This window comes from Undibacterium sp. FW305-107 (assembly GCF_058788535.1).
Map to the genome: position 1 here is coordinate 114,364 of NZ_JBYTAV010000012.1, position 55,518 is coordinate 169,881.

At 48.6% G+C, this 55,518-nt stretch carries 53 protein-coding genes (1 of these 53 only partly in view); 42 read left to right on the forward strand and 11 right to left on the reverse strand.

The annotated features are described in order from the left end of the window. The 5 genes in view from AC3WQT_RS24375 to AC3WQT_RS24395 are tightly spaced (at most 23 nt apart) and all read right to left on the reverse strand, a layout consistent with a single transcriptional unit that may run on beyond the window. On the reverse strand, positions 1–719 hold the 5' portion of the coding sequence (locus AC3WQT_RS24375; protein ID WP_492707910.1) for an ATP-binding cassette domain-containing protein. 97 nt of this gene lie to the left of the window's left edge; only the first 719 of its 816 coding nucleotides appear in the window; it begins with the start codon at positions 717–719; the stop codon falls past the left edge of the window. Between the two features lie 23 nt (positions 720–742). Next, positions 743–1,840, reverse strand: coding sequence for a FecCD family ABC transporter permease (locus AC3WQT_RS24380; RefSeq protein ID WP_492707911.1), 1,098 nt, complete (start codon positions 1,838–1,840; stop codon positions 743–745). Further along, entirely contained in the window at positions 1,837–2,772 is a 936-nt protein-coding gene (locus AC3WQT_RS24385; RefSeq protein WP_492707913.1) for a heme/hemin ABC transporter substrate-binding protein, read from the reverse strand. The genes AC3WQT_RS24380 and AC3WQT_RS24385 overlap by 4 nt, the downstream gene beginning before the upstream one ends. Next, entirely contained in the window at positions 2,760–3,872 is a 1,113-nt protein-coding gene (locus AC3WQT_RS24390; protein WP_492707914.1) for a hemin-degrading factor, read from the reverse strand. Before AC3WQT_RS24390 ends, AC3WQT_RS24385 begins: the two co-directional genes overlap by 13 nt. 14 nt (positions 3,873–3,886) lie before the next feature. Next, positions 3,887–6,085: a TonB-dependent hemoglobin/transferrin/lactoferrin family receptor gene (locus AC3WQT_RS24395; RefSeq protein ID WP_492707916.1), complete on the reverse strand. Its 2,199-nt coding sequence runs from the start codon at positions 6,083–6,085 to the stop codon at positions 3,887–3,889. A gap of 443 nt (positions 6,086–6,528) precedes the next feature. Here AC3WQT_RS24395 and AC3WQT_RS24400 point away from each other — a divergent pair, with 443 nt between their 5' ends. Next, the gene (locus AC3WQT_RS24400) at positions 6,529–6,984 is read left to right on the forward strand and encodes a hypothetical protein (RefSeq protein WP_492707917.1); all 456 of its coding nucleotides are present in this window, start codon (positions 6,529–6,531) and stop codon (positions 6,982–6,984) included. A 129-nt stretch (positions 6,985–7,113) separates the two neighbouring features. Here AC3WQT_RS24400 and AC3WQT_RS24405 read toward each other — a convergent pair whose 3' ends face one another. Beyond that, a complete protein-coding gene (locus tag AC3WQT_RS24405) occupies positions 7,114–8,322 on the reverse strand; it encodes an FAD-dependent oxidoreductase (protein ID WP_492707918.1) in 1,209 nt (402 codons plus the stop codon). A gap of 94 nt (positions 8,323–8,416) precedes the next feature. On the opposite strand from AC3WQT_RS24405, the gene AC3WQT_RS24410 reads away from it, so the two are divergent. Beyond that, positions 8,417–9,226, forward strand: a complete 810-nt coding sequence (locus AC3WQT_RS24410; protein WP_492707920.1) for an AraC family transcriptional regulator — start codon at positions 8,417–8,419, stop codon at positions 9,224–9,226. Here the strand turns inward: AC3WQT_RS24410 and AC3WQT_RS24415 are convergent. Then, positions 9,217–12,726 (reverse strand): CHASE domain-containing protein, encoded by a 3,510-nt coding sequence (locus AC3WQT_RS24415; protein ID WP_492707921.1) that lies wholly within the window; start codon positions 12,724–12,726, stop codon positions 9,217–9,219. The genes AC3WQT_RS24410 and AC3WQT_RS24415 overlap by 10 nt on opposite strands. 1,098 nt (positions 12,727–13,824) lie before the next feature. Here AC3WQT_RS24415 and AC3WQT_RS24420 point away from each other — a divergent pair. The 40 genes from AC3WQT_RS24420 (at position 13,825) to trmB (ending at position 46,629) form a co-directional block, all read left to right on the forward strand. Further along, the gene (locus AC3WQT_RS24420; RefSeq protein ID WP_492707923.1) at positions 13,825–14,145 is read left to right on the forward strand and encodes a hypothetical protein; all 321 of its coding nucleotides are present in this window, start codon (positions 13,825–13,827) and stop codon (positions 14,143–14,145) included. Next, positions 14,135–15,382 (forward strand): PBSX family phage terminase large subunit, encoded by a 1,248-nt coding sequence (locus tag AC3WQT_RS24425; protein WP_492707924.1) that lies wholly within the window; start codon positions 14,135–14,137, stop codon positions 15,380–15,382. Before AC3WQT_RS24420 ends, AC3WQT_RS24425 begins: the two co-directional genes overlap by 11 nt. Positions 15,383–15,390: 8 nt before the next feature. Then, entirely contained in the window at positions 15,391–17,766 is a 2,376-nt protein-coding gene (locus tag AC3WQT_RS24430) for a portal protein (RefSeq protein ID WP_492707925.1), read from the forward strand. Beyond that, positions 17,753–18,034 carry a hypothetical protein gene (locus AC3WQT_RS24435; RefSeq protein ID WP_492707927.1) on the forward strand — a complete coding sequence of 94 codons (282 nt, stop codon included), beginning with the start codon at positions 17,753–17,755 and terminating at the stop codon, positions 18,032–18,034. Before AC3WQT_RS24430 ends, AC3WQT_RS24435 begins: the two co-directional genes overlap by 14 nt. Beyond that, entirely contained in the window at positions 18,031–18,192 is a 162-nt protein-coding gene (locus tag AC3WQT_RS24440) for a hypothetical protein (RefSeq protein WP_492707928.1), read from the forward strand. The genes AC3WQT_RS24435 and AC3WQT_RS24440 overlap by 4 nt, the downstream gene beginning before the upstream one ends. A 113-nt stretch (positions 18,193–18,305) precedes the next feature. Next, positions 18,306–19,286: a hypothetical protein gene (locus tag AC3WQT_RS24445; RefSeq protein WP_492707930.1), complete on the forward strand. Its 981-nt coding sequence runs from the start codon at positions 18,306–18,308 to the stop codon at positions 19,284–19,286. A 24-nt stretch (positions 19,287–19,310) separates the two neighbouring features. Then, positions 19,311–20,234 (forward strand): DUF5309 domain-containing protein, encoded by a 924-nt coding sequence (locus tag AC3WQT_RS24450; RefSeq protein WP_110256865.1) that lies wholly within the window; start codon positions 19,311–19,313, stop codon positions 20,232–20,234. A 115-nt stretch (positions 20,235–20,349) separates the two neighbouring features. Beyond that, positions 20,350–20,655, forward strand: coding sequence for a hypothetical protein (locus AC3WQT_RS24455; protein ID WP_492707932.1), 306 nt, complete (start codon positions 20,350–20,352; stop codon positions 20,653–20,655). Then, positions 20,655–20,939: a hypothetical protein gene (locus AC3WQT_RS24460; RefSeq protein ID WP_492707934.1), complete on the forward strand. Its 285-nt coding sequence runs from the start codon at positions 20,655–20,657 to the stop codon at positions 20,937–20,939. Before AC3WQT_RS24455 ends, AC3WQT_RS24460 begins: the two co-directional genes overlap by 1 nt. Next, entirely contained in the window at positions 20,936–21,544 is a 609-nt protein-coding gene (locus AC3WQT_RS24465) for a phage adaptor protein (protein ID WP_492707936.1), read from the forward strand. Before AC3WQT_RS24460 ends, AC3WQT_RS24465 begins: the two co-directional genes overlap by 4 nt. Then, entirely contained in the window at positions 21,544–22,323 is a 780-nt protein-coding gene (locus tag AC3WQT_RS24470; protein ID WP_492707938.1) for a hypothetical protein, read from the forward strand. Before AC3WQT_RS24465 ends, AC3WQT_RS24470 begins: the two co-directional genes overlap by 1 nt. Positions 22,324–22,332: 9 nt before the next feature. Continuing rightward, complete coding sequence (locus tag AC3WQT_RS24475) at positions 22,333–22,752, forward strand: hypothetical protein (RefSeq protein WP_492707939.1); 420 nt, start codon at positions 22,333–22,335, stop codon at positions 22,750–22,752. Positions 22,753–22,790: 38 nt separating this feature from the next. Further along, the gene (locus tag AC3WQT_RS24480; RefSeq protein ID WP_492707940.1) at positions 22,791–23,627 is read left to right on the forward strand and encodes a hypothetical protein; all 837 of its coding nucleotides are present in this window, start codon (positions 22,791–22,793) and stop codon (positions 23,625–23,627) included. A gap of 2 nt (positions 23,628–23,629) precedes the next feature. Further along, the gene (locus tag AC3WQT_RS24485) at positions 23,630–23,767 is read left to right on the forward strand and encodes a hypothetical protein (protein WP_492707942.1); all 138 of its coding nucleotides are present in this window, start codon (positions 23,630–23,632) and stop codon (positions 23,765–23,767) included. An 8-nt stretch (positions 23,768–23,775) separates the two neighbouring features. Continuing rightward, complete coding sequence (locus AC3WQT_RS24490; RefSeq protein WP_492707944.1) at positions 23,776–25,401, forward strand: hypothetical protein; 1,626 nt, start codon at positions 23,776–23,778, stop codon at positions 25,399–25,401. Further along, a complete protein-coding gene (locus tag AC3WQT_RS24495; protein ID WP_492707945.1) occupies positions 25,388–26,938 on the forward strand; it encodes a hypothetical protein in 1,551 nt (516 codons plus the stop codon). The genes AC3WQT_RS24490 and AC3WQT_RS24495 overlap by 14 nt, the downstream gene beginning before the upstream one ends. Positions 26,939–27,218: 280 nt before the next feature. Further along, entirely contained in the window at positions 27,219–27,479 is a 261-nt protein-coding gene (locus AC3WQT_RS24500; protein WP_492707947.1) for a hypothetical protein, read from the forward strand. A 3-nt stretch (positions 27,480–27,482) separates the two neighbouring features. Continuing rightward, positions 27,483–27,974, forward strand: a complete 492-nt coding sequence (locus AC3WQT_RS24505) for a hypothetical protein (protein WP_492707949.1) — start codon at positions 27,483–27,485, stop codon at positions 27,972–27,974. Beyond that, entirely contained in the window at positions 27,971–29,524 is a 1,554-nt protein-coding gene (locus AC3WQT_RS24510; protein WP_492707951.1) for a hypothetical protein, read from the forward strand. The genes AC3WQT_RS24505 and AC3WQT_RS24510 overlap by 4 nt, the downstream gene beginning before the upstream one ends. Before the next feature lie 128 nt (positions 29,525–29,652). Further along, positions 29,653–29,934 carry a hypothetical protein gene (locus AC3WQT_RS24515; RefSeq protein WP_492707953.1) on the forward strand — a complete coding sequence of 94 codons (282 nt, stop codon included), beginning with the start codon at positions 29,653–29,655 and terminating at the stop codon, positions 29,932–29,934. Beyond that, on the forward strand, positions 29,921–30,403 hold the full coding sequence (locus tag AC3WQT_RS24520; protein WP_492707955.1) for a glycoside hydrolase family 108 protein: 483 nt from the start codon (positions 29,921–29,923) through the stop codon (positions 30,401–30,403). The genes AC3WQT_RS24515 and AC3WQT_RS24520 overlap by 14 nt, the downstream gene beginning before the upstream one ends. Next, positions 30,396–30,818 (forward strand): hypothetical protein, encoded by a 423-nt coding sequence (locus tag AC3WQT_RS24525; protein WP_492707957.1) that lies wholly within the window; start codon positions 30,396–30,398, stop codon positions 30,816–30,818. Before AC3WQT_RS24520 ends, AC3WQT_RS24525 begins: the two co-directional genes overlap by 8 nt. A 74-nt stretch (positions 30,819–30,892) precedes the next feature. Beyond that, a complete protein-coding gene (locus AC3WQT_RS24530) occupies positions 30,893–31,138 on the forward strand; it encodes a hypothetical protein (RefSeq protein WP_492707959.1) in 246 nt (81 codons plus the stop codon). 148 nt (positions 31,139–31,286) lie between these two features. Further along, positions 31,287–32,696: a hypothetical protein gene (locus tag AC3WQT_RS24535; protein WP_492707961.1), complete on the forward strand. Its 1,410-nt coding sequence runs from the start codon at positions 31,287–31,289 to the stop codon at positions 32,694–32,696. Positions 32,697–32,994: 298 nt separating this feature from the next. Beyond that, entirely contained in the window at positions 32,995–33,444 is a 450-nt protein-coding gene (locus AC3WQT_RS24540) for a hypothetical protein (RefSeq protein WP_492707963.1), read from the forward strand. A gap of 16 nt (positions 33,445–33,460) precedes the next feature. After that, positions 33,461–33,928, forward strand: coding sequence for a hypothetical protein (locus AC3WQT_RS24545; protein WP_492707965.1), 468 nt, complete (start codon positions 33,461–33,463; stop codon positions 33,926–33,928). Positions 33,929–34,175: 247 nt separating this feature from the next. After that, a complete protein-coding gene (locus tag AC3WQT_RS24550; RefSeq protein ID WP_492707967.1) occupies positions 34,176–34,709 on the forward strand; it encodes a hypothetical protein in 534 nt (177 codons plus the stop codon). A gap of 709 nt (positions 34,710–35,418) precedes the next feature. Further along, the gene (locus tag AC3WQT_RS24555; RefSeq protein ID WP_492707969.1) at positions 35,419–35,709 is read left to right on the forward strand and encodes a hypothetical protein; all 291 of its coding nucleotides are present in this window, start codon (positions 35,419–35,421) and stop codon (positions 35,707–35,709) included. Between the two features lie 149 nt (positions 35,710–35,858). Beyond that, positions 35,859–36,059, forward strand: coding sequence for a hypothetical protein (locus AC3WQT_RS24560; protein WP_492707971.1), 201 nt, complete (start codon positions 35,859–35,861; stop codon positions 36,057–36,059). A 208-nt stretch (positions 36,060–36,267) separates the two neighbouring features. Continuing rightward, the gene (locus AC3WQT_RS24565; RefSeq protein ID WP_492707973.1) at positions 36,268–37,533 is read left to right on the forward strand and encodes a hypothetical protein; all 1,266 of its coding nucleotides are present in this window, start codon (positions 36,268–36,270) and stop codon (positions 37,531–37,533) included. Continuing rightward, complete coding sequence (locus AC3WQT_RS24570) at positions 37,514–37,957, forward strand: hypothetical protein (protein ID WP_492707975.1); 444 nt, start codon at positions 37,514–37,516, stop codon at positions 37,955–37,957. The genes AC3WQT_RS24565 and AC3WQT_RS24570 overlap by 20 nt, the downstream gene beginning before the upstream one ends. Positions 37,958–38,449: 492 nt before the next feature. After that, positions 38,450–38,686 carry a hypothetical protein gene (locus AC3WQT_RS24575; RefSeq protein ID WP_492707977.1) on the forward strand — a complete coding sequence of 79 codons (237 nt, stop codon included), beginning with the start codon at positions 38,450–38,452 and terminating at the stop codon, positions 38,684–38,686. 6 nt (positions 38,687–38,692) lie between these two features. After that, entirely contained in the window at positions 38,693–39,112 is a 420-nt protein-coding gene (locus AC3WQT_RS24580; protein WP_492707979.1) for a hypothetical protein, read from the forward strand. Between the two features lie 231 nt (positions 39,113–39,343). Beyond that, the gene (locus AC3WQT_RS24585) at positions 39,344–39,790 is read left to right on the forward strand and encodes a hypothetical protein (protein ID WP_492707981.1); all 447 of its coding nucleotides are present in this window, start codon (positions 39,344–39,346) and stop codon (positions 39,788–39,790) included. Further along, positions 39,771–40,007 (forward strand): hypothetical protein, encoded by a 237-nt coding sequence (locus tag AC3WQT_RS24590; protein WP_492707983.1) that lies wholly within the window; start codon positions 39,771–39,773, stop codon positions 40,005–40,007. Before AC3WQT_RS24585 ends, AC3WQT_RS24590 begins: the two co-directional genes overlap by 20 nt. Positions 40,008–40,557: 550 nt before the next feature. Beyond that, on the forward strand, positions 40,558–42,294 hold the full coding sequence (locus AC3WQT_RS24595) for a hypothetical protein (protein WP_492707985.1): 1,737 nt from the start codon (positions 40,558–40,560) through the stop codon (positions 42,292–42,294). A gap of 10 nt (positions 42,295–42,304) precedes the next feature. Beyond that, entirely contained in the window at positions 42,305–42,709 is a 405-nt protein-coding gene (locus tag AC3WQT_RS24600; protein ID WP_492707987.1) for a hypothetical protein, read from the forward strand. A gap of 100 nt (positions 42,710–42,809) precedes the next feature. Continuing rightward, on the forward strand, positions 42,810–43,214 hold the full coding sequence (locus AC3WQT_RS24605) for a hypothetical protein (protein WP_492707989.1): 405 nt from the start codon (positions 42,810–42,812) through the stop codon (positions 43,212–43,214). 326 nt (positions 43,215–43,540) lie between these two features. Continuing rightward, on the forward strand, positions 43,541–45,280 hold the full coding sequence (locus tag AC3WQT_RS24610; RefSeq protein WP_492707991.1) for a hypothetical protein: 1,740 nt from the start codon (positions 43,541–43,543) through the stop codon (positions 45,278–45,280). 632 nt (positions 45,281–45,912) lie between these two features. Beyond that, positions 45,913–46,629, forward strand: a complete 717-nt coding sequence (gene trmB, locus AC3WQT_RS24615; protein WP_492707992.1) for a tRNA (guanosine(46)-N7)-methyltransferase TrmB — start codon at positions 45,913–45,915, stop codon at positions 46,627–46,629. A gap of 24 nt (positions 46,630–46,653) precedes the next feature. On the opposite strand, the gene AC3WQT_RS24620 is transcribed toward trmB, so the two are convergent. The 4 genes from AC3WQT_RS24620 to AC3WQT_RS24635 form a co-directional block, all read right to left on the reverse strand. Beyond that, the gene (locus tag AC3WQT_RS24620) at positions 46,654–50,508 is read right to left on the reverse strand and encodes an EAL domain-containing protein (RefSeq protein ID WP_492707994.1); all 3,855 of its coding nucleotides are present in this window, start codon (positions 50,506–50,508) and stop codon (positions 46,654–46,656) included. Positions 50,509–50,817: 309 nt separating this feature from the next. After that, entirely contained in the window at positions 50,818–53,325 is a 2,508-nt protein-coding gene (locus AC3WQT_RS24625; protein WP_492707996.1) for a DEAD/DEAH box helicase, read from the reverse strand. Then, positions 53,312–54,103, reverse strand: coding sequence for a fumarylacetoacetate hydrolase family protein (locus tag AC3WQT_RS24630; RefSeq protein WP_492707998.1), 792 nt, complete (start codon positions 54,101–54,103; stop codon positions 53,312–53,314). The genes AC3WQT_RS24625 and AC3WQT_RS24630 overlap by 14 nt, the downstream gene beginning before the upstream one ends. 33 nt (positions 54,104–54,136) lie before the next feature. Continuing rightward, on the reverse strand, positions 54,137–55,159 hold the full coding sequence (locus tag AC3WQT_RS24635) for a MerR family transcriptional regulator (RefSeq protein WP_492708000.1): 1,023 nt from the start codon (positions 55,157–55,159) through the stop codon (positions 54,137–54,139). Positions 55,160–55,518 lie beyond the last annotated feature (359 nt).

Here is a 55,518-nt window from a genome sequence, read left to right on the forward strand (position 1 = left end):
TCTTCCAGCGCTGGCACTGCTTCGCGGTTGCTGGCGATATCAGCAACGAGCTGGCCATTCTTGACTAACAGCAGACGCCCGAAAGCCTGCATCGCATGGTTGATGTCATGCAGGATGGCGACGATGGCATGCTGGCGTTCGGTCGCATATTCTTCGAGGCTGGCGAGCAGGTCAAATTGCAGGCCGGGGTCGAGTGCGGCCAGCGGTTCATCGACGAGTATCAGGCCGTCGCGCTGGTCCCAAAGCTGGGCAAAGATGCGCGCCAGTTGTATGCGTGCCTGTTCACCGCCAGATAGGCTGTCAAAGCGGCGGCCCAACAAATGAGCCGCATGAGTCATGGCCGCTGCTTGCCTGACGATGCTTGCCAAATCTGGATCATGGGCACGGCTGACACGACCCAGGCTGATGACCAGATCAGTCTCCAGACCAAAGGCCACATCACTGTTTTGTGGCAAGACGGCACGCAGGCGGCTGAGTTCCATCAAGGACCAGCTTGCCAGCGGGCGTGACTGGAAAGCGATGTTGCCGCTGCTGGTTTTCAATTCACGGGACAGTAGTTTCAGCAGCGTGGATTTGCCTGCGCCACTGGGGCCGAGTATGGCGACTTTTTCTGCTTTGGCTATGCTCAGGCTGAAAGGCCCAAAGTCTTTCTTGCCCAGCCTGGCGCAGACGGCGTCAAGCTGGAGCAAACCCTGTTGTGTGGCGGTTTTCATTAACATGATGCGATTCTCATAAATGCGATTCAGGCTAAGCGACCACGTGCATTGCGCAGCAGGATCAGGAAGAAAGGGCTGCCCAGCAGGGCGGTGAAAATACCCACTGGCACTTCAGCCGGGATGGCGATGCAGCGTGCCACGGTGTCGGCCAGCAGCAAGAGCAAACCACCCATGAGCATGGAGCGTGGTATCACCTGTCTTTGATCTGGCCCGCCCATGGTGCGCACCAGATGCGGTGCCACCAGGCTGATGAAGCCTATCATACCGCACCAGGCTACCGCAAACCCGGTCAGTACCGCGACCAGGACAATAACCTGGGTGCGCAAACGGCGTACATCGATGCCGACATGGGCAGCCGCAGCTTCGCCCAGTGCCAGGGCATTCATGGCGCTGATCATGCGCCTGATCCACCACCAGGCTGGCAACAGCAATGCCAGTAACAAGCCAGCAGCCAGCCAGCTGGCACCTGCCAGGGAACCCAGGGTCCAGAAACTCAGGTTGCGCAATTGTTCGTCCGTCGCCAGGTAAGTGCACAAACCCAGCACGGCGGCACCCAGTGCATTGAGGGCAATGCCAGTCAATAGCAGGCCAACGATGGAACCGGGTGAAATCCAGCGTGCCACGCGATCAAGTGCAAAACAAACCAGCAGCGCACCGCTGAACGCAGTGACAGGCAAGATCCACATGCGCCAGGACATGGGGATGGGCAAATGCATGCCTGACAGGACAACGATACTCAAACCCGCAGCCGCCGCCGCACCGGCGGTAATGCCTAGCAAATTGGGATCTGCCAGCGGGTTGCGGAACAGGCCTTGTGTCAATGCACCTGACATGCCGAGCGCAGCACCGACCAGCACGGCAAACAGGGCACGTGGCAGGCGAATATTCCACAAGACATAGCTGCTGCCTGTCAGTGTCTGGTCGTCGCTGAAATCAAGCAGTGTCAACCAGTCTTGCAATTTGACAGGCACGGCACCGAATTGCACACTCAACAGTAAAGCTACAAGTAGGGAAATGCCCAGCACCAGCAGCAGGCCAGGCCTGCCGCCTTGCAAAAGCTTAGCGTGCAAACCTTGGTGTAAACCTTTTCGCAATTCACCAGACACGGCTACTGAGGCTTTCATGCCTGCATGGCCTTGATGATGGCGCTGTCCAGCTGGCTGATCGCCGATGGCAGACGTGGCCCAAAGCCCAGCATGAGCATGGCTTCTTGTGACAGCACGCGGCGCTTGCGGCCTGCCGGTGTTTGTTCTACACCCGGCAATTTCAGCACAGACTCTATGCCGCCCGAGGCTTTCAGACCCTGGTCAGTCACGACGATGATGTCGGGCTGGGCTGCGATCATGGCTTCTGGTGTCAAAGGCTTGTAACCACTGAAACCGCTGCTGCCATTAGTCGCGGTCAGGGCATTGCTGGCACCTGCATATTCAAGCACGGCATGGGCAGCGGTTTCACGACCGGCTACCATGATCTGGTTAGGTGCATGGGCGAGGATGAATACGGCTCTGGGGCCCTTGCCTTTGCGCTGCTCTATCGGTGTGCGGACCTTGGTCCATTCCTGCTGCAGGCTTTGCATCAGGGTGACGGCTTGGGCTTGCGTACCAGTCAGTTCACCAATCTGCTTGATGCGGTCGAGCACGCCTTCAAACTTGTGATGCGCAGGCAAGACCGCCAGTGGTATGCCGGAGGATGTCAACTGGCGTATCACGGCAGGCGGGCCTGCATCTTCGCTGGCGATGATCTGGGTAGGGGCCAGGGCCAGTACACCTTCTGCCGACAGGGAGCGGGCATAGCCGACATTAGGTAGTTTTTGCACGCTCTCAGGGAAGTTGGAGGTGGTATCGACGGCGACCAGGTCATTGCTGGCGTTCAGGGCGAAGATGATCTCGGTGATTGCTCCGCCTACGGCGATGATGCGTTGCTTGCCTTTGCCGGTTGCTGCTTGTGCAAAGGATGGCAACAGGCTGGAGGAAGCCAAACCCGCCAAACCCGCCAGTTGCATCAAAGCCTGCCTGCGCAGGCGATTGTGCTGGATTTGTGGGCTTATGCTGCGCATGTCTGGCTTTCTGACAAGAGGTTATCGATCAGTGCGCGCCATTCGCAAAGTTCTGGCTTACCGGGTTTGCGTTCACCAAAGAACATGGCGATGGTTTCGCCATCCGCATCAAACAATTCCAGTGAAGTGACGAGGCCATCCGTGGTTGGTTTTTTGACGACCCATGCACTGGCGATATGGTCTTCACGCAGGTGCAGGTTGAAGCGTGGGTCGAGTACATTCACCCATGGTCCCATTTTGGCAATCTTGCTGACCGGGCCGGAATGGATTTGTATCATGCCGGCATTGCCAGTAAATACCATGATAGGCACGGCTTCAGCAGCGGCTGCCTGCAACAGGTCCTGGCAGCTGCTGACATCAATTTGCTGGACAAACTGGGCATCAGCCAGACGCAATGCCTGGGTGCGTGTCACGGCAAATTTTTTCATGAGACCAAAGAACTCATGAGTATCACGCAAGGACGCCCAGGCCTGACGGAAGCCGGTGACATCGATGTCCTTGTCAGCCAGTTCCAGCAGTTTTTCTGCGGTGTCTTTTGTTTGTATGCCGGTTTGCTGTTCAACAGCGGCAAAGCTGGCGACCAGGGCTTCATAAGCTTCTACATTGCTTTGTGGCTTGATGAAAATCTTGTGGATGGCAGTGCCGGTGGCATCATAGAATTGCAGGCTTTTTTGCTCGCTGCGCTCTTCACCATTTCCTGTTTTCTCAGTAACGGCAAAACCAAACGCCCATTGCTGATAAAAAATCCGCAAGTCGATTTCACCTGCCAGCACCAGGCCAATGTGATTATTATTACTGATCTTGCTGTAACTGCCAGTTTTTTCATGGACGCAAGAAGGATTGCGTGTCAGGGCCATGACTTCGCCCAGGCTTTCTACTGCGACGATGATTTCTGGCCACTCTGCGCGCAGGCAGGTGGCACGCAGCAGGCAGTTGCTTTCTATGGCTGCTGTGCCTGCGTGGGCGGCGATCAGCTCGCCTTCACTGATCTCCAGGGTTTCGGCGATGTCACGATGTCTGGCTTTTTTTTCGCGGCGCATGCTGGCGAACTGTTCACGTACATGAGCATTTTGCTGCGGGGTCAAATATTGGGCTGGCATGACGAATCCTTCAATTAAAAGTCGTAACGAACTGATACCTGGGCATTCCGGCCAGGGGCGGTGTAAGCATCTTTGACGTTGGTGTTGTCAGCCAGGCCGCGTACATCAGACCAGGCCCAGTATTTGGTATCAAAGACATTGTTGAGGTTGGCATTGACTGTCAGGTTTTGCATGGGCTTCCAGTACACACCGAGGTCAACGACGTGGTAAGAACCTGGTGCAAACTGTGTTGTCGCTGCTGGTGCTATTCTGTCTAGCTGCTTGCCTTGATGATGCTGGAGTTGCGCGCGCGCGCCCCAGGCCGCTGTGTCATAGCGCAGGCCTGCCAGGAATTTCATCGGGTTGATGGTGTCTAGCGGTGTTTTGACGCCAGCAACTTCGCTGTCACCCTTGGTGTATGAGACACCGGCAGTGGCTTGCCAGTTACTGTCGATTTGCAATTCTGCACGGGCTTCTGCGCCACGGATCTGCGCTTTGGCCAGATTGATGTACTGGAATACCAGCGGGTCAACTGCAGTGCCAGTGCCACGCACTACTTGCTGGCTGATGAAGTCTTTGTAGCTATTGTCGAATGCGGCGAAGGAATAACGCAAACCCTGGACCTTGCCGCGGAAACCAATCTCAAAGCTGTCAGCACGTTCTGCTTTCAGTTGCGAATTGCCTATGCTGGTGTAGCCAGATGCCAGGTTGGTGAAGCCATTATTGACTTGGTCAGGAGTAGGTGCTCGGAAGCCCTTGGCGAATTGTGCATAAGGTGCAAAGGCCGCGTCGAGTTGCCATACCAGACCCAGGCGTGGCGTGACTGCACTATCAGACAGGGTAGCAACTGTGCCGCCTGTGTAGCCTGCACTGGATGGAGCAAGTTTGTAATGGTCATAACGCAGGCTGGGGATGATGCTCAGCTTGCCTGCTTCGATTTCATCCTGGATGAAGGCACCTGTGACTGTGTAAGTCGTATCCGGGAAAGGCTTGGCCGGGAAAGTTTCGCCAAATGGCGCTACCGTGCCATCGCGCAGGCCGGTGACTTCAGTGCGGTTCCAGTCAAAACCATAGCTGAGTTTTTGTTCAACAGCACCGGAGAAATTGCTTTCCATGATGTTGGACAAGCCGATGATCCTGGTGTTGTAGTGATTGTCGCGGGTGCGGTCAGCAGCGGTGTTCCTGTCTTCGGCAGAGTACTGGCTGACCTTGGCATCTTGCCAGTACAGGCGTGTCTCGGCATTGTGCAACCAGCTGGAGTTCAGGTTTTTATAGCGGTGTGCCAGGCTGAGTTTATTGCGCTCTACCTTGTCACGGGTATCGAGGTCCAGGGTGCTGGTGGATGCCAGTGGCGGCACGGCGCGGGCTGAATAAACATCAGTATCCTGCGTGCGTTTTTGCGCTTCTACACTGGCTTCGATTTGCTGGTTGCCATCGATTTTGAAGATTGCTTTACCCAGCAGGTATTGGGCGTTGAAATCCACTGGATTTGGTTTGGTGCGGTTGACGTTTTTTGCGTCATTGTCGGCACGGTTTTCTGTTTCATGACCACGGCGGTCGCTGACCAGCAGCAAACCTTGCCAGCTGCCATTGTCGCCAGCGATGGCGGCAGTATTGCGCCATGAGCGGTCTACTGTGGCATAGCCAGAACGCACGAAGCCGCCAAAAGACTGGCCTTTTTTGAGCAGATCAGACGGGTCCAGCGTGCGGAAGCTGACTGCACCAGTCAGGCCATCGCTACCGAACTGTGTGGAGGTAGGTCCACGCAAAATTTCTACTGCCTTGATGCCATCGAGTTCAAGGAAATCACCACGGCCTGTCGCAAATGCGCCAAACGAAAAACTGCCCGGTACACGCGTGCCATCCACCAGCATCAAGACCTGATTGCCTTCCAGACCACGAATATTGATGCCTTCATTACCAGCACGACCAGTGGAGCTGCCAGCCGCCGTAAAGCGGGTAGGGGCAACGCGCACGCTGATATCGAGTTCATTGCGGAACAAGTCCTTAATGTCGCGACCACCTTCTTGCTCTATCCTGGCAGCAGGGATGACGGTGACGGTATTGGGCACACTATCGACTGTTCTGGCTGTACGCGTAGAGGTGACAGTAATATCTTTGAGGGTAGTAGCTTCTGTTGGTGGGACCGGGCCGGGAGTTTGTGCAAAAGTTGTTGCCGGAGCTATGCCCCATGCCATACCCAGCGCCAGGGCGATTTGCGTCTTGCTTAGCATCGTGTTTCCTAATTTAAAAAATTGGACACTGGCTAGCGGCGACTGGCTGGTGTGTATCGTGTACAACTCCCTGGCCGGCATGGTTATTGCACCGTGCATAAGGCTGGGAGCATCGCAAAAAGGGGAGTTTTTACGATTAATATATTTTAATTGAGCTCATTATAAATGAGAATCATTCTCACTTGCAAGTGTAATTGTGGTTTTCTTTGTGAGTCCTTTTCCCAAATTCTGCTGCCTTCTTTTTACATTTCCCTGATATGCCTCTCATACTGTGGTGACAAAGCGATGGGCCAACGTTGCTCCTCAAAGACTGACTGTTCGTCAGGCATACACAAAGTAGGCTGGTGGTGGCAAAGCGATATAGAATCTAAGCGTACTCAAGCTACTGAGTCTCCACTCAATGAATCCCTATTAACTGCACGTTATGACCTCAGGACCCAATAATGTTTTGGTTCAAGTTACGCAAGACGCCGATAGAGAGCGCATTAGTTTTATTTGATGGTTTTTATGCTTCTGGCGCTCGAGAATGGGAGGAGTGGCATGCTGGTGTGCGCATGCATGATGTTCGTTTTCACTACATGCGCTACTACGCAAATGGCGACTGGATTAGCTGTTACCGCGATCACCCGTTTGATTTCTGGGCTTTCACAGAAACTGTTACTGACGATCTCTGGGGACTTGCTAAACGTGGTCGTGCGCCACAAGTTGGAGATTGTGACCCAAGTTGCTCCGCTGGGACATTCACGGTAGAAAAAGACACTTTGATTGAATCATTTTCCCCAGATATGTTTGGCGGTCGCACTCAAAGTTGGAACCGGGAGATTGCGGAACGAAAAATAACTAGCGTCAACGATGGGAAAAAAGCTTTCATACTCGAGTTCTCGCCGCGACCTGATTAAGCAGATGAGGATCAACGATATCATGTCGAATTACAGTGTCGTTTTTCGCTGTTACCAAGCGCTGACACATTTTAATTTGTGATAGTGCTTGATAGTCGGTAACGTGAGTAAGTAATAAGCACGGTGTGCTTATTTATCCTGGTCGCCAAATAATTGCTTGCTCCCTTTTTGTGAAGCATGCAGGGCAGCAAAGCTGTGTTGCCTTACTTGGTTTTCATAGTTTCTGATAGCGTACTCTGCTGAGATGACGCCTGCGTGTATCTGCTGGATTGCGTTTGCAAGGGCGGCGGCATCATGCAGGGCGGAATTGGCACCGAGGCCGCTGGCAGGACTCATGGCGTGGCTGGCGTCGCCCAGAGCAGTGATGCAATGCGTACTCCATACGGGCATGTCGCTGGCAATCTTGACGGGGAGCAGGGTGAGGGCTTCTGTTGGTGTTAGTTGGAAAACGGCTTTTAATCCTGTGTCCCAGGTCGCTGTCGTTTGCTCCAGGCAGGCACGTATAGCTGTGGATGTGGCAGGCAAGGCTTGGTCATTTTGCAGACCAAAGCTGCTGCGTTTTCCTATCAGGGCCCAATAGACGTAGTCGCCGACTGGACTGATGGAGCCTGTATTTGTGCCGACGATTTTTGTATCATGACCAAATAACATGACATCGATGACGGCTGCCATTTCATGGGCAAAGATGACGGATGTGCCGGTTTGCAATTGCGCCGCTACTTGCTGACGCACTTGACTGCTGTACGCGATTTTGCCATAGATGCAGATAGTGCCTGTGTCGTGCGGCGTAAGTTCAGGGAAGCGCAATTCGCGTACTTGAGAATGTACGCCGTCGGCAGCGACTAGCATGTCGGCCAGAGTGCTGCTGCCATCTTCAAAGCGTACAAGGATTTTACAGTCCGCCTGTTCGCTATAGTCAATCAGGTTTTTATTGAAGTGCACGTGCTCCTGTATGCCACTCAGCAAGACTTCACGCATGCTGAGACGGTTGGCTTTGAGGTCTGGCACTGACGCTGATTTTTCCTCTGCTTTGTCATGCTGCCAGTCTTCTACCCACTTTCCCGCCAGGATTTCAAGTTGTGGATTGAGGGTGTTGACCTGCTCGGATGGCAGCGCGCAAGTATGCTTGAACAAGTCGTACAGCGTGGCGGGCAGGCAAGCGGCGAGAGCAGTTTGACCAAGCTGGTCTATACGCAGGCGATAGCCCTGGCTGCGGCTGTCGGATGCGGCATCTTTTTCATGTACTTCAAAGCTGATACCGTTTTTCTTCAAGCCTTGTGCGAGGCAGAGTCCGCCGAGTCCGGCGCCGATGATGCAGACATGTAGAGGAGTATTCATTTTTCGCTTGGCTTGGTTTGTCTTAAGCCAATTATTGGACAAAAGTGCGGATGCCTGATAACGTTGTTTTGACTATATATACTGAATTCTTGCCGTGAAATTACAATCAGCACCTGACTATAGCGACTGGCATAATGGCCCGACCCTGATTGCCCTGCGTAGCGATAAGGGGGACGAGGCTGATGCTGATCATCAGTTTTTGTTGGGCACGCGGGAATATGACTGGCATAGCCATGCGCGTGGCCAGGTATTCTGTGTCGAGAGTGGCCTTGTACATGTGCGTACCGCACATGGCTCATGGCTGTTACCACCGCATCGTGCTGGCTGGATACCGCCGGGGCAAGCGCATAGTGTCAGTATCAGCGGGGCCATGAGCGGCTGGAGTGTCTTGATTGCTTCTGCCGCAAGTGTGGATTTGCCGGCACAGCCTTGTGTCGTCAGCATCAATGAGCTGATGCGTGCGCTGGTGGTACGCGCCGCCAGTTGGTCTGCCTTGGAAGAATTAAGTAATGAACAGAAGGCAGTGATGACAGTGTTGCTGGATGAATTGCGTCAGGCTCCGTGTGAGGCTTTGCATTTGCCCATGCCTGCCAGCCACCGTTTGCGCGGAGTGAGCGCAGCCATTCTCGCGCAACCGGGTGCCAATCTAAGCTTGCCTGAACTAGCTAGTCTGGCTTGCATGTCTGTGCGTACACTGAGCCGTCTATTCCTGGCAGAAACTGGCATGAGCATAGGACAGTGGCGTCAGCAGGCTCAGCTCTTGCACGCGCTGGAGCGTCTTGCTGCTGGCGATGCAGTCGCCACAGTTGCCGATGCCTTGGGCTATGCGACACCGAGCAATTTTATTGCAATGTTCAAGCGTTATCTGGGGCAGCCGCCAGGGCGATATTTTAGTCAGGCTTGATTTTCTTTTTGTTGACTCGTAGCTTCAATATCTACAGGCAGGGTAAAGAAGAATTCACTGCCCTGGCCGATGACGCTGGTGAAACCAATTTGTCCGCCATGATGCTCTATGATGGCCTTGGAAATACTCAGGCCCAGGCCAGTGCCGCTTTTCTTATGGAAGTCGGAAGAAATCGCCTGGGCAAATTTCTGGAAGATGCGCTCACGGAATTCCTCCGCAATGCCTATGCCCTGGTCGATGATGGCGACGCGTAATTGTCCTGGCTGGGATGTTAATAGTACATCGACGCTGGCGCCTTGAGGTGAGAATTTGGCGGCATTCGAGAGTAGGTTAATGAGGACCTGGGTGATGCGGTCGGTGTCTATCCTGACAATGTCATCCTCAACTTCTGTCTGCAGCCTGAGACTGACCTGGTGCTGCTCTGCATAGGCGGCAGTAGCGGCGATGGCCTGTTCCAACACGGGAATCAAATGTACGTGGGCGAGATTGAATTCCATCTTGCCTGATTCTATTTTTTCTACGTCGAGGATGTCATTGATCATCCTGACCAGGCGCTGGCAGTTCTTGGTGGCGATGTCGAGGATTTTTTCCGCGCTGTCGGGCATTTTTCCTAATGCGCCACCCATGAGCAAGCCAAGTGCACCGCGTATGGATGTCAGTGGGGTGCGCAATTCATGCGAAACAGTGGAGATGAATTCGTTTTTCATGACTTCGACTTTTTTGCGCTCAGTGATGTCGTAGGCAATATTAAGGAAGCCGGAAATTTCTCCAGTGTTGTCTTTCAAGGCCGTGACTGAGAGCATGACGGGAAGGCGGCTGCCGTCTTTGCGCCTGTATGTCCATTCGCTTTCATCCGCCATGCCATGCAGGGCACGCAAGGCAAAGACAGCAAATCCGGCGGTTACCGTGGTATCAAATTCAAGACTGAGTTTTGCCGCCCGGATGGCCAGTTCTTCGGCAGCATGCAAGCAGACTGGGGTTTGCAGGCCTATCATTTCTGCCGCGCTATAGCCGAGCATGAGTTCTGCACCTTTGCTCCAGACCTGTATCAAGCCTGTAGTATCGGTAGCGATGATGGAAAAATTAGCGCTATGGAGTATGGCATTTTGCAAGGCTGTGGTGGCAGCCAGTTGCGCATTCAGGGCGAGGATGGCCTCTTCGGATTTTTTGCGTTGGCTGATGTCGGTGCCAACGGTGCAGACACCATAAATTTCACCCGATTCATTGCGCAAGGGGGTGAGCATGAGGATGTGGGTGGTGTTGATGCCGCCTGCAGTCACGGCGACCTCGGTGCGGTGTATAGTCCCGTTTCGTATCACTTCATCGGACATGCGCATGTATTGTTCTGCCTTGTCCCTTGAGAAAAGATAGTACACGCTGGTGCCAACCAGACTGGGAATATTGGCGGGTTTGAAGAGCCTGTCATATTCCTTGTTGGCGTAGAGATAGTTGCCATTTTTGTCGCGCAGGCAGACTGCCGATGCTGTGCTGTCCATGACGGCTTGCAGCAGCATGAGGTTTTCATACTGGGCAACTTCATCACGTTTGCGCTGGGTGATGTCAGTGCCGACACCGCAGGCGCCGAAGACTTCACCATCGGCATTAATGAGCGGTGATCGTACAACGAGGTACGTATGCATGCCATCTTTTTGCTGCACCATGGCTTCGGTGCGCAATGCTGTCTTGGTGGTGATGACGGTTTGCTCTGCGCTGCGGTATTTTCTGGCCAACTCGTACGGAAAAACGTCTTCGATGGTTTTACCTATTAATTGCTCGCGCTTCATCTGGAAGAGGTTTTCATATTGCTTGTTGATGTAGAGATAGCGTCCCTCAAGGTCACGTACATGGATATAGGACTCTGTGCCTTCCATGACGGTTTGCAGCAGCAGGCCACTGCGTATCAGTTCTTCTTTGCTGGCTTGTAATTCCAGTGTGCGTTGCCTGACTTTGTGTTCGATATGAAAAGCATTGCCGCTGACGACCAGCAAATACACGCTGATGAGACTGGTAAAGAATAAGCCGCCTATCAGAGTGGCCCAGGCTGACCAGGAATGATGCAGTTGCCAATAGGCGGGCGAGGGTTGGGCAGTGAATTCAAATTCATGGTCGCCAAACAGGATGACGCTGCGGAAACCCATTGTTGTCTTTTGCTTGTCCAGAGTATCGTAGACATCGGCCTTGTCGGCGGCACTATTGAGATCACGCAGGCGAAACAAGACCTGGGCCCGTATATCTTCGGTAAATACATGCCTGATCAGGTCGTCTACTTGTAATACGCTGAGCACGACACCGCGAAAAGCGGTGCGTCTTTCTTCCATTGTAGATATGGGGCTATGGCGCGCATACACGGGCGCAAAAATCAGGCTGCCTGTGACTTTTTTTGCCCTGTCTGTACTGACGATACTCAAGGGGGAGCTGGTGCTCAGATGGCCTGTGTCACGCGCTCTTTCTATGGCAACTCTTCTGCCCGGCTCAGAGAATAGATCAAAACCCAGGGCGGGCCGGTTAGCCAGGTATGGTTCAACAAATTCTACAGGCAGATAAAACTCACGTGCTGTTGCGGAGCTGAAAATTTTGTTATCTACGTATTGTTTGATGGAGAAAGAGGCATGACCTTCTTTTCTTAACCGGGCTTCAAAGTCCGCTCTGTCGCTATGCAAGACCAAGGGGGCCCAGTCGACAGCAATGATGGTACTTTCTCTTTGCAGGGTAGAGCTGACAAAGCTTTGGAAATCTGCTCGAGACACATGGTCTGTGCTGGCGAAGAAGCGCTCCAGATTGCGCAGTAGTTCACTCTGGAAATCGAATCTCTGCTGCATGGCTTGTACCATGCGGCTGGCTTCGGTTTCGAATTCCTGTTTTTGCCGGTCCAGCTCAGATTCGCGAACATAGAGGAAGACGGAAACAACAACAGATAATGTCAGTAGTAAAGGCATGCCTACATTGAGGCGACGGGATTTCCAGATAGTACGCGGATGGCCTATCAATATCATGACCAGCGGCGCGACAATGAGGACGCCGAGGATGTCACCTATCCACCATGTGAGCCAGTTACCAAACATGTCAACTGCTGGTAGCAAACCCAGAGTGAACAGGGAAAAGATGCCGACACTGGCATTGACCAGACAGCCAACCGGACCTGCCAGCAGCAGGAAGAGGGCAACATGACGTTCATCATCCAGCGCCGCAGGATAACCGACAAAGCGTTTTAGCAGGTAGGTGCTGCTCATGGCCTGTAACATGGCACCGCTGGCAACCAGCAGCGCAAGACAGATATTTGTTGCCGTCAATTGCCCCTGGCTCTCCCAACCTATCCATAGATTGAAAATACATGAACCCAGGGCCACACCAGGCAATAGACGATAACCGCCAGTTAATACGGTGGTGACAGCAATGCCAGCCGGTGGAAAGACGGCAATGGCGTAACCGGGAGGAATCGCCAGCAGCAAGGCTATACGTCCCAGTAATATGTAGACGAAGGCAAGTAGCAGATTCCTCATTACCACGGATGAGAAATTGTTCAAGGACGATGCGGGCAAAATACCGTACTCCCCATGGCGAACACCTCATAGCGAAAAATTTGCTTTGAATAATTATATGACTGAAAGCAAGCCATTGTGATTTTATTCATCTTGCGAGATTTGTGTTTTTATTTATGTGTTCGTTAGCGCTGGTTTTACGATGTTTTTCTTTGAGGTATTTAAAGTGAAATATGTGCTTAAGAAAAATTTGTACTGATTAAATAATCAGTGTATAGTGTTGTTCAGGGCGAGTTGCGCCCTGTTGCTATACTGTAGTATCCCTCAGATAAAACCACGAACCCTGCTTTCAAAGAAGCGGGGTTTTTGGTTTTTAAGTCTTTGTTTTTATTGATTATTTAATTTTTATCAGCGCGTGTAATGGGCTGAATTCAGATATTGTTTTCTTGCTGCGCTTGCGTACTTTAATTTAATAAGAAAAATTTGCACTGATTAAATAATCAGTATATAGTGTTGTTCAGGGCGAGCTGCGTCCTGTTGCCATACTGTTGTATCCCTCAGATAAAAAACCACGAACCCTGCTTTGTAAAAAGTGGGGTTCGTGGTTTTGAGCTGCAGGATTTTTCTTAAGCTTTTGAGTTGTTTTCAGGGGATTTTCCTGTTGGTGCCGAGTTTAAGAAAAATTTGCACTGATTATATAATCAGTATATAGTTCTGTTCAGGGCGATTTGCGTCCTGAAGAATTTGATTTGTTAGATTTGATCTGGCCCCGCTACTGTAAAGCAGCGGGGCTTTTTGTTTTCTGCGCTTTGTTCACAAGTCTTGTTGACGGACCTTGTCGATGAATGCAGAAAATTGAAAGAATCGCGCCACACGATTTGTTCGTGCTGGCGCTCAGGCTTTTACCTGTTTGTGATTGTAAGCGTATCACCCTATCACATAGTGCTGACCATACTGAACGCGAAGCAGCAGACAGGTAAATCTTTTTGGGCGTTGACGGGAATCATGGGAATGTGCGCCTGCAAGTGCAGTCCTTGCAGTTGCGCTGCCCGTGATTCCCGGGCGGGCCAATGCTGATCAACCTGGAGCAGGACAAGCCGCAAGGCATCCTGAAAATAAATGAGTGAAAGCAAAATTGTGAAGGTTGCTGGTGTATCTGAGATGGTGACCAAGCCTGCTGCCAAGACGCGCGGAAGACCAAAGAAAGCAGTCAGTCAATCTACATTGACTGTCAGGGATGCGATTGCCAAAGCGGGGGAAGAACTGGGTGGTGCCTTGCGTCTGGCGCAATGGGCAAGGGAAGACCCAACCAATGAAAAAGCCTTCTGGACGGTGTTATATCTGAAGATTTTGCCTCTGCAAGTTAATGGGGCTGGAGAAAACGGCGAACATCTGATTAGTGATATCGCCATCAAACTGGTCAAGCCCAATGCAGATTGAATGTGAGTTTCCTGAAAAGCTGGAATTTTTATTCCAGCCAGCGCGTTACAAGGTCGCGCGTGGTGGCCGTGGCAGTGGCAAGTCCTGGGGCTTTGCCCGCGCCTTGTTGCTGCTGGGTGTGCAGAAAGTGGAGAGAATCTTATGTGCACGCGAATTGCAAAAGTCGATCAAGCAATCTGTACATCAGTTGCTGCGTGATCAGATTGCAGCTTTGGGACTAAGTCATTTCTATCAGGTGTATGAATCAGAAATTCGCGGCATGAATGGCACGCGTATTTATTTCAGCGGTTTGTCTGATCAGACTGCTGACAGCATCAAGTCTTTTGAAGGTTGCACCAAGGTGTGGATAGAAGAAGGCCAGAGTGTGTCAGATAGATCATGGAGTATTTTGATACCGACGATACGCACGGCAGGTTCAGAAATCTGGGTGACTTATAACCCGGAGCTGGAAACTGATCCTACCCATCAGCGTTTTGTTGCAAGGCCACCGCATGATTGTGTCTCGATTTTGATGAACTGGCGGGATAACCCGTGGTTCCCTGAGGTGCTGGAAAGAGAAAGACAAACCTGCATGCAGCGTGAACCTGAAGCTTATAAAAATATCTGGGATGGTGAATGCAAACCGGCAGTGAGTGGGGCGATTTATTACCACGAAGTTGCTGGCGCGCAGGGCAGGATTTGTCATGTACCGTATGACCCCATGCTGAAAGTGCATGTGGTGGTTGATTTGGGCTGGAATGATGCAATGGCGATCAGCCTGGTGCAAAGACAAAGTTCGGAATTGCGGGTGATTGAATATCTGGAAGACAGCCATCAGACGCTGGATTATTACTCGGCTTTGCTGAAGCAAAAGAATATGAATTGGGGAAAATTATTTTTACCTCATGATGGTCGCAACAAGGACTTCAAGACTGGCAAGAGCGCAGAAGAAATCATGACGGCCCTAGGTTGGGATGTGGCAATCACGCCGAGTATGAGTGTCGAAGATGGTATACGTCTGACGCGTATGACATTTGGACGCTTGTGGTTTGATGCGGACAAAACTGCGCGCCTGATTGAATGCGTAAAGCGTTATCGCCGCGTGATTAACCAAAGCACGAATGAAGCTGGTGCACCCTTGCATGATGAGTTCAGCCATGGTGCAGACAACCTGCGCTATATCTGCATCAATGCAGAGGCGATGTCGAATGAAGAATGGGGCGGCAAACTGACTTACCCTAAATTTACTTATGCATAGAGGATGGAATGGCTAAAGCTTTATCTCAAGACGAATTGAAAGCACTGGTGCAGACAGAAATGCGCCAGAGCCTGGGTTATTCATCTTCGCGTTTGTCGCAAGCCAGGCAAAAGGCTGAATATTATTATCTGGGCCTGGCGGTTGGTGATTTGTCACCGCCAGAAGTGGATGGTCGCTCGTCGGTAGTATCTACCGATGTGCGTGACACGATAGAGTCGATGCTGCCGCAATTGATGGTGACGTTTTGCGGTGGTGATTCGATTGTCGAGTTCGAACCGCAAAACCCGGACGATGAAGCCAGAGCCAAGGCTGCGACTGAGTATATCAATTACCTGTTCTTTAAAAAGAACAATGGTCACAAGATAGCTTATGTGTGGATGAAGGACGCTTTGCTACAAAAAAATGGCATCGTCAAGGTGTGGTGGGATACTCGCTTTGAAGAGGCGAAAGAAGAATACAAAGGTCTGAATCAGATAGAGTTGGCACAAATTCTGGATGACCCTGAAATTGAGGTGATAGCCCAGCAGACTTATCCGGATGAGGATGATGCCAAACAGCGTCAGCAGGCGGTTGAACAGATCAACCAGCAAATCAGTCAGCAAATGCAGCAGGCGATGCAGGCGCAACAAGCACCTCAAGCGAATACCCAGCAACCAGGCCAACCGCCTGGGCAGCCGAATATGCGGCCAGCAAACGCGCAAGCTAATCTAGCTGTGCAACAGCTGCAAGCTCAGCTACAGCAAATCCAGTCACAACCACCTGAAATGTTTTATGACATTACTTGCAAGCGGGTAAAGACGGGAGGCAAGATACAGATCGACAATGTACCGCCTGAAGAATTTCTGATTGCGCGCAATGCCAAGGATATACAGACGGCCAAGTTTGTTGGACACAGAGTGCAGCGGACAGTGTCTGAGCTGAAATCCATGGGTTACAAGAACGTTGACAATATCAGTGGCGAAGATCAGGGGCAGGCCTTGAATCTGGAGCGTATTGAGCGACTGAGCTGGAATGATGAAAATGCCTATTTGTCTGATGAAGTGATGACTGCCGATGACAGCCAGCGCAAGATCTGGATCACGGAAGCTTATGTGCGTTGTGATTTTGACGGTGATGGCATCAGTGAATTGCGCAAGGTGACGGTAGCTGGCAATGAGCTGCTTGATAATGAAGAGGTGGATTTCATCCCCTTTGTTGATATCACGCCTGTGCCATTGCCGCATACTTTTTTTGGTTTGTCGATTGCCGATCTGGCGATGGAAAGCCAGAAGACCAAGACCAGCATCTTGCGCAGCCAGCTTGATAATCTTTACCTGAATGTAAATGGCCGCTATTACGCCGTGGAAGGTCAGGTTAATCTGGATGATTTGCTGACTTCACGCCCTGGTGGTGTGGTGCGTATCAAACAACCTGGTGCGGTAGGCAGGCTGGATCAGGCGCAGGGCAATACAGGTGAAGCCATGGGTTTGCTGGATTATATACAGCAAGATCTGGAAAACAAGACAGGCTGGACACGCTATAGCCAGGGCAATGACTCTGATGGTCTGAATCAGACTGCGCAGGGCATGAATATCATCACCAACAAGGCAGACATGCGTCTGGACTTGATCTCGCGCAATTTTGCTGAGGGCTTCACTGAATTGTTCAAGCTGGTGTTGAAACTGATATGCCAGCATCAGGATAAGAAAGCACAAGTCAGGTTATCAAATGGCTGGGTGGATATTGATCCGCGTGAGTGGCGTAACCAGTTTGACGTGAGTATCAATGTTGGCATAGGTTTGGGTAATAAAGACCAGAAAGTGAATCATCTGATGGCTTTGCTGGCGCAGCAGGAAAAGGTTTTCCCGTTGGGAATAGCGAATCCGCAAGGGATTTATCAATCCAACTCTGAACTGGCACGTCTGCTGGGCTTTAAGAATGGCGACAAGTTTTTTAGCGACCCGGCCAAAAATCCACCAGCGCCACCACCGCCGCCTGATCCTGCACAAATGCAGATGCAGGCTGAGCAGCAAAAGACGCAGATGCAAATGCAGGCGAGTAAAGAAAAGCACATGATGGACATGCAAATGCGCGAACGTGAATTGCAGCAGGAAGCCATGCTGCGTGAACGTGAACTGCAACTGGAAGCACAAAAGCAGCAGGCGCAGTCGCAAAATGATATGCAGGAACGTCAGCATAAAGCGCAACTGGATGCGCAGCTTGCCCAGCAACGCATGGAGTTTGAACGTTGGAAAGCGCAGCTGGAGGCGGAAACCAGGATGATGGTTGCCCGTATTGCGGCAGAGGCGAAGATGCAGCCACAAGCTCAACTGGATGCTTGTATGAACGGTTTAGCTGCAGGGGGGACCGATGGATTGACAGGAGTGAACGATGAGCACATTTGAACAACGCGTGCATGCTGCCAGCCGCGCCAGGGAAGTACTGGAGAATGAAGTCTATCAGCAGGCATTTGCTGATATAGAAAACGAGGTCACAGAAAAATGGAAAAACTCACCAGCACGCGACGCCGAGGGGCGGGAAAAACTCTGGATGTATCTGGCCATGCTGAAGAAACTCAAAAACCAGCTCGATACAACGCTGGAAACCGGCAAGCTGGCGCAACTGGAAGTGGAGCACAAGCAAGGTCTGATGCATCGTTTGAAGAATTGGTGACGGCGGTACAGGATTTCAAGGGCTGGAAGGATTCGGTTGCTATGGCCTTTCATCCGCATCCGACGGTGGCGATGATACAAACAGCCAAGGGCTGGGTCAGAGTGGAATGTGGTGAAGCTGCTTATCAGCTTAATAGTGGTGAAATAGTAAAAGTCTAGTGGTCGTCCGGCACACTGGATGGCCGCAGTAGCGGTTTCTCTGCTGGATAAATCTTAACGCCGCGAGGCGCCGGGAATGGGTGGAAGTCCCATTCATTGATTGGAGATGGAATATGGATAATCAGGTAACTGAACCCACAAGTAGTGCTTTGAATGTAGATGGTGCAGCGCAGGCCATGGGCGCTTTTCTTGAACCGCAGGCACATGAAAAAAGTGCCCAGGCTCTGGAGAGGGAAGTGCTGGATGATTTGAGTGGCCGGAGAGACAGGAATGATACTTTGTCTGCCGAACCCTCCGTTGAGGACGCAGAGCCGGACTTGTATGCCGGAGATGATGAGGCTGTCACCATTGTAGTAGATGGCAAGACCGTCAATTTGTCGAAGGCAGAACTGGCAGATGCCTATAAAAATGGCTTGCGTCAATCCGATTACACCAGAAAGACCATGGAAGTGGCTGAACAGCGCAAGGCTGCCGAAGCTCAAATTCATAGAGCCACCCAGGAGCGCCAGGAATATGCCAGCAATCTGCAAAAGATGGCGGCGCAAATCGAAGGCGCCTTGAACCAGCAACAGCAGATAGACTGGGAACATCTGCTGGACAATAACCCCGCTGAATATCTGAAACAGCAGCACCTCTATCAAAGGAGACAAGCTGCTTATCAGAAAAATATTCAGCAACAACAGCACCTGGTGCATATTGCCCAGGCAGAGCAGGCACACCATCTGGAGTCTGTGCTCCATACGCAGCAGGAAGAACTTCTTGCCAAGCTACCGGACTGGAAAGACAGCAGAAAGGCTGAGGCCGAAAGTAATGCCATTCGCCGATATTTACTGGAGCAAGGTTTTGAACATCAGCTGGTAGACAGCATTGCTGACCACAAGGCAGTTTTGCTGGGACGCAAAGCCATGCTGTACGACGCCATGATGTCCAAAGCCAATGCGGCAGCCAAACGTGTGACGAGCATCCCGCAAAAGGTAGTCAGACCGGGTGTGGGCGAATCACCCGGCGGTGATGGTCGTCAGGCTGCCATGCAGCGTCTTGCCAAATCTGGCAGAGTTGAAGACGCAGCATCCCTTTTTGCAAAATTTATTTAAGGTCGCGAGACCCCGGAGAAATCTATGACAGCACCAAGCAATACCTATGTAACGACCAGCGCAATCGGCAATAAGGAAGATCTCAGCGATATCATTTATCGCATTTCGCCCACTACTACGCCTTTGATGAACATGGCGGCCAAGGCCAAGGCCAGCAATACTTTGCATGAATGGCAAACGCAGGACCTGGCCAGCGCAGTCACTACCAATGCGCAAGCTGAGGGTGACAATGCTACGGCCAAGAGCGTGACGCCGACTGTGCGTTTGAGCAACCGCACCCAGATCGCATCAAAGACCGTCATCGTCTCTGGTACCCAGCAAGCGATGAACCCGGCAGGCCGTAAGGATGAACTGGCTTACCAGTTGTCCATGGCCTCGCTGGAATTGAAACGTGATATGGAGTCGGCCCTGTGTCAACTCGATGTTGCTGCAACTTCACCGCGCCAGGCACGTGGCCTGGTCGGTTGGGTGGTTGATAACGTCGATAATAATGCCGGTACTTTGGCATCTTATACCGGCAATACTGGCCGCACTGTCGGTACACCGCGCGCTTTTACTGAAGCACAGTTGAAGAACGTCTTGCAGAAATGCTATAGCGCTGGTGGTGAGCCCGATACCATCATGGTTGGCCCTGCGCAGAAACAGACTTTCTCTACATTTTCTGGTAATGCTACACGTTTCGATAAATCGGAAGATGCCAAGCTATATGCGGCGATTGACGTGTACGTATCCGACTTTGGTTCCTTGAAGGTAGTACCGAACCGCTTCCAGGCAGCACGTGATGTGTTTGTCTTGCAGGCCGACAAACTGGCATTGGCTTACCTGCGCCCGTTCAGCACTATCGAACTGGCGACGACCGGTGATGCAGTACAGCGCGAACTGGTGGTGGAATACACGCTGGAATGCCGCGCACCAAAGGCGCACGGTGCGATTTACGACGTCTTGTAATTCTTGACGTTCGAGTATGCCGTCATTTTTTTTTGATAGCGGCATAAAAAAGCTGGCGGGTGCAAGCCCCGCTTTTTTCAATTGAATTAAAACGCTGTGAAGCGCAGGAGGTTTTATGAATGGTGGATATATCACCGTTTCGAGTCAGACCACCGGAGTGGCAATCGCTACTTCGGGTACGTCTGCATCTGCAACTATTCCAACAATGTCCAGTGGTGAATTGCCGCGTTTTATCCGTGTCGCTGCGACCGCGCCCGCTTGCGTGCGCCTTGGCAAATCATCAGCGACCGCCTTGAGCACGGATTTGCAAGTACAGCCGGGTGATGCAGTCATCCTGAGTGTGAATGGCAATGACAGGATCGCTGCAATACAGGTGGCTACTGCAGGAGTTGTGCAGGTTTCTCCGCTGGAGAACATGTAATGACAGTCACGACCAATATCCATGTCGAAGGTGGTGATGTCACGTTTGAGCGCGTACAGGATTGCACGGCCATTGCTGAACATACCCAGGCTTTGCATAAAGAAGGAAAGCATGGTTCGAGTGACATGCGACATGCGGCATCTTTCCCCATGGTGATCGTGGAAAAATATCTGAATGACAAAGGCATCAGTTTCCAGGAATTCATGGCGGAAGCGGTGCATGTAAAGAGCATGCTGGCAGACCCGGCATTATCTGCCTTTCGTGTATGGGGAGGCCGGGTATGAGCGCCATCACTGATTATGCAAGTTTGCAAAACGCAGTAAGTAGCTGGTTACATCGTACTGATCTGATGCCGTTTATTGCTGACTTCATTGCTTTAGCAGAAGCCAAAATGTCGTCAGACATCGTGGCTCGGCCCATGGATATACGCAGCAATTTACAGACAATAGCTGGTAATGCCTATGTGAACTTGCCGCTTGATATGTTGGAAATGAGACGGCTGATCTTGCGTAGCGACCCGGTAACAGTATTGCGTTATGCCTCACCAGATCAACTCAGTGCTGATCATGCAGGTGCAGCGACTGGCAAGCCAGTGGCATTTTCTGTCATTGGCCAGCAACTGCAATTGGCGCCGGTACCAGATGCAGCTTATCAACTGGAATTGACTTATCAGCAGCGCATACCAGCTTTGTCGACCATCAATACGACTAACTGGTTGCTGGCGGCTTTTCCCAACGTGTATCTGTACGCTGCTTTATGTGCAGCGCAGCCTTTCATCATGAATGATGCGCGTATTCCTACCTTTGAGAAACTGTATCTGCAAAGTGTGGATGCCATCAATTCCATAGACTGGTATTCAGGTTCAACCATGCAAGTGAGGGCTAAATAATGGCATTGGAAACTGCAAACTATATCAATGATCTGACGATCACAAATCCAACAGCATCTGACCCTAAATCCCAGGGAGATGATCATATCCGGATGCTGAAAACGGTATTGAAGGAATGCTTTGCCGGTTTTACCGGTGCGGTGATTATTACTGCTGCAGAAACAGGTACGGCTGCGGCGCATGTCTTGAATCCGGCTACTGCCTTGCTGACTTATACGACAGGGCTGTTGCTGTTGTACCGGCCAGTCAATGCGGGTACAGGTGCTTTGACAGTGAATGTTTCTGGTCTCGGCGCGAAACCGGTCAAGACTTTGCTGAGTGCGGATCCTACGGCGGGTGACATTGTCGCCAACCAGCCATTACTGTTGATGTATGACGGCACAAATTTCGTCATTGTTGCTGGATCGGAGACTTTGCTGAGGACTGGGAATCAGACTTTGACGGGGAACTTGACTTTGACCGGTAATCAAACCGTAAGTGGTTCTTTGGACGTGGGCGGAGCATTGACTGGTACAAGTATGAATGCCAAAGCGAATAAAACTGGTGAAAGTTACGCCGGTACACACGACTTTTCAGCTGCAGTGCTTAACGTCGCAACACCAGTTTCTGCAACTCACGCAGTGAGCAAAGTGTACGCAGATGGATTGGTGTTTTCTGCAGTTTTACCTGGACAGAGTGTTGCGACAACGGGTCAGACTATTTTGAGTGATGGCAGTACTGCTTTTTGGGGGGATGCAGGCTCGGTGGGTAGTGATCTGTATTTATACAATAATTTTTAAGGAAATCGTATGGCAGCGAATCAAAAACCTATATTTCCCTTGACACCAAAATTTCCGGGGACAATGCCGCCAGTAATTACTGCGGCCAATACCGCCAAAGATGGCACTGGTACGGTGACACAAATTTCTGCGCCAGCGGGTGTCAATGGGGCATTCGTTGAAAGCGTAGAAGCACTTCCAATTGGTACGAATACTGCGTCAGTTTTACGTGTATTTTTGAATAATGGTGCATCTACATCCGTAGCTATAAACAACATATTGTGGGAAGAGGTAAATTTACCAGCCACAACCTTGACAGAGATCGCAGCCCAGACAAAGGTTGTGATTCCTATTAATCGTGCTATTCCTGCTGGGTACACACTGTATGTCACGATTGGGACATCGGTAGCTGCTGGCTGGCGTGTGCGCGTACATACTGGAGACTATTAATCATGTCATCAGGTTTTCCAGGAATTCCAGGGGCACCAATGCGCTCGCCAAATTACCAAGTATTCAAAACATCTGGAAATTTCATTGTACCTCAGGCGCAGAATTTTATTGTCGATGTATTTGGCGGTGGCGGTAGTGGCAGCGGTGGCTACACAGCAAGTTCTGCTGCAGCCTCAAGTGGCGGAGGGGGAGGTGCAAGGAACAGACAGTTTTTCAATACTGTGACACTCAAGCCAGGAAGAAATATTCCTATCTTGGTTGGTGCCGGCGGAGCTGCAGTGACATCACCGGGCAATTTTATAGCGGGAAATGCAGGTGGAAAATCTTCATTTGGTAATTCAATATTGGGATTTTTAATTGAGGCTTATGGTGGTGCCGGTGGTGGTGGGAGTGGTGCTGGTGGTGGCGGAATAATGAGCGCAGGCTCTGGTAGCAGTGGAGGGAATCCCACAATAGGTGGTACTGGATTATCTGGCGGTGTAAATGCAAATGCATCCTCAGACTATGGTGGAGCAAATGGGATGTCGTCTGGCTCAACAATACCAGGTAATGCTGTATGGGGCGGCGGCGGTGCTGGTGCCTCGAATCAAGGCGGTGGCAGTATCTTCTCTGCAGGTGGTGGTGGTGGCTACCAACAAAATGGCGGAGCATCAGGACAGTATGCAACTGGTGATTCTTGGTCTTTTCCGGCAACAAACGGTATTTTGCACGCATTACAAGGCGGTGGTGGTTGGGGTGGGAGGGGCGCAAGTTCGCCTGGGGCAAACGGTGTAGATGGTGGGCTTCCAGGAGGTGGTGGCGGTGGAGTCGATGGAACTGCTGGTGCTGTTACTGGAAGAGGTGGCGATGGCCTTGTTGTCATTTACTGGTGGTAAATATGAAAAGTGCAGAAATTAAAAATGACATCGTAGTAAATATCGTTTTAGGTAAGGTACCAGGATATATTCCTTGTGATGATACTGTATCCATAGGTGACTACTGGGATGGTCAGGTTTTTACTAAACCGAAAGACTGAGGTTTATCATGACACAAAATAATGCTATTGAAATTGGTGGTAATCCCACTAAACCTGCTAATCAGCTAAGCAGAAACAAATCAGCTGACTGGTATACACCATTTGGACGAATCGGTGACCAGGCTGGCATGGATTACTGGGACAATGAAATTGCCAGTAAAGGACCTGACGTCGCATATCGCAACTTCCTTACGGCCACTGCGCAGAATATGGCAAGTGGTAAGGGGGTTGGTGCCGATAGTGTCTCAGATCAGAAATTCACTAATAAATCAGCTGATTGGTACACGCCATTTGGACGGATTGGGGATCAGGCGGGGATTGATTATTGGAATAACGAAATAAAAAACAAAGGTTACGATGTTTCTCATAATGCATTCCTGGTCGCTGCTGCACAAAATCTCACGAATGGCAAAGGCGTGGGATCTGCAAATATTGAAACTCAGACACCGGTAAAACCGGATCCGATTCAGGTACCATCTTTAAAGGCAACACCGGAACCTGTTTACAACACAACGTCTATGGACAGGTCTTCCAGTTTTGACAATGGAGGAAGTAATGATTACTTGTCTCAGCTGAAAAACAAATATGGTCGTTACGTCACTGGTGACGTTAATCCATTTTTTAATTTGAATAGCTCGGCGGCATTCGTCAGCAGTCTCATGAATGGTGCTGGAGCTGGGGCCAATTTCAGTGATGCGCAAAAAGCTGAAGTCAGATATGACTACCTCAAAGCCAGTCAGGAAGCAGGTTTGCAAGGTAAGGTCAATGATCAGGACGCACAATGGTTGAAACTGGCTGGTGAGAATGGCTATGGGTATACCCAGGACAGTGTCCTGGATACCGCAAACAGGAAAGTCTTTGGTGGCAATGCCAGCCAGGCAGATCTGGATGTGCTTAATTATTTTCAGCAAGGGCCTGATGCATGGAAGAAAGGTGCTGGCGTATTTGAAGGCCTGGCTGATAAATACGGCGCATCGCCGCAAATGCGGGCGTGGGCAAATGAGATGGGCTACACGCCACTACAGGCTTCGGGCATGTACTCAAATGATCCCTATCAGGACATGCAAAAGAGGATAGAGACTTATGGTAGTCTCAATTCTGCGCAGCAGTCGTACTTGCAAAAACAATTGCAAGGGCTGTCATCCACGCAGCGTCAACAAATGCAGCAATTTTTTCCACAACAGCAAGGTGCGTCACCGCAGCAACAAACGCAGCAACAGAACCCTTATTTGCAGCCATTTCAGCAAGTCCCTGCATATAACCAGGCATTAAATACGAACTGGGCCAGCTCCAATCAGCCAAAAGGCAGCCAGTATTGGGGGCAGAATAGTGCTCAACAAGAAGCGATAAACACGCCAAATGGAAGTCAAAATTTTCCGGCGAAACAATCGAATGGGAATCAATTCCCAGCGCCTGGGCAACAATATAATAATTTTTCTCCATCCTGGGAAAATCCATATCAAAATCAATCTTCGTCATGGGGACAGGCAAATCAAAGCCAGCCATATAGCGGTGGCTTTCAAAATAATTTTCAGCAGCCCAGAGGATTGCTCAATCAGGGTTTTGGGCAGCAGCAACCTGTCAACAGTAATCAAAACCGCTATGGACTATTAAGCGCATATGGCTCTCGTTAAAATACAAAATGTCGGACAATTCGGAGTGAATAAAGATTTGTCTCAGCATGAAATCCCCGTTAATGCCTGGACAGATGCGCGTAATATTCGATTTCTTGATGGCTATGCCTACCAGTTTTATGGACATGGTGAAGTGTATAACTCCCCGCCTGTTGTGCCGCAATATGTGCTGCCAGTGACGATATCCGGCAACCGCTATTGGGTATATATGAGTGCCACAAAGTCTCATGCTGTTACATACTCTGGCGGTGTTGTCACCCATACAGACATCACACATGCAACGCCCAGAGCGGGGGTGGTTAACCAATGGACCCATGCCTTGCTGTCAGGTTTGCCAGTATTAAATGTAGGTGATACTTCAAAAGCACCTATGTCGTGGGATTTGAATTTGGTTAATAAATTTGTTGATTTACCTAACTGGCCAGCAAATACTTATTGTAAATCCTTACGAGCCTACAAGAATTTTTTGATCGCCATGAACCTGACTGTGGCTGGAACGAATAAGCCATTCCTGGTGAAATGGTCGCATCCGGCTGATCCAGGTGCTTTCCCGGCAAGCTGGGATGCTGCAGATGCAACTAAAGATGCAGGCGAAGTTGATCTGGCAGAAGCAAGCAGCCCTGTTGTCGATGGTTTATCTTTGCGCGATTCTTTTATCATTTATACAGAAAATTCTACCCATCGTATGGATTTTGTGGGTGGGCAGTCGATGTTCCGGTTTTCTAAAATACTGGGCATGTCCGGTATGCTCAACCGTAATTGCGCAGTTGAATTTGATGGCTGGCATTTTGTGGTGACGGGTTCTGATGTCATCGTTCATGATGGACAGACAGCGACCTCAGTGCTGGACAAACAGACGCGCAGATTCTTTTTTCAGAACATTGATGTCAATAATCGCAGCAATGTTTTTGTTTTCAAGAATCCATTCCTGAATGAAATTTATTTGGCGTATCCGTCTATAGGCTCTAACGTATGCGACAAGGCCATGGTTTACAACTTTGTCGACAAAACGGTTTCATTTCGTGATCTGCCTAATGTTAACCATGCAAATTACGGTGCAGTATCGAATGATCTTGGTGGTACCTGGGCACAGGATTCTGATTCCTGGGATTCTGATCTGACATTCTGGAGCGGTCCCGACTATACGCCGGATACTGCTCGAGTGGTTATGGCATCGAATGATCAGAAACTGTATATGCTGGATGCCTCTGCCTCATTCAATGGCAGCTTGCCAAGTGCTTTCCTGGAACGCCGGGGTTTATCTTTCGATACGCCAGAAAGTATTAAACTGGTCAAGGGCGTGCGCCCTCGTATCGTTGGCAATAATGGTGAGACTGTCATGGTCAGCGTAGGATATGCCAATACGCCCTATGATGAACCGGTATGGGTTACTGGCACTTACACTATAGGCTCGACTGTTGCAGTAGACTTGTTTGCCAGTGGTCGTTATATCGCACATCGCTATGCATCTGGCTCGGCATTTCAGTGGCGACTTGACTCGGTTGATCTTGATGTTGAAACAATGGGGGTATGGTGAGAATAAACAATTCAAATACGGTGGTTTATGCGCCATCGCAAGTACCAGACGACGCTGCAGAAATGCAGCGTTTTTTTTCGTCTGAGTTACAGAAAATAGCCACGGCTGTCACGGGCTTATCTCTGGGACACCTGGATAAGACTACAGTTGCGCCAACCAAGCCCAGAGACGGGGACATTCGCTACGCTGACGGCATCAATTGGAATCCAGGTTCCGGTACAGGTATGTATTACTACAAAGCCGCAGCATCTTCGTGGATATTTTTAGGTTAGGAAAAAGCATGAAAAAAGGAATACTTGGCAGCCACCATATGACTAGTGGCGGGCTTTTACAGCGAGCAAAAAACAAAGCAAATGCTTTGCGATTAGCCAATGCACTATTGAACGACCAAAGCGCAAGAACGATGGCTGCTGTTATAGCTGATCTAAAGAGACATCACGTCCATGAAACAAAAAAAATAATCCAATCGCTTGAACAGATGGCAGGAAAGCCAGAAATGATCAAGCAATTTGCGGCTGCAATAATACAGAAATTTGGGTGACACATGAATACACTCATCGAGCAAGAAAATTTTTTCTCACTTAATACGCACAAGACCAAGTCAGAAATACGCGAATTAATTTTACGACTGCAAGATCAGATGCTTTCTGCAAGAGATACCGGTAATTTTACAGAGATGGATTTCCCTGTCCGTCACTTCTTCGCTCCAGGCTCATACGGGCGCGAAATGACATTGCCTGCTGGCGGCTTAATCATCGGGAAAATACATAAGCATGCGCATTTGAACATCATCTCAAAAGGACATGTTTCAGTGTTGACAGAAGATGGGCCTGTTGAATTTCGTGGCCCCCACACCTTTGTTTCTTCTCCAGGTACCAAGCGTGTTGTGCTAGTGCATGAAGGAACAATCTGGACAACCATTCATGTTACTGACGAAACGGATCTTGAAAAAATTGAAGAGGAAGTTATCGCAAAAAATTTTGATGAAATTGATGCATTAGAAATGATTGCGAGCATAAAAGGAGAATTGACATGACATGGGGATATATCGGTGGTGCTGCAGTAAGCGTAATCGGTGGAGCGTTGCTCAAGGATGATCCGAAACCCTCGGGCCAAAGTGGCCAGGCGCAGCTGGATCCACGCATCGCCAACATACTCTTTGGCACAGGCAGAGTACTTAAGCCTGGTGCAACGCCAAGTGAAATAAATGAATCGGGCGTTCCAGTTTATGACGAAGGCGACTATATCGACGACAGTGGCTTGTTGGGGCGCTATCAGGGTCTGTTTGATAAAAAGCAAAATCAGGGACTAGCCAACTATGGCCAGGCTGCCGACAATTATCTTGGCACCAATTCTGCCTGGGATATGGGGGAAGCGAGGGATTCCGCCTTCAGATTGATGAAGAACGCCTATGATCCTGTCAGCATGCAGGCAGCACAAGGTGCTTATGCCACGCCTATGAATGCTGCCTTCAGCCAGATGCCACAAGCTTATCAGGCGGCGACTTCTGCCTTGGCACAAGCAGGTCCGGCTGCCATGATTAACGTTCCCGGGCAAAATAATCTTGGCCTGGGCCGGGCTTTTCAAGATGTGATTTATGGCGATCTCGGGAATAATCCCTATCTGGCTGGCGCTATCCAGAAAGGCTTGAATCAAAGTTCTTCACAATTCCAGAATTTGCAAAGCGATGCCATGCAACAGTTCAAGGAAGACATTCTGCCTTCTTTACGTGGCGATGCCATTATCAATGGCCAATATGGTGGATCACGCCAAGGCATCGCAGAAGGAAAGGCGGCAGATTCTCTTGCCCGCAATATGAGTCGTGCCTTGTCACAAGTCGGGCAAAACATGACAGACACTGCGGTTGCCGCGCAATCCGGACAATATAGCCAGGACAGGCAAAATCAGCTCAATGCAGCCATGGGGCTGTCAGGCCAGCAATACAATGTGGCGGGGCAGGATGCCGGTGCCAAGAATCAGGTCAATCTCAGCAATGCACAGATGGCTAACAATAATAATCAATTCAATGCAACGGCACAAAATAATGTGTTGTCGCAATTGTTTGGAGGGGCTTTGCAAACCAATTTGGCCAATGCAGGCTTCCTGCAGCAAGCCAATCAGAATAATTATCAGGGCATGCAAGCGACCAATATGGCAAACCTGGGTAATCGCCAGCAAGCCAATATGCAAAACGCAGCATGGCAGTTGGCGAATAACCAGCTTAATAGCCAAAACAAACTGAATGGCCTCAATGCGGTTACTTCACTGATCAATAATGCCTATGGAGTTGCCAATAATCAGAATGATTATGCATTGAATCAGGCTAGCAGGATCAATGGCCTCCTGTCTCCTTACATGGGCATCAGCGGCTCTTCAAGCTCGAATGGCGCATCCGCTAAGTATGGTCAGGGAGATGGTATGGGATCTAATCTTCTGGGTGGTTTTGTCAAAGGAATCGGCAACGTTTTCAGTGGCCAGGGTGCAGGCAAGGCTGGCAATAATAGCAGCAATCCTGTTTGGAGCAATTCTTCCGGCGATGCCGGGTCAAGCGACTATCCCATATGGGAATCAGGAGAAATTGTCTGAAATTTGATTGGCGTGAACACACGTCAACCTTGCTGAAAACTGGACTATGTTGTGGATATTTGCCTATCCAGTCCAGCTTCATTGTCACTATCCTGATTGAAGCCCACATATTTATAAGGACGCTATTCATGAATATTCCCAATAACGCCGAAACTGCTGCTAGTCAGGTGGTAGAGGCGATAGCCAACAATCCTAAAACTGCGTTGGCCGTGCCAGCGATCACGACCGCAATCGCACCCCTTACTTCGATTGCTGAAATACAGGGCTACCTGTCGATTGCTTCGATGCTGATAGGCATAGCCATTTCACTCATCCTGCTGCGCCAGCGCTGGGTCAGCCTGCAAACAGCAGAAATTGAAAGACAAGAAGCAGAACAACGTTGGAAAGAACATCAACATGAACAACTTTGATATTTGCATTACCCCGGTACTGAAAAACGAAGGTGGCACCAGTAATCATCCGCTCGATGCTGGCAAACTCACCAAGTTCGGTATTAGCCAGCGCAGTTATCCCAAGCTCGATATTGCAGCACTCACGGCAGAGCAAGCCAAAGCGCTTTACAAGCGTGATTTTTGGGACGCCAATCAGCTGGACCAATTCCCGTTGGTAATCGCCTTTGAATTCTTTGATTGTGCAGTTAATTGCGGCACAGGCACGGCAGCAAGATTGCTACAACGTGCAGCCGGTGTGGCTGAAGACGGTATTGTTGGCCCGATCACTCTGGCAGCAGTTGGCAAATTCAATGCTGAGAAATTGGCCAAACGCATGCTGGCTCACCGCATGCAGTTCTACACCAAATTGTCCAACTGGCCCAGTTTTGGCGCAGGTTGGGTCAACCGGCTGGCAAACAATGTTTTATGGGAGACCGATCATGTTTGAAAAAATCAATGCAGTCATTAATCTTTTTCGCAAAGGCAGCGAGGTCAGCAATGTTGAGCTCTGGAAAAACGGCGGAATCTCAGTCGCCGCTCTGGCCGCAGCATTGGGTGCGCTGGCACAATTCGGTGACACATTTGGCATTCACTTGGCCATTACGCCAGAACAGCTCAATGGCCTTGCTATTGGCGTCGTCAGTCTTATTGGCATCGTGCTCCCAGTCATTACCTCTAAAAGAGCCGGTCTATTGCCAGCAAAAGAAGGGCAACCCGCTCCAATTGAAGATCACAGCTTCATCAACGGCGTGCCTGCGATATCAACACCTGTGGCAACAGCCGCGCTGCAACACCAGCCTGACACCACAATTGTCGATAGCGACAATCCGCTTGCCGGGCTCGATACAACTTTCCGTGGTTGACTCGACCCGCGACTATCTTAAGTCAATTGATGGCATCACCCTGAAATATAAATGTCAATTTTAAAGGACAAATCATGCTGCAAATCGCCGCAACCATATTGCAAGTCATCAGCTTTCTGGCTGAACAAAAAGAGCAAATCAAAAAACTGATACTCGACATAGAAAGCCTGATCCCTGCGACACCAGGCAATAGCAAGGCTCTGATCATACGCAATTTCATCGCCACAAGCCTGAATGTGGAAGCGCAAATTGAACAGGCCTGGCCTTTCATCAGTGGCTTGTTTAATGATCTGGTCGCTGCTACCAAACGGCCAGGTTAGACAAGGAATTTTCGAAGTATAGCGAGAAAGAGGCTGTCCAGTTTTGGGCAGTTTTTTTTCACAAAAAAAATTAGTGGTTTATTGAAAGCTATGCATAAGCACGCACAAGAACAGGCATAGCGAATCCATTTTTAGACGGAAACAAACAATGGCAAATTTTCAAAGAATTTTTGGAGAAGATGGACTTCCCTATCTCATCGATACATCAAATGAAGGGGCTAATGAAAGTTTTTTTCCTTGGAGTACTGGCAATAATGATCTCGAACTAAGGTCAGATCCCCCACCATTTTCTCGTGGCATGGGTATGAATTTTGGTTACGGGCAAGATATGGCCCGCTTCAGGGAATTTCGACCGGAACGCCTGGAGTTAACTGGCGCAATATCTGAACCGGGTGAATTGGCGAAATCAGATTTTCTGCGTGCAGAAAAGACTGGATATCGGGATGGTGATTTTGCCAGACGTGACTCGGGATTCAATAATGATGCTCCAACTTTAATGCAAGAATTAACAAATTTCCCAGATGCCAGATCTTTGGATTGGTATCTGGGAGGGCCGGGAGACATTGGTAGCACGCGAGAGTTGAAATTTAAGTGGATGAATGCCCAGGCTCGCAACGATCCAGAATTTACACAAAAAATTAGAGCTAAACAAGGCTTGTTGGGGCGAATTTCGGCGAGACTGGGATTGAATGACGAGCCTGAAGAAGTCGTTATGAATTATGCCTTGCCTAAGGCGTCTAAATATTCGGATCTGAACGCAAAGAGAAATCCTAGCACTAGAAATTTAGAAGACGATATTAAGAAAAATGATTTCTATAAAAACGCAGAAGAACATTGTATTCCAATCGGCGTGTACTCAGCTGGTATCACAAATAGTCCCTTGCAGTCGTATTCAATGGGGCAATCTTTGGCTGATGAACTTGAATTGCAGGGAACGCCATATATTATGACTAACGCATATAACGCCACTCAAGGAAAGGTGCGGGATGGAATTGAATCAGCCTTGGAAAAAATGGGCATGACAAGCAACGCTGAAATTGGGACTCGTCTGGCAATTGAAGAAGCAATTGCTCATAATAAAAAACTTAAGGCTTGTTGGGGAGATGATGTTAAAACAAAAGTATTTGGGCATAGCCAAGGTACCATCATAGCAAATAAAGCGGTTGGTGCGCTTGATGATGACCAAAGGGCCAATGTTGATCTTGTGAACTTTGCACCAGCTACGGCTTTTGTCCCCGCTGGCTTAAACTCCTTTAATGGTATTGGAAACATTAACGACTCTGTGTACCGAAATTTTGGACGAAATTTCATGACCTCCGGAGGCATACAGGCATCCGATAATTTTAAAAAAAGTAATCTCCAGCGGCCCGGCTCTTACCAATTTCATGAAGTTAATTTTAAGGTTGCCAGAGACGGTCAACTGTTGAAAGATAATGCGAATCACAGTTTTCCTTTCTATCGCTGCAACTCTGAAACTAGACAGGGATTGCGGTGGCCTCAACTAGCTAACGAGCAAAAAGCGGATTGTAGATTGGCTCCATGGGTAGACACCGAGTAAAGCACCCAGTCTGGATGTGGAAGTGAAAATCGACCAAGGCAAACCTTTTCGTCAACGTCTGGTTTCATGATCTGATTGCGACTATAGAACCACTCTGTTGAAAAAATTACTTGTAAAGTATGGTTGGAAAGAGATTGACCGGACTAATATGCAGCGGGCGGCGACATAAGTTGACGCAAATTATATTTCCGTCCGAATAGAAAAGGAACATGACCTTTATCCGCGTGAATTAGGATTTAATTTGATTGATGCGGGACTGGGGCTCGGAAAACTAACTGCATCAGCATATGACTCGGCAATGAATGGCACATTGCAAAATGACGCCAAAGACGCGATTGGTGGAACGATAAAGAGAATAGGCGAAGGATACGTGACACCTGATACCGTCAGGCTGGCTATCAAGTATGGTGATAAGAAATTCATGATAGGGAACGATGGCGTCGGCTTGCAATACAAGAGCAGGAAGGCAAATGGCTTGCTTGATCAAGTTAGTCGGTTTACCTATGGCTGGGGAGATTCTGCACCAAAATTTGACAATGTTTTGGAAAAAAATCTTCCCGCCATTCCAATTCCACTCCCACAAAGTGTCAGCGTTTTAGGACAGCCTGTAAAACTGGAAGTTGTGCCGGGTTTACGTCAGAATTTGAGTGGTGATAGTATGATGACACCATCATCAAATTTTGAACTTTCTTCAAAGGCTTTTCCTGGCTTTGGTGTTTCTTTGGAGCTAAGGAAACGTAAACAATAAAAACTGAGGCGTCATAATGTGGATTGAACTGGGTAGAACATCATTTTTTAACGGTAAATTAAAATGCGTATCAGATTCATTTGATGTTAGTTCCTATGAATTCATCTGGAAAGAGCAAAGACTGGATATTCGCAAAGGTGACCAGTTCATTATGTCCACCGATGCCCGCTCCTATTTTCGATTTGGGACGACCGAGTACAAATTCAAAAAGAAATATTTTTTCATCCAGACCGGCTTCTATTCCAGTCAGGATACGTATGAATTTGGATGGGAAAGAAGTGAAAATGAACGCGGAAAAGTAGTCACTTGGGTGATCAGACACGTGGGCCATCCGGATGAGATTTATGAGCTGGTGGATTCACCAAAAAAGTCGGCGTCAAGTACCAGAATGCAGACAGCGCCGGGATGTATAGCCTTCAATCCAGAGATGTTGCTGGCATGTGTAGGGTTGATGTGGGTGACAGCAGAAATCTCCAGAGGCTAAATTTATGCTTGAGGTGACTTTGCCATTTTAAGCTCAGCTGTTTTAAATACCAGATATCCACCCGCACTCTTTTCGCGATGCACAGCTTAAGGAGTGCTAGACATGAGGGTTACTGGTTTGCTTGGACGCACCGTGACCGATGCAAATGGTAATTCCGTCCGAATAGATAAGGAAAGTGATCTTTATCCCGTGGGGGCAAGTTATGGCGTGCGAAAGTTAGTATCCGATAAACCACACTGGTCAGATAATGGAAATTAAAAATACACTCATGCTATCAATGGGATTATTACTGTCCCAGTCAATAAACGCGGCGACAGCTCTTGATGGAATTGTAAAAATATTCCCTGATAAGCCTCCTGTGTTATTTACTGCTGGAGTTTTATCTGGAGCAGATGAAATTCAGGCTGAATTTGCTGGGAAAGATGGCAAGGCGCAATGCTGCACAAAAGCAATAATTGAAAAAGAAATTCAATTAGAACCTGACGATGTTGTTACCGATGAGATGAGCAATCGGAAAATACATGCGTATCGCTTGAAATTCAGTAATTCCGTATCCTATCCAGATCCTTTTATTGGTCTTGCTGTTATTGGGAAAAATGTGAATGTTCAAGTCAAAGGTACGCAATATCAAATCACTGATAAAAAAGTGGTTTCGACCTTGTCAACTTGTTATAGCTTAGAGGGAATGCATTTGATCAGACGTGAGGGAAAGAAGAAACTCAGTCATTTGTATATTCCTCTGGGATATGATGTTGAGCCGAATTGCCCGAAAAAAATGTAGATCCAACGTAATTCAGAAATTTCTTCCCACCCAACTCCATGGAGCAAATAAAATTGGATAGAAGATTGCTGGCAATAATCCCGATCGTCAATGAGCTCAGATCTTTGAAGTCATATTTGTTAAGCCTTGGAGATGAAGATAAGTGGGGGCTAATTATTAAGTGGATAAATTCAGATTTGGAAATAATCGAACCTCTGTTAAACGATCATTTCTGGCCGCCAGTTTGGTGGCGATTTATGCACATAGATGCTGCTTTAAGTGGCACAGTCAACAATTTTCATAGACTTGACTGTGACGGAAGCTTTCAATTTTGGGAAGAATTTCGCCCAGGTTTTATCGACGGGAGTTTTCCCGTACGTGACGAGATCATGGCTTGGGTTGATAAAATCAAAGCAATGCGTCTAAAGTCCAAGTAGCATTTCAACTACTCATATGCAATTCTCAGGGGGCAGCGAATTTTTTCTCAGAGTAAACTACAATTGTCGTTTACTGATCAACGACGGGTTGCGGTGATAAGGTAATTATTTTTCACTTCTCTCTTCACCTTCATTCTTTTGAAATTACCAATCAAACCGCCATCACACATATGACAAAGTGATGGTGATCGTTGTTCTGTACTTAATGGTTTTTTGCGGGCTTTGACGTCTATGATAGAGAAGAGACGCTTGATCCAGAACTTAATCGCTATGATCCAAATAAATTAGAGGGTTTGAAAGAACTTTTTGATAAATATTATTTTGGCGTTGGTGACGATCTCAGTAAGGAAATTAAGGTGCAGGCGTTCCAGGCGCTAGCGGGTGCTCTAAAAGACAGCGAATATGATTTTGCATCTTTGCTATGCAATCAGGCAGATTTCAATTCAATTTCTTTGCCTTCACATTGGAACATTGAAAACCCAAGACAATTTTTCAAAAATATTTACTGCATTGTAAAAGATAGATGGGAAAAAGATTTTTTTGCTTCAAGATATTTCCCATTAGCTTTGACTGAATTCGATTGAAGTTAGTTTTGAAATGCTGCGGAAAGATATGTTGAGGGTGTTGAGGGCAAGTCGCATGAGGAAGAATTATTTTCAAGAAGGCGTTACAAGTGGATGGCTGAATTTGATCGAAATTTTGAAACTCTATATGCAAGCCATCAGCATTATTATTGAACACAAAGAGCAAATCAAAAAAACTGATACTGGACATAGAATGCCTCATCCCTGCGACACCAGGCAATAGTAAGGCTTTGATCATACGCAATTTCATCGCCACCAGCCTGAATGTGGAAGCACAAATTGAACAAGCCTGGCTTTTCGTCAGTGACTTGTTTACTGATTTGGTCGCCACAACCAAACGTCCGTACTAAATCGTAACAGTGATGTGAGTATTGAGATTGGCTTCTGTTTCACAGATTGTCGTCTTACATCATTTTCACCACGCAAGAAAGTCCTCCACGCCGCTTTTACGAACATATGTCGAATGGCAGGACGATGTGCGTCCACTCTGTCAGAGCATATCAACTACACCACCTGCGGGATGCAAGGGCATGCTGCAACCAATATCAAGAGGAAAATATGGCGTACAAACTTTACGAAGATGAATCTGACTTGTCTGATCTGTATAAAGATTTGAAGCTCGATGAAGACAGCAGTTACTTAAATGATCTGAATACACCCAGGGTTGACCCAAGAACGTTGCCGGGTTATGCGGAAGCACAGCGTGACTTTGGCTACAGCCTGCCTATCTCTGACAGCAGCAATTTATTTGCCCCCGTTGCCATGCCAGGCCGGGGCGCGATAGATGACGATGTTGATCTGGCCAAGTCCAACTTCTTGCGATCAGAAAAATCTGGATATGAAACCGGAGACTTTGACATACGAGACCTGAGCCGTACTGGCGACACCATGACAGCGCTTTTCAAAAAGAACTATGGTTATACACCAAGCGCCGGTGAGTTGATTCAGTATACCAATCTGAATGGTATGGGTAGCCCACATGAGTTGAGTGTGAATAGAGTAATAAATAGTCCAGGCTTGGATAGCTTGCATCAATCCGATGTGAGCCAAGCACAGTTAAATGCATTCTGGTCAAAAAATGCTGAGTTCAAAAAAAATCGGGATGTCAGAGACGCCATGCAGAGTGAGCAATTGCGCTTGATAAATCGAGGGCAATCTGCCAGTGCTGCAATAAAATCACAAGATATGGAACGTTTTTTCGCAGATCGCGCTGAAGATGACCGAAAAGAGTTACTTTATTTTAGTAACCAGGGGAAAGATGCTCCAGTAGCAATCCCATATAATGCGTTTCCAAGAGATAGTTTTCCTGTTCAGTATGCTCAATCATTTGGTGACCATTCAAAGTCACGTAGTACCTACCACAACTATGCAGAACTCTCACCGGCTAGTTGTGATGTTAGTGAAAAGTGGTGCAATATCCCAAATATATACAATGAAGGACTCTTGTACAATGGCGCACCAGGGCAAGAGGGTAGAGCGGAAACAGGGAAAGCTCAGCGATTGACCGGTGGAAATAATATTGTCCAGGCACTCGATCCTGAAAACCATGCGCTTGTTAATATCACCTTACCTGGACATGCCATGCGAGACGGAATCGTAACGCGTGCGCCGGTTCAAATAGGTAATAAAATCAGAATGTTAACGTGGGGTGTCGGGCAGAACGTTGAAATGCCAATTATACCTGGCATAACATTGTCATCTAAGGACATGGCTGATTTAAATACCACGGTTGGGAAACCAAATAATCTCTGGTATATTTTTAAGAACAATGACGAAAAAGCTTTCGAAAGGGCGAAGCAAGCATATGAATTCAAGAAAAAGTAAGGTGATCTGGCCTTTGGTTTGGTTCATCGGGACACCTATAGTTCTCGCGGTGATTATTTTCTTGTTTTTTTCAATGAGCCATCAGGTCGTTAAAGAAGAAAAGCCTGCGCTTCAATATAGTTTGACTCTGGATGAAAAGACTGGCTTAGATTTTGAAGAAGCGTTAAAAGAAAAATCAGCCTCTAAGTCCTTGCAGTATGAGAGAAATACTATCGTGACCCTCTTGAGGGATGACTCTTTGCAAGAGCAACTGCACTGTTTCTCGACTAAAAAGGGACAGTTCGATTGCTGGTTACAAAGCCCGCACAAACCGACTTGCGAAACTACAGCCAGCAACTTGCAAAATTTTCTTGTGAATATCGCCCAGGAGAAAAATATTAAGTTCATATGCAAGGTAGGAAGCTCAAGCGAAAGTAAGTCTTAAAACTTGTTTTCGATCTTCTGTGTAAAGGTGGATGGGCTTAGGGTGGAAAAGCTGCACCCCAAGTCATGCTGAAACTCGCGGATCATATGCAACTTCACGACCACCAGGGTTAACTAGGAAGCACAAATTGAATAAGCCTGGCCTCTCGTCAGTGGCTTGTTTAAGGATCTTGTAGCCACGACGAAGTTACCTGGCTAGACAAAGTATTTGCAAAGCATGTTGGAAAAGAGGCTGCCCTATCTTGGGCAGCCTCTTTTTTTTCCATAAAAAATTAGCGCTCTGCTGATAGCTATATAAACCCAGGCAAGGGCCGCTACGGTAAACGCCAAATATCCTGGATTGAATGTACATTTTGTAGATAAACATGGGCCTGATATTCCTTTGAGACCTAATCTTGAGCAACGAGCGATAGACGGAACACACCCTAGAACGGGAATTACACCAAACTCTGTCTCGCCGAGAAAGAGTAGTCAGTTTTTGGACTGGCTTTCAATGCGGAGTACTTTAAATGAAGCGATTACAAGAGAAGCACGTGGACTTCCTCGCTACAACGCTGGTAGCATTGATAAACCTATGGTTAAAGGCGATTTTTATGACGGTGGTGGGCAAGGATTTAGACCTAACTCGCAAATGCCTACCGCACCGATTTTCAATCCCAACCTATCAAAATGGTCGGTTGGTTTTGATAAAAATTTAGATGTTCCATTTACTACATTTCCAAACTGGTAAAAACTTATGAGACTAAAACACATTAACAGCAGCGCAGATTTTATGGTCGACCCGAAAGACTTCTTGAACTGTTTTGATGTCTCTGATAGAGAAGAAACTTTGGGTGAAGAACTCAATCAATTTGATCCAAATGAACAAGGACAATTGGAGGATTTATTTGAACGCTATTTTTTTTGTGGAGGAATTTTAGCGCTCACACCTGCTCATAAGGTTGAATTAGTACGCGTGCTAAAGGACGCGTTGGACAATAAATATTTCGATTTTTCTGAGATATTTCACCCAGATCATGACGCGCCCGACACTATTTACTTGCCAACAGCTTGGAATATTGATAATCCAAGAGGTTTCTTTGAAAATATTTATCGCATTGTCGTCGAACGATGGAAAGAAGATTTAATTTCTGCCGGTATAGATATTTCTTCTTGAAGGAGAGGAAATTCTCTGGCTTGTATTTAAATGAAAAATTCACCGCTCACCGCAGCGATAAGAATTTTTATTAATTACGAGAGTTTGTTTTTGGTAAATTTCGAGATACAGTTGGACATGGATTTATGCCTGACCCTTTAATACCCCGGAGTACAATATTTACTCCAAGACTCGAAAATTGGTGGATTAATTTCGACCGAAATTTCGACGTACCAATTACGGCGTTTCCAATTGAGTGAAAAATTGATGAATTCTAAATGCAGTAATATTAATGGCCTCGTATTTCCTCTGGATGGTTTTTTGGTGGGCTTTGACGTCTATGATAGAGAAGAGATGCTTGATCCAGAACTTAATCGTTATGATCCAAATAAATTAGAAGATTTGAAAGAACATTTTGATAAATATTATTTTGGTGCTGGTGACGATCTCAGTAAGGAAATCAAGGTGCAAGCATTCCAAGCTCTAGCGGATGCTCTAAAAGACAGCGAATATGACTTTGCATCCTTGCTATGCAATCAGGCGGATTTCAATTCAATTTCTTTACCTTCATCATCTAAGGATATGGCTGATTTAAATACCAAGGTTGGGAAGCCAAATAATCTCTGGTATATTTTTAAGAGCAATGACGAAAAAGCTTTTGAAAGGGCGAAGCAAGTATATGAGTTCAAGAAAAAATAAGTTGATTTGGCCTTTAGTTTGGTTTATCGGGACACCTGTTATTCTTGCGGCGATTATTTTCTTGTTTTTTTTAATGAGCCATCAAGTCGTTAAAGAAGAAAAGCCTGCACTTCAATATAGTTTGACTCTGGATGAAAAGGCTGGCATAGATTTTGAACAAGCGCTGAAAGAAAATCAGCCTCTAAGTCCTTGCAGTATGAGAGAAATACTATCGTGACTCTTTTGAGGGATGACTCTTTGCAAGAGCAACTGCATTGTTTTTCGACTAAAAAAGGGCAATTCGATTGCTGGTTACAAAGTACGCACAAACCGACTTGCGAAACTACAGCCAGTAACTTGCAAAAGTTTCTTGTGAATATCGCCCAGGAAAAAAATATTAAGTTCATATGCAAGCTTGGAAGCTTGAGCGAAAGTAAGTCTTAAAACTTGTTTTCGATCTTCTGTGTAAAGGTGGATGGGCTTAAGGCGGAAAAGCTGCACTTCAAGTCATTCTGAAACTCGCGGATCATATACAATTTCACCACCGCCAGTGTTAACTTCTAAGTACAAATTGAACAAGCCTGGCCTTTCGTCAGTGGCTTGTTTAGGGATCTGCTAGCCACGACGAAGTGGCCTGGCTAGACAATGTATTTGCAAAGCATGTTGGAAAAGAGGCTGCCCTATCTTGGGCGGCTTTTTTTTGTCCATAAAAATTAGCGTTCTGCTGATAGCTATATAAGCGCAGGCAAGGATCGCTGCAACAAACTCATTATAAAAGGAAAAAAACAATGCCAAATTTTCAAAGAATTTTTGGAGATGATGGGCTTCCTTATCGCATCGATACTTCAGGTGAGGGAGTCAATGAAAGTTATTCTCCATGGAACATGGGCAGTGATGATCTTGAATTACGGACAGAGCCGCCACCATTTGCCCGTGGCATGGGTATGGATTTCGGTTACGGACAAGACATGGCTCGCTTCAGAGAATTTCAGCCGAGTCACTCAGAACCTGTTGGCGTGATATCTGATCCGGGTGAATTGGCGAAATCGGATTTCCTGCGTGCAGAAAAGGCAGACTATCAGGATGGTGATTTTGACCGGCGTTACGTGGGTAAGACTGGTGACACGATGACAGCGCTGTTCAAGAGAGAGTTTGGCTATACGCCAAGTGACCATGAGTTAATACCTTTTGCAAATATGAACGGGATACGCAATTCTCCCTCATTACAAATGCAAACGAGCGATGCCAGCAATTTTTTGACGCCTGCTTTAAGTTTTGACAAATTCTACACGTCAAAGAAACCAGCTCAATTCAGCGGATTATTAAATAGATACCTGGGAAATAATGATGAAAATGGCTCCTCAGGAAGGGTTTTTCAATTTTTGACCGCCAATGATAGTGGTGGTACGAGAGAGGTGGGTGATCAAGACCTATATGGTAATCCAGCATTGGACAGAGATTCCGAGAATAGTTGGGAAACTCCTGATACGAATATATCGCTGCAAAACGTCGTTGCACTCAACAAAGAATCAGGACGAAGAAATTTATTTTCTTCCTATGACCCGGCGGAATTACAAAAAGCTGGCTATAAACGGAATGCTATATTTGTTGAAAGTCCAGAAGACCGGGATGGTCGAGTGATTCGAGGTATTTCAGATGTGGATAAATTTCAGCGCGAACAGGCACGCGCAAGATTAGCTCATGACTTGGACACTTCTATTTCTAAGAGATCTATTAACGACTATCAAACCTCAATTGGTTTGCGTAAATATGCGCAGGAAATGTATGCGCAAGGAAGAATGCAAGAGGCTTATGCAGCGAATCGACGAATAATTGCATTACAAAATGAACGAACTTCTGAAGCACTTAAAAGCGCATTTCCCGCAATGCCGAAAGAAGATGCGGAAATGTTTGGAAGCATGATTTTTTCTGAACCACAGATGGCCCAGGCACCGGTCAGATATGGGCAATCAACAAACTATACAGATACTTTAAGAAAAAATGGGGGCATTACCAATACACCAAATGCAACAGGCTTTCATAAATCTATAGTGCCCGGTTTTAAAGAATTTGTCGGGCCAATGACGAAGACCGATTTTAAAATATTGTTTGGCGAAGCCAAATCAGGAACAAACCAAATTATTGGCGGGCATTCGCCAGATGTCTTGAGATCACCGCTATATACTATGCATCCCAATAAGGTGATTAATTCTGATGATACAATTTCAGTTGATAAGTTCAGGGGGCCTGTGGTTCGAAAAGATGGAACATATGCGCTGTCAGCAGCAAAGTCGCCGAACATACACACTATTGCACCGCCAGATTGGAATAATGTAGAGGTTTTAAGGGCTGGTCAAATGACGGCGAATGCACCAGGAATCCTGCTTCGTGATATTAATGGCGTGAAGACCACTTTGCACACTGATAATTACAGAGGTGTGCAGTGGCAAGTGATAAAGGATAACGGCGTTATTACGTCTTCATTTCCTGCCGGGACACGTCCCATTGTACCTCCCACACCTTAAGGAAAATAAAATGGATGAAAATAGAGTAGATTTATTTGAAAAACTGATAGGAGCAGAAACCTTTTCATGGCAGGAATACAGCATGGGGATTGCGTCAGAGGCCTTAACGCCATTTTCTAAATATGATTGGGAGGTCTTGTTTGCCATAACATTGACCAAGCCGCTTTACTGGCAGGAACGCTGTGCTGAAGCCATTGGTTGTCTGGAGCACAGGGAAGGTCTGGCAATTTTGATGGCTTTGCTGCTGTCCCCATCCAAGGACATAGCAGTGACTGCAGTCATTCAACTTGATTACATGTCGGCGCAATTGCCGCGGAGATTTGAAGTTGCCCTAAGGAATTTGCTGGTCTATGTAAATGAAAATGAGATACCGCTCGATGATGTGGTAAGGGGTTTGATTGATCGTTTAAAATAAATTGCAGAAGAACTTCTGATGAACGGTGTTGATGTAGGCTAGCTTTATTTGTTCAGTGTGGTCGCCTATTTATCCGTAATGGTGATTTTAAGGAAAAAAAATGGATGGAAATAAAGTAGATTTATTTGAAAAACTGATAGGGACTGAAACCTCTTCATGGCAAGAATACAGTCTTGAAATCGCCTCAGAAGCCTTAACGCCATTTTCTAAATATGATTGGGAGGTCTTGTTTGCCATAACACTGGCCAAGCCGCTTTACTGGCAGGAGCGCTGTGCTGAAGCCATTGGTTGTCTGGAGCACAGGGAAGGCCTGGCGATTTTGATGGCTTTGCTGCTGTCCCCATCCAAGGACATCGCAGTGACTGCAGTCATTCAACTTGATTATATGTCGGCGCAATTGCCACGGAGATTCGAGACTGCTCTGGAGAATTTACTGGTGTATGTAAATGAAAACGGGAGACCGTTCGGTGATGAAATAAGAGGTTTGATTGATCGGTTAAATTGAAATTAACCAGAACGGCGCATGGCATTTGTATCGCCGACGTATTACGGGAGATCATTACATAGCGAAATCCCCTGTGGCATAGCCGAAGGGCTTGGGTGCGAAAATTGAAGCAGCCTGGTCTTTTTGTCAGTGGTTTGTTTAATGACCTGGTTGCGATTATAAAACGGCCCTGCTGAAAAAATTACCTGGAAAGTATGACAAGAAAGAGGCTGTTCCATTTTGGGACAGCCTCTTTTTTTGTCCAAAAAATTGCGTTCTGCTGATAGCTATACATACGTCCAAGCAAGGATATGTATAGAAAAATAAATTTTAAAAGGAAACAAACAATGGCATATTTCCAAAGAATTTTTGGAGATGATGGACTTCCATATCTCATTGATACATCAGGTGAAAGGGCTAATGAAAGTTATTCCCCGTGGGGTATCGGCAGTGATGATCTTGAATTAAGATCCGAGCCGCCACCATTTGCTCGTAATGCCGATATTGATTTCGGTTACGGGCAAGACATGGCCCGCTTCAGAGAATTTCAGCCGACTCCCCCGGAGTCCAATAGTGTGATATCTGATCCGGGTGAACTGGCGAAATCGGATTTTCTGCGTGCAGAAAAAACAGGCTATCGGGATGGTGATTTTGACAGGCGTTATGTGAGTAAGGCTGGTGACACGATGACTGCATTGTTCAAGAGAGAGTATGGCTACACGCCAGGCGCGAATGAATTGATTCAATATGCCAATCTGAATGGCATGAGTAGCCCACATCAATTGTCTGTGAACAGGGTGATTACCAGCCCTGATATTGGTCGATTGCGTCAGGCTCAAGTGAGCCGGGATCAGGTCAATGACTATTGGAAGCAAAATGACGTTTTCAATGAGAGAAAACGTATGGCTGTCAGAGATGACCCACTGACAAGCTGGGCCCATATCACTGGCACTCAAGAAGAGAGATTGGCGGATCGCAATTATTTGGACGCCATGAGAGCCGCGGATCGCAGACCAACAATGGAAAATGCAAGAAGACTGGGGCTGTATTCATCTACTGATTCTGCGTCCACTCCCTCAAAGCGTTGGCACCCGGAAGTTATGCCTACCAGTGACCCTGGATCTGGTTTTGCAAATGGTGGGACGGAAATACTAGCAGTAAGTGATGAGCCTCCCATCGGTTACCGTAATGAAATGAGAAATGCTGTGAATGCCAGCGGGCAGTTTATTAACGGAGTTGGAAGAGGCGCGGTCAATGGTACTCCTAAACTGTTGGCGTCAGCGGTGAATGGATGGGGATACATTGGCGCAGGCTTATACGATCAATTCTTGGGCGGCCCTCAAAGCAACCGCCTTGGTCAGGCCTTTGAGTTTGGCAAGAAATATGATGGTGAATTGCTGCCTTATGATAGTGACTTGAGCAGATGGGGTGGGCACATTGGTGAGTTTTTAAGCCCTGCGATTTCCACCAAGGCACTGACACTCGGCAATGAGGTGAATAACCAGCTTCGTATTGCATCGACGGCTGCCCGGGACTGGAAATATGGTGCGATGGAACGACAAATGTTGAACGACGCAGGGCTAGGTAGGCCAGCATTAGCTGACGCTAGCATCCCATCATCTGATGAGTTAAACTATCTGGCAAAAAGTACATTGGATTTTAGTAGCAAACCGAATGGTGCCGTTTTTTGGTCAGGTGGTAATATGAATCACGCTCAGCGGTTCGGCCGCATGACTGGAAAAACTACTCTTGAACAAACATCTGGTGGCAGATATCTTGATGATCTTCAATTATTTCCAGTGAAGCCTAATAAAGGGGTGAATGTCTCTGCGGAAGACTTGATAAGGTCAGAAATGGCGGCAAAAGATGCAGCTAAAGTGTTTGATGTTGCTTCAGCGAGGTTTGCTCAGGAAGCAAAGGGAAATGTAAATGCGTTTACTTTTGGTGCTAAGCGGACAGGCCCGCATGGTGAGCGTACCTGGTGGCGTGTTGAACAGCCTATTTTAAGAAATCGAAATCCCGACTTTCCAAATCCAAATATAAACGCCATTCGTCAATGGCGGTTCCCATGGGAGCTTGAACAATGATTATTTTTCCATTTTGCATGTTGGATCCAGAATGGTATTACTTTCGACGGCAGATAAGAGAGCAAAAAGAATATCCCCCGAGTAGAGACGAGCATGGCTGGTACCATATCACTATATTGTATAAAGGCGAGGCCCTGCTATACACAGATAAACATGGTTCAACAATGATCGATTTTGAGATCAGGACACCTTGTTGGGTATCCGCAAGTTCAATCAAGCGGTGGAGTTGCTTTTGGAAGATTTCGGACCAACAGCGTAAACTGATTTTGGATAGAGTCGTTCATATGTTTATTGCCGATGAGGGAGGGTGTAAAATCATTGACTGACGTGATCTGGGTATTGGACACAATCGTGCGTGTTGGCCTGCTTGTGTCCTTGCTTTTGTATTGCTTGAAGTATGACGAAGACGTTGCTGACCTGACAAAAAATAAGAATGCAAAAATTATTATGTCTTTGGTGAAATCTCTTACTTCAACTGCTATCTGTTAAAATACTGTTTTTGTCAAATAAATGATTTCAAACAGGTGCATTCAAGCTTCTTCGCGTTAGCCGCAAAGCTTTGATGATTGCCGCAACCCTGGTCTGGATTTGTTGTCTTGCATGTAACTCCCCCTTCTTTCCTGAATTCCTGTATGTCTGATTCCAAACCTGCTGACGGTGTGAAGCCGCTGTTTTATGATCCTACTGAGCGCCGCATCCGTAGCTTTGTCACCCGCGCCGGGCGCTTGTCTGATGCGCAAGCCAGGGCGATAGAAAACCTGAGCCCGCGCTTTTGCATCCCTTATCAAAAATCGCCGCTGGATGTCGATGCGGCATTTGGCCGCCAGGCGCCCACAGTGTTTGAAATTGGCTTTGGCATGGGCGAGACCAGTGCCAAGATTTCTGCCAGCATGCCGGAGAAAAACTTCATTGGGGTCGAAGTGCATACCCCTGGTGTGGGTAGCTTGCTCAAGCTGACGGATGAAATGGGTTTGCAAAACCAGCGCATCATCCAGCATGATGCCTTTGAAGTGCTGACAAACATGATCGCGCCAGCGTCCCTGCATGGCATACACGTGTTTTTTCCCGATCCATGGCACAAGGCACGTCATAACAAGCGTCGCCTGATACAGGGGCCGCTGGTAGCCTTGCTGGCCTCGCGTCTGGCACCTGGCGGGTATCTGCATTGTGCAACAGACTGGGAAGAATACGCCGTGCAAATGCTGGAAGTATTGAGTGCCGAACCTGCACTGGAAAATACTGCTGAAGCTTATGCGCCACGCCCAGATTATCGCCCTGTGACAAAATTTGAAAACCGTGGCTTGCGCCTTGGTCATGGCGTGTGGGATTTGGTATTCCGTAAAAAATAATCCTGGCTCAAGATAAGTCCAGCGCTATTGCAAAACCTGCAGCGCTGGCTTGGTACGCAGGTCGCGCCAGCGTGCTTCTGTTTTCCAGCGTACTGACCAGTCAATAAACTGATCTGCCGGCATGGGGCGGGCGATACCATAGCCCTGTGCCAGTCGGCAGCCCAGTTCCAGCAACTTGGCACCATGTGCCATGGTCTCCACCCCTTCTGCTATCACTTGTCGGTCAAAGGCACCTGCCAGGCGTATCACGCCTTCGACGATGTCCATATCCTCCACATCAGTCAGCATATCGCGGACAAAGCTCTGGTCTATCTTCAAGGTGTCGACCGGCAGCTTGCGCAGGTAAGTCAGTGATGAATAACCGGTACCAAAATCATCGAGTGAAAAGTGTACCCCCAACTGACGGCAGCGGTTGAGTATTGCGACGGCTTGTTCCATATCGGCGATGGCGGCAGTTTCCAGCACTTCGAGTTCAAAATTACTGGCCTGGAAGTAAGGATGAACGCGTAAGGCTGCTTGCAGGTAATCGCAAAATTCCGGTGCCAGCAAATGATGCGCACTGATATTCGCACTAACGCGTATGGCGATGCCGCGCAATTGCCAGTGATAGGCTTGCTGTATCGCAGCCTTGATGACCCATTCGCCCAGAGGCTTCTCTAGTTTACTGCCATAAATATGGGGCAAGAATTCAGCGGGAGAGAGTATGCCGCGATTCGGATGTTGCCAGCGTATCAGGGCTTCAGCACCGACGATTTCACCGCTGATCAAATCGACCTTGGGCTGGTAATACAAAACGAATTCATCCTGATCGAGTGCAATTTCCAGTCTTTCCAGTATTTGCCTGCGCTGTTGCGCCTTACGGTCGTTTTCAGGGTCAAACAGGTGGTAGCGGTTCTTGCCAGCTTCCTTGGCCAGATACATGGCATGGTCGGCATGCCGTAGTAAAGTGTCGGCATCGACATTGTCATCAGGGTACAGGCTGACACCGATGCTGGCCGAGATACTGATCGATTTTAAATCTATCTGTATGGGTTTGCTGACACCGATCAGAACACGGTCCAGTATCATGGCGCTTTCTTCTGCGGACGAGATGTCAGACAGCAGAACGGCAAATTCATCGCCACCTAAACGCGCCAGAGTATCGTCGGCGCGCAAGACATGCTTGAGGTTCTCTGTGACGCCCATCAATAAACGATCACCGGTAGTGTGGCCATATTTGTCATTGATCTCCTTGAAACCATCCAGATCAAGAAAGCACACCGCCAGGGACTTGTTGGTGCGATTGGCACGGTTGACTGCCTGACTCAAACGATCTGCCAGCAGGCGACGATTTGGCGCACCTGTCAGCGGGTCATAGTGGGCCATGCGGTCGAGTTCTGCTTCATGGGTCTTGAGTTCGCTGATGTCGGTGAAGATACCAACATAATGCTGGATTTCGCCAGAGGCATCCCGTACTGCCGAGATGGATAACAGTTCAGGAAAGATTTCGCCATTCTTGCGTTTGTTCCAGATTTCACCGCGCCAGAAATCATCTTCTTTCACTGCTTTCCACATCTCGGCATAAAAACTGGCATTGTGGCGGCCGGATGCCAGTATCTTGGTCGGTTTACCGTAGGCTTCTTTCTCGGTATATCCCGTAATGCGGGTGAAGGCTGGATTGATCTTGGTGATGCAACCACGTGGATCAACCACCATGATGCCTTCAAAACTGCTGGAGAATACGGTTGCTGCTTCACGCTGTGTCATTTCCAGGATTTTTTGCCCCGTGATATCGGTGTGTGTGCCTGACATGATGAGGGGTTTGCCATTTTCATCCCATGCCACGATGGCACCTCTGGTCAGTATCCAGCGCCATTCGCCTGATTTGCTGCGCAAGCGCAACTCCATGTCATGACTGGCGGTTTGTCCCTTGATATGTCTGTCGAGTGAAGTTTGTGCCGCTTTCATATCATCCGGATGGACGTGATCTGGCCAATGCTCAGGGCTGACATCCATTTCACCTGGCTCATAACCCAGCATGGTTTCCCAGCGGGCGCTGACCTTGAAAGTATTGGTGACCAGATCCCAATCCCAATAGCCCAGGTCTGAACCCATCATCACACGCTCCAGCCTTTGTTCTCTCTCAAGCAACTCGGCTGCGATGATTTTTTTCTCATTGATGTCGGCCAGGGTGCCCACCACACGCAGGGCATTACCGTTGGCATCGCGGCTGACAACACGGCCACGTGTATGTACCCACTTGACTTCACCTTGCTTGGTCAACAACCGGTATTCAAAATCAACATCACCACAATGAGCAGTTCTATAGTTTTTGATGTGCTGCAAGACCAGCGCGACATCGTCGGGATACACCTGGCGCCTGATAAATTCCAGGTCCTGGGTGTCTTCGCTTTCTGCATAACCCGTCATGTCATAATAGCGCTGAGAGCGATAGACTTTACCTGTAGGGACATCCCAATCCCACAAAGCCTCACTGGTCGCGGCTATTGCCATTTGCAACCGCTCTTCGCTGGCTTGCAGTTGCATGGCAGCGACTTTGCGCTCGGTGATGTCTTGCACACTGCCATGCAGCCTGATCAAATTGCCTTCTGCATCCTGCACGGCTTCGCCGCGGGCGATAATCCAGCGGTGACTGCCATCAGGCCTGATGACCTCAGCATCACAGGTGTAGGAGGCAAATGTCTTAATTGCCTGTTCAACTGCGCTTGCCAGCCTGGCCCAGCTCTCTGGCGTAAAGTACTGCTGTACTTCAGGATAAACGGCTGGTGGCATGGATGTGTTGCGGCCATAGATGATATACACTTCTTCCGACCAGGTATGCACGTCAGTGCGGATGTCCCAGTCCCAGCTGCCGACTGCGGCCAGGCGTTGCGCCACTTTCATGGCAGCTTCGCTTTCCTTCAGCGCAGCTTCAGCCTCCTTGCGTTCGGTGATATCACGGGCGATACCAAACAAGCCTTGTACCTTGCCAGCCTTGTCCAGCATGGGACCCTTGGTTACCATGAACACCATGGACTTGCCATCAAAGGTATTTATATATTCGTCATGTGATTGTATTTCACCGCTGGCAATGACACCCTTGTCCACTTCCGTAATCAGTTGCGCCGATTTTTGCGGGAATAGTGCGTAGTCATCATGGCCTATGATTTCTTGCGTCGATTTGCCTGCAAATTTGGCAGCAGATTCATTAGCCAGCACATAGCGCCCCTTCAAATCCTTGACGAAAATGGCATCTGAAGTGCCACGTATGATGGCGTCGAGCAAATTGCGGTTGTTTTGCACCTTTAACAGGGATTCCCGCAGGGCCTCACTGAGTATGCTGACAGCAATGCCGTTGACGATCAGAAACCCCAGTTGCAATACATCCTGAGTTGTTTTGATCGCAAAACTGTTTTGTGGTGGGATGATGAAATAAGCCAGACCCAGACTGGCGATCACCGTTGATAGCAGACCTGGCCCGAGACCGCCCAGCATGGCACTCAGGGTGATGGGTAAAACAAACATGATCAGCATTGGACGGTTTTCAAAGCTGGGGGCTATCGCCAGGCGCAATATCAGTACCGACACGGGCAGGGCAATCGCCAAAAAATAAATGAGCCAGCGTATTTTGTATTGTGGGTGAAACACCTCGAGTAATGTGCTGCCCAAATCTTCTTGCCTACGGACGGGCAATTGCGGTACAGCCCGCAAAGCCAGAAAAAACAATGCCGTTGTGACGATCACAAAGAACACGCCCTTGACTGTTGACAGCCAGGTGATAGCCTCAATATTGCTGAAGCTGGCTAACAGACTGTCAGACAATAGTATCCACGCCAGTGCAAATAGCAGATACAGTACCGTGACGATACTGATATAGCGATTGCGTGTGGTAGTCATCATAAAGAACCTGCCGTTTCAACATCGGTGACGAAGATGAAGCCTGGTGTTATGTGTATGCTGTCATCAGCCTGGGATCAGTTGAGATGGGCTGAATTTGCAGCAGAGTCTATTCTTGTACAGTAATAAATATTACTAAATAGAATTATTTCATAAACGTAACACACATGAAACACACTTACTAATAAGATGTGCTATATGTGTTTTTTTGTCAATGTACAAAAAGGCAAATTATGTAAAATTGACATAAAAGAGACTGAGGGAAAAATCTCGTGCTCATTCTTAAACCTGTGGTATCGATACGCACGGGCTTCAGGTTACGGTTGCACTCAGTGGTGCCAGCAGGGCCTGCAAGTCTTCAGCGCTGAATTTACTGGCAAAAGCAGTATCACTGCCCAGCACGCCCTCGGCCAGCGCAGCCTTGCGTGCTTGCAAGCCCAGGATGCGCTCTTCTATGCTGCCTTCTATCAATAATTTGTAGATGAAGACGGCTTGTTCCTGGCCTATGCGGTGGGCGCGGGCATTGGCCTGCTCTTCCACCGCCGGGTTCCACCATGGGTCCATATGGATGATGGTGTCTGCCGCTGTCAGGTTCAAGCCCACGCCACCTGCTTTCAGGCTGATCAGCATGATGGGGACTTGCTTGTCCTGGAACTGGGCTACCACAGCACCACGGCTGGCCGTTGCGGTTTTACCGGTCAACATCAGGTAAGCCAGGTCCAGTTCAGTCAGCGCTGTAGCGATCAGCTCCAGCATTTCAGTAAATTGCGAAAACACCAGTACGCGGCGACCTTCAGCCACCAGCGCTGGCAGCATATCGCTGAGCATTTCCAGCTTGGCTCTTTCCATCTCCGGTGGCAGGTTCTGGCCCTTCAGCAAAGCCGGGTCACAGCATACCTGGCGCAACTTCAGCAGTGCATCAAGTATGGTGATCTGCGCACCGTCAAAACCCTTGCGTTGCAAGATACGGCGCACTTGTTCATCGGCGGCAACGCGCACGCTTTCATACAATTCGCGTTGCTTGCCTTGCAGTCGCAGGCGCTTGATGACTTCTGTGCGGGGCGGCAATTCTGTCGCTACTTCATCCTTGCGTCGCCGCAGGATGAAAGGGCGGACTCTTTGCGCCAGCAATTGCGCGCGCAGGGTCTCGCCATTGACCTCTATGGGTTTGCGCCACAGTCTTGAAAAACTGCGCATGTCACCTAAAAAACCTGGCATCAAAAAATCAAACTGTGCCCATAACTCACCCAGATTATTTTCCAGCGGGGTGCCTGTCATGCACAGCCTGTGCCTGGCGTGTATCTGGCGCACTGCATCGGCACTGCGGCTGGCGGCATTCTTGACAGTTTGCGCTTCGTCGAGGATCAGCAAATGAAATTCTTGCGCCTTCAACACTTCAAGATCACGCCATAACAGTGGGTAGGTCGTCAGCACCACATCAGCCTGGCGGATATCGGCAAACAAGTCTGCCCGTTCTGGTCCTTGCAGTGTCAATACACGCAGGGCAGGTGCCATGCGTCTGGCTTCGGCCTGCCAGTTAAAAATCAATGAAGTCGGCAAGACGATGAGGGCAGGGATGTCCAGCCTGTCTTCCTGTTTCTCTATCAGCAAATGAGCGAGTACCTGCGCGGTTTTCCCCAAGCCCATGTCATCGGCCAGTATGCCTGCCAGATGTTGCTCGCACAGGTATTGTAGCCATGCTACGCCATGCAATTGATAAGGGCGCAGCGTCACTCCCAGACCATCTGGTGCAAGCACTGCACGCGGGCTGCCAACCGTCTTCAGACGCTGTGCCAGGCTGCGCAAGCCCACATCTCCCTGTAATTGCCAGCCACCAAATTCACCGGCACGCTCAGGCTGGCTATCGAGCAGGCTGACACGCAGGGCTTCCAGTCTGTAGCTATCCCAGGCAGATAATTGTACAGGTCCTTCTGTCTGCGTCCGTTCGGTCAGCAAATCCAGCATGTGGACGACGATGGCTTTCAGCGGCGCTGCCATGGCATCAATACGCTTACCGCCAGGGGCGCGCAATTGTATGATGGCCATGTCATCAATCTGCCGTATCTGTCTGGCATTGAGCCAGCGGGCATCGCGTTGCAGCAAGTGTGCCAGCATGGGCACCAGGTCCAGCACCTCGCCTTCGATTTCTATTCCCAGGCTCAACATCCATGAGCCTTCACGCGCAGGCAGACCAAGTGGCGTGATGATCTCGTTACGGCCACGCATGCGCGACGCTACCTGCTTGCCGGTAATTGCGCCTGTGCTTTCATCGATAATGAGATGCCAGGCATCGACGGGCACGCTCTCGTGCGCAAAGCCGGGGCGCACCACGACTTGCCAGCCCAGTGCCTGCATCTCGGGTAATTTCTCGGCCCAGAAGTCGGCAAAAAATCCTTCTTGTACCAGACTCCAGAGTGGGCCAAAATTTTCTGCGATGCTATCTTTGCGCCATTGCAGGCTGGCAGCAGGCAGGGGTTGCAGACCTATATCCCAAACCTTGTCGAGTGCGTCTGCTTCCGCACCCAGATCGCGTAGCAGGCTCAGTGCCATGCCGTGTTCATCATGCAGCAATTGAGTGGAATGCGGTCTGCGGTTCAGCAAGGCTGTGGGCGCTGCAGTTTGCCAGCGCAAGCCAGTGTCGGTGTGATACAGCCAGTCGATTTCCACCACCGTCACACTGCCACCGCGTGGCCCAAAATCACCGCTGGGTTTCATACCCAGCAAGCCGTCGCCTCTGTGCAGGGTTTGCAGGGTGATGCGCGGGCGGAAATGTCCTGTTGCTTCAGGCAAACCACGTGGTGCTGGCTTATTTTCCTTCAAAACGCACCTGTATTGAACCTGACTGAGCCATGTCACCAAACTGTACTTCAATATCAGTTTCAACCGGCACTGATGGGCTGCCTGCATATGAACCGGTAATGATGGCCTGGCCTGCCCGCAGGCCCATTCCCTGGCTGCGCAAGAATTCTGCCAGCCAGTACAAGGGCAGGCGTGGCTGGCCAGCCGGATGCTGCCCATCCAATGTAACGCTTTCCTGACCGGCGATACACAACGTGATGGTGAGCTGCCTGGTTTGGCAGGCTATTTTTGTATCCACTACAGGGCCGAGCAGCAGACCTTGATTAAACAAGCCATCAGCAAAATGGTCATAAAAATTCAGTTGTTCCGCATGCGTATAGCGACTGTCGATTAACTCCAGTGCCAGCCTGGTTTCTGCCACTGCTGCATCGACTTCTTCTGATGTATAGGGCGCAGTCCTGGCAGGTAAATCATGGGCGAGTATGAAAGCCAGCTCTGGTTCTATCTTCACCTGGCCATGCCTGGCCCAGACCGCACATGGCTGCACATTTTTTTCTGCATTCGCTTCATGCACATCACTTGCATAGATTGGTGCCACTACCCATTTGTCTGCTGCGGGCATACCGCATTTCCAGGCAAGGATGGCTTGATCCGTCAGTTTGCTGACGGCACATTGAATGGCAAATGCTGCCTCCAGGTCACCTGGGCGATGTGGCTCAGGCAGGGCATTGCCCTGCGTACCGTTTTGTCGCCGCTCCAGCAAAATACTGGCTGCATAACTGGCACTGGCTTGATTCATGTTGGCGATTGATAAAAAGTGAAAGTAGGCATTTTATCCCGCCATGGTTTTCAATGCTGATTGTATATAGCCGTACAGGTGATTATCTATGCCCATGCGTAGTGCTGGCTGTTCGACAAAGGCTTGCTGGATTTTCTTTTGCAATGCTGGATTATTGCCTGCTTTTTTGAGTGACAGTGCTTGCCATGCGTTTGCCAGTTCCTGCACTTTGGGATCGCTGACATGGCTGCCTGCAGTACATTCCTTATGTAAGGCAGCGATCAAGACTGGCCAGGCGGCAGCATCTGCCAAACCATGCTGGCGCAATATCTCTATTTCATCTGGCTGACAATACGCGGTGTACAGTGGCAGGCTGGCGCAGGCTAGGGCGCGTACCATGTAATCCAGCGTGGCCTGATTCAGCCCCGAGAATAATTGCAAAGCCTTTTCTTCACTTTGCATCTGGTAAAACTTGATCAGTATCGCAGCGTCACCGCCGCTCTCATCCTGCATACGCTGCAACCAGCGCTGACTTAGTGATTGTGCCAGCGCATCTTCTGGCGACACTTGTTTTTGCATCAAGTCACGCAAGGCATGGATGAGTGCAGATTTGTCTGCCGTGTCCACAAATCTTCGCTGGTGGCGCAAAGCCTCCAGCTCGGCTAATGTGAAATATTTTTCGCTATGGACAGTCATCTCCAGCGCAGTCAGCCAGTCATCCACGACAGGTAACTGTGTATCGTCCAGACGTGCGGACAGGTTGAGCAAGTGATCGCGCAAGGCCAGTGCTTCACGTGCCTGTTTTTCCATCAGGCTGATTTGCTGCCTGACGATATCGCCCATGCTGACACTTTCATCATCAAGTATGGTGCGGATTTCATCCAGCGACAGTTGCAGGCGTCGCAAGGCCTGTATACGGTACAGGCGCAGTACGTCTTTATCGTCGTATAAACGGTAAGTGTTGTCAGCTCTTACAGAAGGGCAGAGCAAGCCTATCTTGTCATAATGGTGCAGGGCGCGCACTGTCAATCCGGTGCGTTTTGCCAGTTCACCTATTTTCAGTTTCATATTCTTCATGTATTCCTGGATTTGCTCATAAGTAATTTGCCCATGAGTAACATCAGGGATGATAAAGCCTTACCCTAGGTCAGGTGCAATCGAAAAGGCAATGAAAAATTAATTGCAAAAAATAACTAATTGGACATATTTGATACAGAATCAATCAAAAATTTAAAAAATTGTTACATTTCGTCGCAATATTGTCCTAATAAAAATTTAACTTTCTATAATACTTTGATCGGTAATGTTGAATTATTATTTTAGCAACATTTTTCTTTGTAAATTTTGTCGAGAGTTCTAAATGGCCAACACAGCAGCAGACATCCAAAAGCTTTACATCGCCTACTTCAACCGTCCAGCGGACCCAAATGGTCTGG

What these genes read in the sequence shown, in the direction of transcription:
- AC3WQT_RS24380 (WP_492707911.1), bottom strand. Translation starts at nt 1,840, where the DNA reads ATGAAAGCCTCAGTAGCCGTGTCTGGTGAATTGCGAAAAGGTTTACAC.
- AC3WQT_RS24385 (WP_492707913.1), bottom strand. Translation starts at nt 2,772, where the DNA reads ATGCGCAGCATAAGCCCACAAATCCAGCACAATCGCCTGCGCAGGCAG.
- AC3WQT_RS24390 (WP_492707914.1), bottom strand. Translation starts at nt 3,872, where the DNA reads ATGCCAGCCCAATATTTGACCCCGCAGCAAAATGCTCATGTACGTGAA.
- AC3WQT_RS24395 (WP_492707916.1), bottom strand. Translation starts at nt 6,085, where the DNA reads ATGCTAAGCAAGACGCAAATCGCCCTGGCGCTGGGTATGGCATGGGGC.
- AC3WQT_RS24400 (WP_492707917.1), top strand. Translation starts at nt 6,529, where the DNA reads ATGTTTTGGTTCAAGTTACGCAAGACGCCGATAGAGAGCGCATTAGTT.
- AC3WQT_RS24405 (WP_492707918.1), bottom strand. Translation starts at nt 8,322, where the DNA reads ATGAATACTCCTCTACATGTCTGCATCATCGGCGCCGGACTCGGCGGA.
- AC3WQT_RS24415 (WP_492707921.1), bottom strand. Translation starts at nt 12,726, where the DNA reads ATGAGGAATCTGCTACTTGCCTTCGTCTACATATTACTGGGACGTATA.
- AC3WQT_RS24420 (WP_492707923.1), top strand. Translation starts at nt 13,825, where the DNA reads ATGAGTGAAAGCAAAATTGTGAAGGTTGCTGGTGTATCTGAGATGGTG.
- AC3WQT_RS24425 (WP_492707924.1), top strand. Translation starts at nt 14,135, where the DNA reads ATGCAGATTGAATGTGAGTTTCCTGAAAAGCTGGAATTTTTATTCCAG.
- AC3WQT_RS24430 (WP_492707925.1), top strand. Translation starts at nt 15,391, where the DNA reads ATGGCTAAAGCTTTATCTCAAGACGAATTGAAAGCACTGGTGCAGACA.
- AC3WQT_RS24435 (WP_492707927.1), top strand. Translation starts at nt 17,753, where the DNA reads ATGAGCACATTTGAACAACGCGTGCATGCTGCCAGCCGCGCCAGGGAA.
- AC3WQT_RS24445 (WP_492707930.1), top strand. Translation starts at nt 18,306, where the DNA reads ATGGATAATCAGGTAACTGAACCCACAAGTAGTGCTTTGAATGTAGAT.
- AC3WQT_RS24450 (WP_110256865.1), top strand. Translation starts at nt 19,311, where the DNA reads ATGACAGCACCAAGCAATACCTATGTAACGACCAGCGCAATCGGCAAT.
- AC3WQT_RS24455 (WP_492707932.1), top strand. Translation starts at nt 20,350, where the DNA reads ATGAATGGTGGATATATCACCGTTTCGAGTCAGACCACCGGAGTGGCA.
- AC3WQT_RS24460 (WP_492707934.1), top strand. Translation starts at nt 20,655, where the DNA reads ATGACAGTCACGACCAATATCCATGTCGAAGGTGGTGATGTCACGTTT.
- AC3WQT_RS24465 (WP_492707936.1), top strand. Translation starts at nt 20,936, where the DNA reads ATGAGCGCCATCACTGATTATGCAAGTTTGCAAAACGCAGTAAGTAGC.
- AC3WQT_RS24470 (WP_492707938.1), top strand. Translation starts at nt 21,544, where the DNA reads ATGGCATTGGAAACTGCAAACTATATCAATGATCTGACGATCACAAAT.
- AC3WQT_RS24475 (WP_492707939.1), top strand. Translation starts at nt 22,333, where the DNA reads ATGGCAGCGAATCAAAAACCTATATTTCCCTTGACACCAAAATTTCCG.
- AC3WQT_RS24480 (WP_492707940.1), top strand. Translation starts at nt 22,791, where the DNA reads ATGCGCTCGCCAAATTACCAAGTATTCAAAACATCTGGAAATTTCATT.
- AC3WQT_RS24485 (WP_492707942.1), top strand. Translation starts at nt 23,630, where the DNA reads ATGAAAAGTGCAGAAATTAAAAATGACATCGTAGTAAATATCGTTTTA.
- AC3WQT_RS24490 (WP_492707944.1), top strand. Translation starts at nt 23,776, where the DNA reads ATGACACAAAATAATGCTATTGAAATTGGTGGTAATCCCACTAAACCT.
- AC3WQT_RS24495 (WP_492707945.1), top strand. Translation starts at nt 25,388, where the DNA reads ATGGCTCTCGTTAAAATACAAAATGTCGGACAATTCGGAGTGAATAAA.
- AC3WQT_RS24500 (WP_492707947.1), top strand. Translation starts at nt 27,219, where the DNA reads ATGAAAAAAGGAATACTTGGCAGCCACCATATGACTAGTGGCGGGCTT.
- AC3WQT_RS24505 (WP_492707949.1), top strand. Translation starts at nt 27,483, where the DNA reads ATGAATACACTCATCGAGCAAGAAAATTTTTTCTCACTTAATACGCAC.
- AC3WQT_RS24510 (WP_492707951.1), top strand. Translation starts at nt 27,971, where the DNA reads ATGACATGGGGATATATCGGTGGTGCTGCAGTAAGCGTAATCGGTGGA.
- AC3WQT_RS24515 (WP_492707953.1), top strand. Translation starts at nt 29,653, where the DNA reads ATGAATATTCCCAATAACGCCGAAACTGCTGCTAGTCAGGTGGTAGAG.
- AC3WQT_RS24520 (WP_492707955.1), top strand. Translation starts at nt 29,921, where the DNA reads ATGAACAACTTTGATATTTGCATTACCCCGGTACTGAAAAACGAAGGT.
- AC3WQT_RS24525 (WP_492707957.1), top strand. Translation starts at nt 30,396, where the DNA reads ATGTTTGAAAAAATCAATGCAGTCATTAATCTTTTTCGCAAAGGCAGC.
- AC3WQT_RS24530 (WP_492707959.1), top strand. Translation starts at nt 30,893, where the DNA reads ATGCTGCAAATCGCCGCAACCATATTGCAAGTCATCAGCTTTCTGGCT.
- AC3WQT_RS24535 (WP_492707961.1), top strand. Translation starts at nt 31,287, where the DNA reads ATGGCAAATTTTCAAAGAATTTTTGGAGAAGATGGACTTCCCTATCTC.
- AC3WQT_RS24540 (WP_492707963.1), top strand. Translation starts at nt 32,995, where the DNA reads ATGAATGGCACATTGCAAAATGACGCCAAAGACGCGATTGGTGGAACG.
- AC3WQT_RS24545 (WP_492707965.1), top strand. Translation starts at nt 33,461, where the DNA reads ATGTGGATTGAACTGGGTAGAACATCATTTTTTAACGGTAAATTAAAA.
- AC3WQT_RS24550 (WP_492707967.1), top strand. Translation starts at nt 34,176, where the DNA reads ATGGAAATTAAAAATACACTCATGCTATCAATGGGATTATTACTGTCC.
- AC3WQT_RS24565 (WP_492707973.1), top strand. Translation starts at nt 36,268, where the DNA reads ATGGCGTACAAACTTTACGAAGATGAATCTGACTTGTCTGATCTGTAT.
- AC3WQT_RS24570 (WP_492707975.1), top strand. Translation starts at nt 37,514, where the DNA reads ATGAATTCAAGAAAAAGTAAGGTGATCTGGCCTTTGGTTTGGTTCATC.
- AC3WQT_RS24575 (WP_492707977.1), top strand. Translation starts at nt 38,450, where the DNA reads ATGCGGAGTACTTTAAATGAAGCGATTACAAGAGAAGCACGTGGACTT.
- AC3WQT_RS24580 (WP_492707979.1), top strand. Translation starts at nt 38,693, where the DNA reads ATGAGACTAAAACACATTAACAGCAGCGCAGATTTTATGGTCGACCCG.
- AC3WQT_RS24590 (WP_492707983.1), top strand. Translation starts at nt 39,771, where the DNA reads ATGAGTTCAAGAAAAAATAAGTTGATTTGGCCTTTAGTTTGGTTTATC.
- AC3WQT_RS24595 (WP_492707985.1), top strand. Translation starts at nt 40,558, where the DNA reads ATGCCAAATTTTCAAAGAATTTTTGGAGATGATGGGCTTCCTTATCGC.
- AC3WQT_RS24600 (WP_492707987.1), top strand. Translation starts at nt 42,305, where the DNA reads ATGGATGAAAATAGAGTAGATTTATTTGAAAAACTGATAGGAGCAGAA.
- AC3WQT_RS24605 (WP_492707989.1), top strand. Translation starts at nt 42,810, where the DNA reads ATGGATGGAAATAAAGTAGATTTATTTGAAAAACTGATAGGGACTGAA.
- AC3WQT_RS24610 (WP_492707991.1), top strand. Translation starts at nt 43,541, where the DNA reads ATGGCATATTTCCAAAGAATTTTTGGAGATGATGGACTTCCATATCTC.
- trmB (WP_492707992.1), top strand. Translation starts at nt 45,913, where the DNA reads ATGTCTGATTCCAAACCTGCTGACGGTGTGAAGCCGCTGTTTTATGAT.
- AC3WQT_RS24620 (WP_492707994.1), bottom strand. Translation starts at nt 50,508, where the DNA reads ATGATGACTACCACACGCAATCGCTATATCAGTATCGTCACGGTACTG.
- AC3WQT_RS24630 (WP_492707998.1), bottom strand. Translation starts at nt 54,103, where the DNA reads ATGAATCAAGCCAGTGCCAGTTATGCAGCCAGTATTTTGCTGGAGCGG.
- AC3WQT_RS24635 (WP_492708000.1), bottom strand. Translation starts at nt 55,159, where the DNA reads ATGAAGAATATGAAACTGAAAATAGGTGAACTGGCAAAACGCACCGGA.